Source organism: Anoxybacillus sp. UARK-01, from assembly GCF_002075365.1.
GTDB classification, from domain to species: Bacteria; Bacillota; Bacilli; order Bacillales; family Anoxybacillaceae; genus Anoxybacteroides; species Anoxybacteroides rupiense.
Genome location: NZ_NASY01000044.1, coordinates 1 through 42,602, shown reverse-complemented (window position 1 = coordinate 42,602; position 42,602 = coordinate 1). Strand labels below are relative to the sequence as shown.

General features: G+C 42.9%; 36 protein-coding genes and 1 pseudogene. 23 read left to right on the top strand and 14 right to left on the bottom strand.

Annotation, left to right across the window (positions count from 1 at the left end; translation table 11 throughout):
• The 4 genes from B6A27_RS11330 to B6A27_RS11315 all read left to right on the top strand — a co-directional run.
• Positions 1 to 1,290, top strand: a 1,290-nt coding sequence (locus B6A27_RS11330) for a Gp15 family bacteriophage protein (RefSeq protein ID WP_139788120.1), incomplete at its 5' end; no start/stop codon positions are given.
• Between the two features lie 420 nt (positions 1,291 to 1,710).
• Complete coding sequence (gene desB / locus B6A27_RS11325) at positions 1,711 to 2,802, top strand: Delta(10) desaturase DesB (protein ID WP_066147497.1); 1,092 nt, start codon at positions 1,711 to 1,713, stop codon at positions 2,800 to 2,802.
• 351 nt (positions 2,803 to 3,153) lie between these two features.
• Positions 3,154 to 3,321 (top strand): transcriptional regulator, encoded by a 168-nt coding sequence (locus B6A27_RS18485; RefSeq protein ID WP_139788119.1) that lies wholly within the window; start codon positions 3,154 to 3,156, stop codon positions 3,319 to 3,321.
• 331 nt (positions 3,322 to 3,652) lie between these two features.
• On the top strand, positions 3,653 to 4,774 hold the full coding sequence (locus B6A27_RS11315; RefSeq protein WP_080862180.1) for a PP2C family protein-serine/threonine phosphatase: 1,122 nt from the start codon (positions 3,653 to 3,655) through the stop codon (positions 4,772 to 4,774).
• 710 nt (positions 4,775 to 5,484) lie between these two features.
• Here B6A27_RS11315 and B6A27_RS11310 read toward each other — a convergent pair.
• From B6A27_RS11310 to B6A27_RS19305, 4 genes are read right to left on the bottom strand one after another with little or no spacing between them, the layout of a single operon-like run.
• A complete protein-coding gene (locus B6A27_RS11310) occupies positions 5,485 to 5,781 on the bottom strand; it encodes an STAS domain-containing protein (RefSeq protein WP_080862179.1) in 297 nt (98 codons plus the stop codon).
• Positions 5,778 to 6,185: an ATP-binding protein gene (locus B6A27_RS11305; RefSeq protein WP_080862178.1), complete on the bottom strand. Its 408-nt coding sequence runs from the start codon at positions 6,183 to 6,185 to the stop codon at positions 5,778 to 5,780. Before B6A27_RS11305 ends, B6A27_RS11310 begins: the two co-directional genes overlap by 4 nt.
• Entirely contained in the window at positions 6,151 to 6,492 is a 342-nt protein-coding gene (locus tag B6A27_RS11300; RefSeq protein ID WP_044745467.1) for a hypothetical protein, read from the bottom strand. Before B6A27_RS11300 ends, B6A27_RS11305 begins: the two co-directional genes overlap by 35 nt.
• A gap of 28 nt (positions 6,493 to 6,520) precedes the next feature.
• A complete protein-coding gene (locus B6A27_RS19305) occupies positions 6,521 to 7,900 on the bottom strand; it encodes a globin-coupled sensor protein (protein WP_080862177.1) in 1,380 nt (459 codons plus the stop codon).
• A 131-nt stretch (positions 7,901 to 8,031) separates the two neighbouring features.
• On the opposite strand from B6A27_RS19305, the gene B6A27_RS11290 reads away from it, so the two are divergent.
• A complete protein-coding gene (locus tag B6A27_RS11290) occupies positions 8,032 to 8,880 on the top strand; it encodes an MBL fold metallo-hydrolase (RefSeq protein WP_080862176.1) in 849 nt (282 codons plus the stop codon).
• Between the two features lie 382 nt (positions 8,881 to 9,262).
• On the opposite strand, the gene B6A27_RS11280 is transcribed toward B6A27_RS11290, so the two are convergent.
• Both B6A27_RS11280 and B6A27_RS11275 read right to left on the bottom strand, forming a co-directional pair.
• Complete coding sequence (locus tag B6A27_RS11280) at positions 9,263 to 9,556, bottom strand: spore coat protein (RefSeq protein WP_044745491.1); 294 nt, start codon at positions 9,554 to 9,556, stop codon at positions 9,263 to 9,265.
• A 23-nt stretch (positions 9,557 to 9,579) separates the two neighbouring features.
• The gene (locus B6A27_RS11275) at positions 9,580 to 9,765 is read right to left on the bottom strand and encodes a spore coat protein (protein ID WP_044745463.1); all 186 of its coding nucleotides are present in this window, start codon (positions 9,763 to 9,765) and stop codon (positions 9,580 to 9,582) included.
• Positions 9,766 to 9,929: 164 nt separating this feature from the next.
• Here B6A27_RS11275 and B6A27_RS18830 point away from each other — a divergent pair, with 164 nt between their 5' ends.
• The gene (locus B6A27_RS18830) at positions 9,930 to 10,070 is read left to right on the top strand and encodes a hypothetical protein (protein ID WP_172798639.1); all 141 of its coding nucleotides are present in this window, start codon (positions 9,930 to 9,932) and stop codon (positions 10,068 to 10,070) included.
• 16 nt (positions 10,071 to 10,086) lie between these two features.
• Here the strand turns inward: B6A27_RS18830 and B6A27_RS11270 are convergent, their stop codons facing one another.
• Positions 10,087 to 10,446 carry a hypothetical protein gene (locus B6A27_RS11270; protein ID WP_044745462.1) on the bottom strand — a complete coding sequence of 120 codons (360 nt, stop codon included), beginning with the start codon at positions 10,444 to 10,446 and terminating at the stop codon, positions 10,087 to 10,089.
• Positions 10,447 to 10,936: 490 nt separating this feature from the next.
• Here B6A27_RS11270 and B6A27_RS11265 point away from each other — a divergent pair, with 490 nt between their 5' ends.
• The 3 genes from B6A27_RS11265 (at position 10,937) to B6A27_RS11255 (ending at position 12,491) form a co-directional block, all read left to right on the top strand.
• Positions 10,937 to 11,260, top strand: a complete 324-nt coding sequence (locus B6A27_RS11265) for an ArsR/SmtB family transcription factor (RefSeq protein WP_044745461.1) — start codon at positions 10,937 to 10,939, stop codon at positions 11,258 to 11,260.
• 3 nt (positions 11,261 to 11,263) lie between these two features.
• A complete protein-coding gene (locus tag B6A27_RS11260; RefSeq protein WP_044745460.1) occupies positions 11,264 to 11,653 on the top strand; it encodes an SRPBCC family protein in 390 nt (129 codons plus the stop codon).
• A 205-nt stretch (positions 11,654 to 11,858) separates the two neighbouring features.
• Positions 11,859 to 12,491 carry a YdeI/OmpD-associated family protein gene (locus B6A27_RS11255; RefSeq protein WP_044745459.1) on the top strand — a complete coding sequence of 211 codons (633 nt, stop codon included), beginning with the start codon at positions 11,859 to 11,861 and terminating at the stop codon, positions 12,489 to 12,491.
• A 617-nt stretch (positions 12,492 to 13,108) separates the two neighbouring features.
• Here the strand turns inward: B6A27_RS11255 and B6A27_RS11250 are convergent.
• The gene (locus B6A27_RS11250) at positions 13,109 to 14,086 is read right to left on the bottom strand and encodes a LacI family DNA-binding transcriptional regulator (protein WP_044745458.1); all 978 of its coding nucleotides are present in this window, start codon (positions 14,084 to 14,086) and stop codon (positions 13,109 to 13,111) included.
• Positions 14,087 to 14,173: 87 nt separating this feature from the next.
• On the opposite strand from B6A27_RS11250, the gene B6A27_RS19245 reads away from it, so the two are divergent.
• Positions 14,174 to 14,296, top strand: coding sequence for a hypothetical protein (locus tag B6A27_RS19245; RefSeq protein ID WP_255357496.1), 123 nt, complete (start codon positions 14,174 to 14,176; stop codon positions 14,294 to 14,296).
• A gap of 164 nt (positions 14,297 to 14,460) precedes the next feature.
• On the opposite strand, the gene B6A27_RS11245 is transcribed toward B6A27_RS19245, so the two are convergent.
• Entirely contained in the window at positions 14,461 to 15,387 is a 927-nt protein-coding gene (locus B6A27_RS11245) for a bifunctional helix-turn-helix transcriptional regulator/GNAT family N-acetyltransferase (RefSeq protein WP_044745457.1), read from the bottom strand.
• Between the two features lie 494 nt (positions 15,388 to 15,881).
• Here B6A27_RS11245 and B6A27_RS11240 point away from each other — a divergent pair, with 494 nt between their 5' ends.
• The 3 genes from B6A27_RS11240 (at position 15,882) to B6A27_RS11230 (ending at position 20,177) form a co-directional block, all read left to right on the top strand.
• Complete coding sequence (locus B6A27_RS11240; protein WP_080862174.1) at positions 15,882 to 16,904, top strand: LacI family DNA-binding transcriptional regulator; 1,023 nt, start codon at positions 15,882 to 15,884, stop codon at positions 16,902 to 16,904.
• Positions 16,905 to 17,172: 268 nt separating this feature from the next.
• Positions 17,173 to 18,723 carry a gluconokinase gene (locus tag B6A27_RS11235; RefSeq protein WP_080862173.1) on the top strand — a complete coding sequence of 517 codons (1,551 nt, stop codon included), beginning with the start codon at positions 17,173 to 17,175 and terminating at the stop codon, positions 18,721 to 18,723.
• A 104-nt stretch (positions 18,724 to 18,827) separates the two neighbouring features.
• Positions 18,828 to 20,177 (top strand): GntP family permease, encoded by a 1,350-nt coding sequence (locus B6A27_RS11230; protein ID WP_080862172.1) that lies wholly within the window; start codon positions 18,828 to 18,830, stop codon positions 20,175 to 20,177.
• A gap of 91 nt (positions 20,178 to 20,268) precedes the next feature.
• On the opposite strand, the gene B6A27_RS11225 is transcribed toward B6A27_RS11230, so the two are convergent.
• The 3 genes from B6A27_RS11225 to gltC all read right to left on the bottom strand — a co-directional run bounded on the left by B6A27_RS11225 (position 20,269) and on the right by gltC (position 23,562).
• Entirely contained in the window at positions 20,269 to 21,648 is a 1,380-nt protein-coding gene (locus B6A27_RS11225; RefSeq protein WP_080862171.1) for an amino acid permease, read from the bottom strand.
• Between the two features lie 805 nt (positions 21,649 to 22,453).
• On the bottom strand, positions 22,454 to 22,609 hold the full coding sequence (locus B6A27_RS18665; protein WP_161491043.1) for a hypothetical protein: 156 nt from the start codon (positions 22,607 to 22,609) through the stop codon (positions 22,454 to 22,456).
• A 50-nt stretch (positions 22,610 to 22,659) separates the two neighbouring features.
• The gene (gene gltC, locus B6A27_RS11220) at positions 22,660 to 23,562 is read right to left on the bottom strand and encodes a glutamate biosynthesis transcriptional regulator GltC (protein ID WP_066147528.1); all 903 of its coding nucleotides are present in this window, start codon (positions 23,560 to 23,562) and stop codon (positions 22,660 to 22,662) included.
• Between the two features lie 132 nt (positions 23,563 to 23,694).
• Here gltC and gltB point away from each other — a divergent pair, with 132 nt between their 5' ends.
• Both gltB and B6A27_RS11210 read left to right on the top strand, forming a co-directional pair.
• The gene (gltB, locus tag B6A27_RS11215; protein ID WP_080862170.1) at positions 23,695 to 28,257 is read left to right on the top strand and encodes a glutamate synthase large subunit; all 4,563 of its coding nucleotides are present in this window, start codon (positions 23,695 to 23,697) and stop codon (positions 28,255 to 28,257) included.
• 40 nt (positions 28,258 to 28,297) lie between these two features.
• Positions 28,298 to 29,779, top strand: coding sequence for a glutamate synthase subunit beta (locus B6A27_RS11210; RefSeq protein ID WP_080862169.1), 1,482 nt, complete (start codon positions 28,298 to 28,300; stop codon positions 29,777 to 29,779).
• A 251-nt stretch (positions 29,780 to 30,030) separates the two neighbouring features.
• On the opposite strand, the gene B6A27_RS11205 is transcribed toward B6A27_RS11210, so the two are convergent.
• Entirely contained in the window at positions 30,031 to 30,960 is a 930-nt protein-coding gene (locus B6A27_RS11205) for an NAD-dependent epimerase/dehydratase family protein (RefSeq protein ID WP_080862168.1), read from the bottom strand.
• Positions 30,961 to 31,341: 381 nt separating this feature from the next.
• Between B6A27_RS11205 and B6A27_RS11200 the strand changes: the two genes are divergently transcribed.
• From B6A27_RS11200 to B6A27_RS11170, 8 genes and pseudogenes are all read left to right on the top strand, one after another.
• Positions 31,342 to 33,456 (top strand): GDYXXLXY domain-containing protein, encoded by a 2,115-nt coding sequence (locus tag B6A27_RS11200; RefSeq protein WP_080862167.1) that lies wholly within the window; start codon positions 31,342 to 31,344, stop codon positions 33,454 to 33,456.
• Between the two features lie 266 nt (positions 33,457 to 33,722).
• Complete coding sequence (locus B6A27_RS11195; RefSeq protein ID WP_080862166.1) at positions 33,723 to 34,169, top strand: DMT family transporter; 447 nt, start codon at positions 33,723 to 33,725, stop codon at positions 34,167 to 34,169.
• Positions 34,170 to 34,726: 557 nt separating this feature from the next.
• Positions 34,727 to 36,082 carry an NAD(P)-dependent oxidoreductase gene (locus B6A27_RS11190; RefSeq protein ID WP_080862165.1) on the top strand — a complete coding sequence of 452 codons (1,356 nt, stop codon included), beginning with the start codon at positions 34,727 to 34,729 and terminating at the stop codon, positions 36,080 to 36,082.
• A 19-nt stretch (positions 36,083 to 36,101) separates the two neighbouring features.
• Entirely contained in the window at positions 36,102 to 37,385 is a 1,284-nt protein-coding gene (gene preA / locus B6A27_RS11185; RefSeq protein ID WP_066147542.1) for an NAD-dependent dihydropyrimidine dehydrogenase subunit PreA, read from the top strand.
• A 22-nt stretch (positions 37,386 to 37,407) separates the two neighbouring features.
• Positions 37,408 to 38,826 (top strand): dihydropyrimidinase, encoded by a 1,419-nt coding sequence (hydA, locus tag B6A27_RS11180; RefSeq protein ID WP_080862164.1) that lies wholly within the window; start codon positions 37,408 to 37,410, stop codon positions 38,824 to 38,826.
• A 75-nt stretch (positions 38,827 to 38,901) separates the two neighbouring features.
• Positions 38,902 to 39,135 carry a hypothetical protein gene (locus B6A27_RS11175; RefSeq protein ID WP_066147546.1) on the top strand — a complete coding sequence of 78 codons (234 nt, stop codon included), beginning with the start codon at positions 38,902 to 38,904 and terminating at the stop codon, positions 39,133 to 39,135.
• 229 nt (positions 39,136 to 39,364) lie between these two features.
• Positions 39,365 to 39,570 (top strand): annotated as a pseudogene (locus tag B6A27_RS19300) (zinc ribbon domain-containing protein); the annotation flags it as partial.
• A gap of 194 nt (positions 39,571 to 39,764) precedes the next feature.
• Positions 39,765 to 41,348: a PucR family transcriptional regulator gene (locus tag B6A27_RS11170; protein ID WP_080862163.1), complete on the top strand. Its 1,584-nt coding sequence runs from the start codon at positions 39,765 to 39,767 to the stop codon at positions 41,346 to 41,348.
• Here the strand turns inward: B6A27_RS11170 and B6A27_RS11165 are convergent.
• Positions 41,259 to 42,602, bottom strand: a 1,344-nt coding sequence (locus tag B6A27_RS11165; protein WP_080862162.1) for an IS1182 family transposase, incomplete at its 5' end; no start/stop codon positions are given. The genes B6A27_RS11170 and B6A27_RS11165 overlap by 90 nt on opposite strands.

The following is a 42,602-nucleotide window of genomic DNA, read 5'->3' as shown; positions in this document are numbered from 1 at the left end:
ATCTATGCGTCTTTTTTGCATGCTTATGGGATTGATCTCTTTGAACAACACGGCAAACTGCATTGGAAAAAGTTTTTGCAATTGTTGCAACATCTTGATGACAAATCAAAATTCAAGGAAGTTGTGAACATACGGAAAATGCCGATGCCGAAACCTGACAAGTACAATACTGAATACCGGAAACAAATTGCTGTGATGAAGCGGATTTATGCCCTTGATCAACCGGATAAACAAGAGATTTTGGGAGATTTTGAGAATGGCCAACTTGCTGCAAAAGTGCATTTGCTGCCATTTACGGTTTTTATTCACGAACAAGAATGGGAAATGGGAGGGGTAGCCGGCGTAGCGACATGGCCTGAGCATCGCCGGAAGCGAAAGGTGGCCAAGCTGTTAACAAAATCGTTGGAACGAATGAGGGAGAGCGGGAAAAGTATATCATTCCTCCATCCGTTTCAAGTGAATTTTTACAGAAGATTTGGCTGGGAGCTTTTTGCTTCTTATAAGAAATTAATCATTGAGAATAAGCAGCTCGTCCCATTACCAGAAGCAGCAGGACGAATGGAGAGGGCCTCCCTTCAGAATGTGGATCTGTTAAACAGCGTGTATGAAGGCTATATTCGTTCATATAACGGCGGATTAAAGCGCGATCATTTTTGGTGGGAGCATTTTGTGTTCGCCAAAGCGAAGCATGCGGTATTGTACATAGATAAGGATCATCAAACAGCAGGGTATTTGTTGTATGACATGCAAAACCGGCAAATGCATGTGAAAGAAATGGTGGCTCTTCATGAAGAAGCAAAAAGAGGACTATGGAACTTTATTTGCCAGCATGATTCCATGGCAGACCAGGTGACGATTGTGACCGCTGTTGACGATCCGCTTCCTTATTTGTTGAAAGAGCCAAGAATCGTCCAAGAAATTCATCCGTACTTTATGGCGCGAATCGTTGATCTAGAACGCTTTTTGCAAGCGTATCCTTTTGTGAAACAAGAGAATCCGCTGTTTTGGCATGTGCATGATGAAGTGGCGCCGTGGAATTCAGCTATTTACCAACTGGATGAGAAGGGAGTAAAGGTATTTCGCAAGACAACAAAAGAAGAATCCACTTGTCTGCATCCGCCCAAGCGGGGGCTTTTGCTCGATATCAATACGGCGGCTGCCTTGCTGCTGGGGTATGTGCGGCCTTGGTCATTATATCAGATGGGCAAGCTGAAGGGAACAGAAGCCGAAGTCAAACAGCTGGAGGCGATGATTTCGCCAAAACCGACGTTTTTTGCTGATTTCTTTTAAGGGAGGATTGCTGCATCGCCATCATGTCAACTCTTCCCCATGTCCGCCTGTTCTTCATTAAAGCGGGAGCCTCCTCGCCTGAAAATAATGAAGGTGAGCAGAAAAGCATTGATAAAGAGAACAGAGAATTTCGTTGATTGGGAGCGCCATCTTTAAGGATGGCTTTTTTATTTGGAAAATTATCCCCAATTCCATCGATTGGTATATTCAGCTTTAGGGATCGTGCTGATAGAAAGATTAGCAACTGTTAATAATACTAGGTCATAAATCCATTGACAGGACAAATAGGGGAATGTTAAGATAAATCAAACGTATCAACAGTTATGTGATTTTTTTTATAAAATTGTAATTTTTGTTAGGTTGGCCCCTTTTGCTACATTCGATTACAGGCAAAAGGTTAAAGTTGAAAGGAGTTATGATATGAAAAAGTTTCATTCATTCGGTTGGTATGCGGCGCAAATCTCCCCGTATTTGCCGAAAAAAGCATTTCAACCTACCCCATCCCGTCTTTTCCTTGGATTGGTGTATCTATTGACAGTACTTAGTGGTATCCTCGTTATTTCTTTGTTCGATCTTCATGTGATATGGAATACCTTGATTTCTGTTGTATTAGGTTTTAGTTTTGCGGCGCTTGGGTTTTTAGGACATGAAATTTTGCATGGTACGGTTGTGCGGACACCATGGCTACGGGATTTTCTTGGAGCTGTTGCCTTTTGGCCGTTATGCACCGGTCCGAAGCTATGGAGAAAATGGCATAATGCCACACACCATGTCCATACACAAAATGAAGAAAAAGATCCTGATGCATGGCCGAGCATGAGCAAATTGGCACAAAGCCGTCTGTTGCGCTGGATCTATAAAATTCCATTTACGATACGGGCGTTTTTCGCCTTTAGTTCGTTAACGATTATGTTTACGTTTCATTCGATCAGGATGCTTGGTTATTTTCGCAAACAGTTTCAGCCCAAAAATCGCGCTATCGTCTTTTTGCAGTTTATGTTGCCTTGGATATCATGGATTGGTTTGCTGTTTATTGTTGGATTCGCGAATTGGTTTTTTAGCTTTTTATTACCGCTGTTGATCGCTAATTTTATTGTGATGAGCTATATTTCAACCAATCATCGTCTCAATCCTTTAGTTCCTGTCAACGACCCGCTTGCTAACAGTCTTTCCGTTACCGTTCCAAAATGGGTGGATTTCCTCCATTTTAATTTTTCCTATCATACAGAGCATCATCTGTTTCCAAGCATGAGTTCCAAGTACTATCCATTAGTAAAAGAACATATTAAAAGGATGTGGCCAGATCGATACCATGAAATGCCAATGCTCAAAGCATTATGGGCACTCTGGAAGACACCAAGACTTTACTATCAGCAAAACGAATTGGTCGAACCGCGCCAAGGGAATGTTTACGGATCTTTAGGAAATGGGCTGAATCCATCCAGTATTGAATATCGTAAAATAGAACCCGGAACTCAAGAAGGAAGAATAAGCAGTGAAACAGACAGATGAGCAATCCAGAAGAAAGCAGTAACATTCTTGTTCGAGAGAAAAGACGCTTGATGTTTCGGGAATAGGAGGAATGATACCGATTTCTCTGCTTTCCATACGGTGAAGAGGTTTTGCGGACAGGGATTGCCAATTGCTGAAGAAGCGGCCTCTCATAATCCTTCATTCAATAAAAAGCCCTTTGATGGAGGGGACCATCTGAGCCAAAGGGAGTTAAAAGCGTCGTATCATTTTCTAATGGCAAAGACCATTCATCCTAAGTCTCGCTATTTTTTGTCGACAACAAATGATCAAATCATGTAGGAATTTGTCTTTTTTTATCGAATGATTATAAAGGGAGAGGAGAGGATAGGAATGGTCAATCTGCAATGTCCTAATTGTGGTACAAGTGGGATCGAAAATATTGTGTCAGGTAACAGTGTCAGAAAAAGCAAAGATGGGGATACAAGGTTTCATATCGTATACTGCGTGCTATGCGGGTATATTTATGGAGTGTTTGGAAAAATCGAGACGACAATGTGATAGTCATTTGATTAAAGGCATCCTTCGGGGTGCCTTTTGACTGAAATATGATGATAACAAATTCGATTCATATGTAGCCACGCAGATTCAAAAATACGGAATCGATTGCAAGCCATCATCTTATGGGCTACCGTTGATGATGAAGCTATTTATTCAATAAGGCAAACACGATTACTGACACCGTGCGGCCGCCTCTTTGGTTCATTAGGAGAAAGTCATATTGACGATCCGCCATGCATTTGTTAGATTGTACTCAATTGATATGGAAGGCTTATCGAAAATAATGATGCCCGGATAAAAGAGACAGGGGATGAAAAAAGGGTGTTAAACGATGAACATCGTCGTAATTGAAGAGAATCAAGCAGCCGTCATGAAAATGGAAGAAATGTTAAAGAAGATCAGGGGAATATCGATACAGGTGTTTGATCAAATGGATAAGGCCCACGCGTATATGTTGCAAGAAAAGCAGGTTGATGCTGTGTTAGCCAACGTTCAGGCGATATTAGCGGAGCAAACAGAGCAAAAGCCGTCTATTTTTTTTCAAAAAGATATTCTAGTTGTGGCGATGATTGAATGTGATGACGAGATTGAATACGTTTTGGAGGCCGGAGCGTTTGATTATATTCGTAAACCATTTACAACGACGGAGCTAATCTCTCGCATTCGCTTGGCGTATCGTCAAAAACAAAGGACGGATGAGGCAAAAAGAATGAGGATCGTCCATATCGAGAAAGACCGGCAGTTATTGGAGCTGAAAAGAAAAATGGAAAAGGATTTGCAGCTTGCCCGTTGTATCCAAGAAGGAATGCTCCCATCTTCGATCTATAATGAAGAAATTTGTGTATACGGAAAATATATTCCTTCTTCTCAGCTGTCAGGAGATTTATATTATTGGAATCAAGTGAGTCCTCATGAATATGCGTTTATTGTTATTGATGTGATGGGGCATGGCGTTGCCGCTGCGCTTGTGGCGATGTCGATTCGTTCATTACTGCCAGGGCTTATGATGCGTGTAACTGATCCGCTGCGCGTGGTTTACGAATTAAACAGGCATACCTTGCGTCTTTTTGAGAATCGGTCCTATTTGACCGCCTTTTATGGTGTTGTCAATACGAAACGGAAAACGCTCGAGTATGTGAATGCCGGACATCCGCCTGCGCTGCTTTTAGAAAGAAGAGAGATGAAGAGATTGAAAGAAGGGGGAATACCGATCGGGATCGTGCCCCAATTTTCTTATAAAAAAGAGAAGCTTCAGTTCAGCGGGCCGGTTTATTTGGCGATTTATACAGATGGAATGATCGAAGCGACCGGAGGGGAATGGGAGAGCTATGTGGAGCGCATTTTGCCAAAATGTCGATCGTTTCAAGAATTTGTGCAGCAACTTGAAGGTAAAATGAATCATCAGCGCTTTGGCGATGATGATATGACATTTGTGGGCATGCATATTTTTTAGGCTACTCCCGCATTCGCTTCGAAATGGAAGATTCCTGCAAGCATAGAAGCCTCTTTCGGTTTTTTAGCAGGCTCTCCCCGCCGTTCCAACGGTGAAATGACAACGAATCTTGTAAGTTTGTTCTGGGCTTGTTTTTCGCTGCTTCGAGCGTGCAGAGACAAGGACACGTTGAAGATTGTACATGACAAACGACCTGTCTTTTCGTTTTTCTAAGAACCACTTACAAGTATAGAAAAGCCCATATGTCCTAGTAATTCCATTCTACTTTGGCTAGTGCCAATCGACATTCCTCTCCCCATTGTTTATCGGGCAACGCCCTTCATATTCCTGAAGGTGGGAGTCGTTCTGGCGGGATAGGATAAAAACAGCCGCTCTTAATCGAGGAAACGTTTATTTGGCCAGCGGTTTTTGTGAAAAGTATATAACCGGTTTACAGAACAAGCCAGTGTTTCGGATCACAGCATGTTGATCCGCCAGCTGGCTTTTCGTTTTTCTGGCGCCATCGGCTAGCTTTTGGCTGCCGATGGCCAAGGCAGTGATTCATAAATAAGAATGGAGCATAAAGCGATGTTGACGCGATGTAGCATCATTGTCTAATATGTTGTGATCTCTTACTATACAAAAGCCGCTTATCGTCCGCTTTTTCTCGAGTGTCAAGGAAAGGCAGCTTAAGCTGATGATTCGTCATAAAAACTTTTAGGAGCTATTTTTTATTTGACATCGACAAACTGATCAATTTGACAAATGGACAATATGTTTTTAATCGGAGCAGACGCTCCCATAATTTCAATGTGTATACGGTCTTTTAGAGGATATAGCCAGCTAATAAATAGGCGCACTCCAGAGCTATCAATGAATCGGACGGCAGAAAGGTCGATTTGCAACCGCGAAATGTTGCTGTATGTATGATGACGCAGTATTTCTTCCATGATGCGCGTTGTTTCAAAGTTAATATCTTGCTGAAATACGGCAATCGTCACATCGTTGTTGGTTGTTATTTGAATCATCGAAATTCCTCCTCAATTTTTGCGCGCTGAATGATGACACGCGCTTTTTTGCCAGCATCGTCAAAGGTTACGTGTGTTGCAAGCTGTTGAATGAGAAATAATCCGCATCCTTCATGTGGCGCAAGCAGGGAAGGAGGAGCTTTTGTGATTTGACTGCGCCAGTCAAAACCATTTCCGTGATCGATGAGCTCAATCGTGATGTCCTCTGTCGATAAATGAATAAGAACATCCGCTTTTTTTACTGTAGAATGGCGAATGACGTTGGAAATGAGCTCCCACAAGACAAGCTGCAGCGCGTATTGTTCCATCTCTGTCAGTACAATGTATTGATTTAATCGTTCGAGCATTGCCGCCATATTTTTGCTATAGTTATTTTCGGTAATTTTTCCTGTGATCTTGATCATCGCTCATGATGTGAGTAAGAAGTTGTTGGATATACGGATGACGATAGTCGGCTTGATGCTCGAGACGATACAATTGGCTCCATAAGGAATTATAGGTGGAGCGAAACTCGATCGGAACGCTTTCGCCAAACGAGCGCTGCAAATGCATCAGACGAAATTTAACATAATTTCGTGCGTCTACGTCGTTTGGCAATTGTCCAATGTCAATGCGGATCAGTTGTTCGTTAGCTTCGTGCAGAAGCGTTTCTGACATTTCAAATAAATGTTTAAATGTGCGCTGTTCATATTTAAATTGAGGTTGGTTCATCGTATTTCCTCCCTAAAGTTGTAAGGAGCTACTTTTTGAATTTATCTGTGAGTTCATGATTCAGATAGTTCAGCTGTTCTGCCATTTCGGCAATTTGATAAGCAGCCTTCGAGATTTCATTAAATGTGTGCTGGAAGTCTTTCATAAACTCTGTGAATGCACTAATTTTATCACTGTTCGACCTAACATCGGAAATGGATTGATCAAAAATATGAATCACGCTCTCGTTTACTGCGCGAAAAGCTCCTGTTTCATCGACAATGCGTTGAAACGAGGATTCAAATTGCTGAATCGTTTGTTGCACGATATCAATATGATTTTGAATGTAATCGAGTGATTGAGCCGTTTGATAAGCGAGCTTTCGCACTTCATTTGCTACAACGGCAAATCCTTTTCCATGTTCACCAGCACGGGCGGCCTCGATATTGGCGTTGAGAGAGAGAATGTTCGTCTGATTAGAAATGTTGCGAATCGTGTTCACAATTTCGCCAATTTGAGAAGAACTGTTAGTCAGCTCCGCTGTTAATGCTTTCGTTCCATGAATTAACTCGGCGATCGTATCAAGCTTTGTTAATGTGTCCATGACATCGTGCTTTCCGTTTTCGACCCGCTCCGCGATTTCGGCTGATTGCTGCTGAATCGTATAGATTTCGTTTAGAATATCCTGTACGTTTTTTTCGTTTTCTGTGATGGAGGCGCTCGTTTCCTCAGCGCTAGAAGCAAGAATCGCAGCTGATTCCGTGAGACGGTGCTGCAGCTCTTCGATTTCGTTTAGCTTCATCATGGATGACGTATAGGATTCAATATACGTCGCAATGGCAATTTGCATGTCGAACGAACAAAGCTTGGAAAAAGAAGAATAGGCCAGAACGGCTTCATTCGGCGGAAGCTCTTCCATCAATATTTTCAGCACCTCATTTTGGATAAGAGAATAAGCGCCTAAATACCACTCTGGAAACAAGCCGATACGATGATGAACATTGCCGATTACTTTTCTTCTAATAATATACTGTTCACCTATTTCACCAGATACCATGTCCATTAAATACGATTGCAGTGTTTTCTTGAGGCGCTCAATCGTCGAGTGGCTTTCAATAATATGGACCAAATCTGCTATTTGGCCAAGGCGCTCATAAAAAGCATCAACAATGGCGTGAACATGTTTGGCAAAAATCGGGCGCAGGGAGGCGAGACGCTGAAAATCCTCCGCTGTCAATCCAATAAGAACGACTTGTTGATGATAATTGGATGCGGAAAGCTGTCGATAATAGGCAACGGCCGAATCGGGCAAGTCAAGCGAAGATGTTTGCATGGGAGCCGTGTTCGCGTCCTTTTTCTCTTTTTTGCGAAACAGCTGGATTGCTCCGTCTTCGTTTTGGAGTAGCTTATGGAATGAGACTTTCATCATATACATCCCTCCTAATATGAATATCCCCCTTCTGCACATTATAAAGGATAATCGGTGTTTTAGGAATATTTTCTTATATCAGAATAGGCGGCAAAAAAAGTGGGATAGTATCATTGAAGGAGGGAATGGATATGAAGATAGAAGAAAATCACTACGGAAGCGACTATACCTTTATTCCGGCTATATCGGTTGCTCATGGAACAGGAACGGAAATATTGCCAGATTTATATTGCTATACCGTTCAGATTGTGAATATTTGCTTGATCGGTCTTCCCAATGCCGCTGATTTTATACTTGTAGATGCGGGAATGCCTCGTTCAGCTGATGAGATTATCGCTGCAGCCGAAAAGCGTTTTGGTTCGAATAGCCGCCCTAAGGCGATCATTTTGACTCATGGACATTTTGATCACGTCGGAGCTGTGATTGAACTGATCCGATATTGGCGCATCCCGGTTTATGCTCATCCAGCTGAACTGCCTTATTTAACAGGGAAAAAAAGCTATCCTGCGCCTGATCCGTCAGTAGAGGGAGGGATGATCGCAAAGGTATCCGCCCTTTTTCCGAATGAACCTATCGATTTAGGAAGCAGTGTTCAACCACTTCCAAGTGGAGGAATGGTTCCTCATCTGCCTGAATTTCGCTGGATTCATACCCCTGGTCATACCCCTGGACATATATCATTGTTTCGTGAAAAAGACCGCGCGCTCATTGCTGGAGATGCATTTGTTACTGTTCGTCAGGATCAACTGTTTAAAGTGCTGACGCAGAAGCTAGAGTTTAGTGGACCGCCGCGTTATTTTACAAATGATTGGGAGAAGGCAAAAGAGTCTGTTCGTAAATTGGCAACTCTGCATCCAGAAGTAGCTGTTACGGGACACGGAAAACCAGTAACTGGAGAGCAGCTCCGTGCAGGATTGATCCAGTTAGTCAGAGATTTCGATCATATAGCGGTCCCTGATTATGGTAAATATATTCAGTAAAGAAGCAGCGGATAGTCTGTGACAGATGATAAGGGAGAAGAGGATCGTATTATTTTTTCGATTCTTTCCGGGGCAAGGAGATTTGAGAAGTTCGTTTGAGTGGTTGGGATGATGGTTTTTAGCAGGCATGAAAATAGATCCATAAAAAACAGGCATCCATCAATGAAGATGAATGAATGGAATTTTAACATCATCTATCAAGAAGTCTCTCACCTTTTAATCGAGTTTAGGTGGGGGAGGTTCATTAAAGCAGTATTTTTCCATTCTTCCGTTGGCGCCGAATGGATTTATCTGGGGATTTTATGAACAGAAGGGCATGGGGATGACAAGATAGAACAACTAAACTCATCAGGATTCAGCGTTTAACTGAATCCTGATGAGTTTATTGCAGTTGATTCGCTTGTGTGATTTGCTGGGTCACTTGCATGTCAACACGCAACTGTTCTTGAACATTTATTGGATGGTAATAGCCTTTATTAATCGTATATTGACTCACTTTTTCGTGAAATTGAATGGCATCATTTAAATGTTGTTTAAGGATGTTGCGCACCTCGGGAGTATCGGATTCTGTAATGGCTACTGCGTAGCTTTTAATTCCATTCTTTATGCTAATAAGAAGATCGATGGCGATTAATTGATCATTTAAAGGCTGAGAGCCACCAGTTGGTTGTTGCATCATCTACATCACCTCTTTTGGCGTTAGGATAGAAGAGATTGTAAATCAACGATTTGTTGTTGGGTTGTTTCAATATCTTGGCGAATTAATGATTGAAGCTCAGGATCTGTGGCCATCGTCTGCATCACCTTACTTTTTGCAAGACAGACGTTTTTCAACATAAGAAGCTCATGAAGCTCCAAAATTTCATGAACACCTGTTGCTCTCATCTCTTTCACCACCTTCCGAAACCTATTGTGTGCATGGTGAACATGTATATTAGCGTAATTTTTTCAAAAATAAAAGGCGCTTTCACCAAGAGAATGGGGAGCAGTTTACACGCAAAAAAATTCCCGTGTGCTCACGCTAATAATGGGCAAAGGGGGATTTGGAGATGGACGAAACGTGTTTTTATTGCCAAAGCGAATGCGCTGACCAAGTTCATTATGTATCCTTCTATACAGCGGATGAAGAACAAGAAAAAGCGTTGTGTGCCGAATGTTATCAAGAATGGCTGCAAGGCATTAAAGGTTGAAACAAGCCGCATCACGTTATGGCCGGGATGCGGCTTGTTGCGTGAGCGGCGGAACGTGGATGACTCGGTACAGGTCGCCTTGTTCGTCATAAGAACGATACACGATCGGCGCCTTTAAGGGGCGGCACACGGAAAGAAATAAAATGTGTTCTTCGTTTGTCCCCTTTTTTCTCGCTTCCATCGAGAACGAGACGTGCTTGAGATGAAGCGAATAAAAGCGGTACGTCAGACCGAGCCATGTTTGTTCCGTGACAGACGTGTCAGGATGACAGCGTATAAAATGCGCAATATCCGCAAACGACCGCTCTTCTTGTTCGAACCAATCTTCAATAGCGTTGGCCGCTTGCTTAATCCAATGTTTCCAATTCTCTAGCATCCCATTCACCTTATTCATTTATATTGTTATCGGTTAGTATGCTCGGAACTGCCGCATCTATACGGGGGAATTGTTGAGTTTTCTATGTCGAGTATTCATAATTGTTAAGGTTTGAATCCGGGGAGCTTTTAGCTGTATACAAATTGTATTGCAGGTGAATCATCATAATTATATTTAGAAGAAAAGCCTGTGCTGTAAAAAGAAGGGGCGCTCTTTTTTTCACTTGATGATCCAATCGTAAGGGTGACATCTAAGTATTTCAGGGTCAGAGGTTATTCCGTAATTTCGACGATCACCTCTTTTTGGTTCTGAAATAACGTGCTAATTCATAATGAAATTTTCAAGCCGAATTGTTAAGCAGCCATTATGCGTTTGGCAACACGTTCCTCACTCGAATTTTTACAGAATATATAAAACTCATTGACTTGACACCAATTAGTGTCGTATAATAATGACACTAATTGGTGTCTAATTGATAAGGAGGAGGCCATTGGTAAAGAAAACTCTGAAACGCGACGTTTTTGTAGCTATCGCTGATCCGACAAGGCGCAAATTGTTGCGCCTATTGGCAGATAAGGAAGAGTTGCCGCTTTATGAATTAACCGCTCATTTTCAAATGGGGCGTACAGCTGTTTCTAAACACCTGTCTATTCTAAAAGAAGCTGATTTAGTGATCGATCGAAAAGTTGGCAGAGAAACAAGGTATCGAATCAATGCAACTCCATTAAAGGAAATTAAAGATTGGGTATCTTATTATGAGAAATTTTGGAATGATAAAATGGCTATTTTAAGACAGTTATTAGAGGAGGAATAAATAATGGCACATCTATCATTAGAGTTTCAATTCGAAAGTTCAATCGAAAAGGTGTGGCACGCCTTAACAAATTCGGACATGCTTGCAAAATGGGTTATGGAAAATGATTTTAAACCTATCGTAGGACATAAATGTCAGTTTCGAAATGAACAAATAAACTTAGTGGTGAATTGCGAAGTGTTAGTAGTGGAGGAGCCTTATAAGTTGTCTTACACATGGGTAGGCGGCCCGATCAATACGGTTGTCACATGGACATTAAAACAAGAAGGCGATATCACCTATTTACATCTTGAACAAACAGGATTCGAACAAGAAGATTATGCATTTAAAGGTGCAAAATATGGTTGGACAGACAAGGTCAACGAACTGAAGAAAGCGTTAGAGGAAGTGTAAGGAAAAACGTAAATTTGTTTTATTAAGTGTCTCAAGAGAACACCGGGAGAAAAACGATTCGAATATACTTAGTCTTAGCCGTTCTTTTATTCAAAAAAACAGGATAAGCCGGAACAATGGAAAACTGCTATACTGCAGGGCCGAGATCGATGGTGCATTCTATTTTGACTCAATGTCTCAAAAGTAAATTTATGAGGGGAATCTAATGAAAAAAAATCCAATGAATCCTAAAGTTGATCAATATTTAACTGAGGGCTGTGGACGCTGTCCGCTAGTGAGTACTCCAGATTGTAAAGTAAACAAATGGCCGAAAGAATTAGAAGAATTACGAACAATTGTTCTTGGGTGCGGATTGACAGAAGAAGTGAAATGGGGGATTCCCTGTTACACATTCCAAAAGAGCAATGTTGTGACAATCAGTGCTTTTAATGAATACTGTGCACTTAGTTTTTTCAAAGGTGCCTTGTTAAAAGATGACCATCATATTCTAGAAAAACCTGGGGAGAATACGCAGGCTGCACGACGGATTCGTTTTACAAATATTCAAGAAATAGCTGAGCTTGAACCTGTATTGAAGGCATATATTAACGAAGCGATTGAAATTGAAAAAGCAGGCTTGAAAGTGGATTTTAAAAAGAATCCAGAACCGATTCCTGAAGAGCTTCAAAAAAAATTCGATGAAATTCCAGCCTTAAAAACAGCTTTTGGATCATTGACCCCGGGGCGACAAAGAGCTTACATCCTTTATTTTTCTGGGGCCAAACAATCCAAAACTCGAGAATCAAGAATTGAAAAGTATATACAGCACATCCTTAATGGAAAAGGATTAAATGATTAGTATATTCACGCTTCCATTCAATAAACTCATTATTAAAAAGCTGTTCCAAGGCGACAGAAAAATTCATAACGCTTTTCGCAATATTTGAATAACAAAAAGCATTCTATATGGAATGCTTTTTGTCTTGATTATAGAATCATGTCCCATTAACCGAATTTTCTGAAAAATAAGCTGAAACGCGGCTTCATCTTCTGTAACTTGCGAGAAAAAGTATAGAAGTTGACTGGGAATTTGTCAAAAAGGGAAACAAAAGAATTGATTAATTTTTCTCTATCAAGGAGTTGTATAGGAAAATGACTGTACAAATCAAAAAATGCAACCTTGAAGATTTGCGATTGCTCCAAGAGATCAGCATTGAAACATTTTACGATACATTTAACACCATCCCCCCAAGAAGTCTCCCTCCTCTAAACAGAGTGGAGGTGGGGGAGGTTCATAGCTGAAAGTGTAAGTTGAAGCAAAGAGCTCATTGTGATACTCCCTTTCATATCATCCATAATCCGCTATGCTCGTTGAACCATAACGTAAAAGAATCAAGAGAGAATAAGCAAGCCCAAGACCACCCAAAGCGGATTCCAGATGGTTACGTTTATAAGGAGGCGCTGCTGAACGCTATTCTACACCGAGAACCGTTCGATAAGGCGGACAGGCAATTGCTCATTTTGGTTGGTCGTTGTTTTGCCGATGAAACAGTCATGTATGAGTTGGAACGCTTTTTGCCCCATCGATAACAACGGCAAGTCCACTGTGGTGATGCCGAGCGCTTCAGCGATCGGATGATTGTCAAAACTGACAATCGCCAAGTTTTCTGGTACCTGCAAACCATTTTTTTGCCCCCATAACACGATTCCAGCTGCCACTTGATCGCTTGCGACAAGCAGCGCAGTCGGCTTGTCTTCCATCGAAAGAAGTGCCTTGACAACGCGCGCCCCGTCCGCGATTTCGAGACAACGATCAAAAATCCATTCTTCTCTTGGAACTGTATCGATATTTTGTAAGGCATCCCGATAAGCAGCGTCTCGCCGTTCACTATTTGTGCCTGACGTCCGGCCGATACAATAGCCAATTTTTCGATGTCCCTTTGCAATCAAATAGTTCATCCCCAACATAAATGCCTCATAATGATCGATGGACACGGACGACATTTCGCAGCCCGTGGTATCTTCGCATAAGATGATCGGACCGTCTTCTTGATACAGCTTAAGCATCTCCCAACTAATTGTGCGGGAACAAATAATCAGTCCATCGACTTGTTTCACTCGCAGCATCTCAAGTGCTTCCAGTTCCTTTTGCACGTCATAATTCGTCTGAAATAGAAGAAGATGATAACCGTGGCGGAGCGCCTCTTGTGAAATACCGTCCACAATTGAACTGAAGTATGGGTGGTTGACATACGGCAGAATCACGCCGATAATCGATGTTTTTCCTTTGGCTAAATGAACAGCATTGATATTTTTTGTATAGTTTAACTTCTCGACCGCTTTCCAGACCGCTTGCCGTTTTTCTTCCTTTACATAAGGATAATGATTTAATACACGCGATACCGTAGCGACAGAAACTCCTGCTAGTTTAGCGATTTCTCGAATGTTTGCCATTGTCTTCCCTTCCCTCAAAAAAACTATTGCATTGAAACGCATTTCATAAATTATTGTCATTTTAACCATAGCATAAAGGAGGAAATCATGTTGCTAGGATTTTTGTTTTATATCGTTTTATGTGCTGTAGAGCTAGCCGGCGCGCACTTAGCCTTACGAGAAGCACCCAAACAAGAAGAGGAAGATCCTTTTCATGCGTTTTTCCGCTAAACAAAGCGTTCCCTATCTTCTTTCAGGGAACGCTTTGTTTCTGATTTAGATGATAAAAAAGAAAACGGAAGCAGGAGGAGAAACAACATAGAACGTCTGCTTGATGAAAAATCCCTCTTTCATCGCTATGTTGCTGAGACGTAGGAGATCTCTTCGTCCATGTGTTAAAGCTCTAATTCCCAAGTCTCCCCGATCAGCTCATGGCCAAAGCTGTGATGCTTTTCTTCGGCTACAAGCGTAAATCCAAGTTTTTGATAAATATGTCTTGCAGCTATAAGAACGCTGTTGGTCCAAAGGACAAGCTTTTGGTACTCTTTTCGTTTAGCAAAGCGAATGCATTCTTGAACAAGATGTGTACCAAGCCCCAATCCGCGCGCCTGCGGATCAACTAAGAGCAAACGCAATTTGGCAATGGCGTCACTTTCGTGTACCACCATTACAGAACCGACAATGTCGCCGTTCATCTCGGCGATCCAGCACCGTTCTTTATCAGGATTATAATGGTTAATAAAATCGGCAACAATTTGAGCAACCAGCGCTTCAAACTGCTCATTCCATCCATACTCCTTCGCGTAGAGTGCCCCGTGCTTATGAACGATCCACCCCATATCGCCTGGCTCGTGTTGTCGTAAAAAGTACGGTCCAGAGAATTTAAACCTGCGATTTTTAGTAAGTATTCCTTCAATCGTTTGCATAGCGTGAATGAGCTGTTGCTGTTCAATATCTGATAATTCACTTAGGAATTCAGATACTTCATCATATGAACGTTGGTTGAGCAAGGAAAAAACCGCTTTTCCTTCTGAAGTAAGCTTTAAAATTCGTTGCCTTCCATCGGTTTCTGATCGCTCTTTATAAATAACTCCCTGTTCTTCTAATCGTGTTAAAATCCGGCTTAAATAGCCTGGATCTAATCCTAACTGCCTAGTCAAATCTGAGGCGGTGATTTGGCTATGATTAGCAATTTCAAATAATATTCTAGATTCTGTAAGGGAATAGGGGCTATGTAATAATCCTTCTTGTAATGCACCAATTTGTCTTGTGATAAACCGATTAAAATGACGGACAGCATTGATTCGTTCCTCAAAAATCATACGAGTGCCTCCTAATTTATTTGATTTTGTCAAATATTTTATTTGATTATATTGCTTTAGTCAATTATATATCTAAAAAACGGCCAGTCTATGTTCTGTTTGAGGCAAAAGCCTGATCTATCCAATCATTTAGTGAGATAGGTTCATCAAATAAAATAGATTAGACTTAAATGGTTTTTTATCGTATTCGACTTAGGAGACGTGTGATTGTTTCGGTTCATCGCCGGATGGTGTTCTATAAAAAATCGTTTTTTCGGTAATAGGGGGATCATTCGATTGATTGAAAAAAAGCAAAATCACGTATTCGCCTGACAAAGGTTTGTCTAATGCGCTCTGTCTGTATGAGTTTCTATACTCTGTATCTTCAGTTGGCGAAAAAGTAGTTGTAAAAGCGCTTTCAAATGATATATAATTTAACTAAACCGGTTTATAAAATAATTTGTTTGTTTGCTTGTTTACTAAATCGATTTAGTATCAGGAAAGTAGGGATATCCTTGCAAAAAATTACAATGGCCGACGTGGCGAAAGCAGCGAATGTTTCCAAAAGTACAGTTTCCCAGTATTTAAATAAGCGTTATGAATATATGAGTGAAGAGACGAAAAAACGTATTGCGCAAGCGATTGAAGAACTTGGCTATCAACCGAACTTTGTCGCACGGAGCCTAAAGCAAAAATCTACTTCTACGATCGGTGTCATTGTTTTTAATATTTTACATATGCTAACAACACAGGTGCTTCGGGCGATTGAAGACGTATGTCAAGAACGGGATTTTCATGTCATTGTATGCAACACCGATGATGATCCGGAGAAAGAAAAAAAGTATATTGAAATGCTAAGAGCCAAGCAGGTTGATGGATTAATTATTTTTCCGACAGGAAGAAACTATGAATGGTATGAAAAGATGGTCAATGAATCGTTTCCGCTTGTATTTGTCGATCGCACGGTTCCAGATCTGCCTGTGGATGCGGTTCTCTTGAATAACTATAAAGCAGCTAAACTTGCGGTGGATCATTTGGCTGATGTAGGATACGAACGGATTGGAATCGTAACCCCTCCGCTTGTATCGTATAACATTCCAAGAACGGAGAGGGTGGAAGGCTTTAAGCTAGCTGTAAAGGCGAGAGGACTACAGGTAATGGATGAGTACATCGTGAATCTGGAGATCCCTTGCATCAAGGAAGGGCTGACGAAGCTTTTTCGGTCTGGCTGTCCGCCACAAGCGTTGTTTGCGATTAATGATTTAACATTGATGGAGGTACTTCATTTTGTTCAAGAAAATCAGCTCCGCATTCCGTATGACATCGCTCTTATTAGCATTGACGATGTACCGTTTGCTTCCATTTATACCCCAACTTTAACGACAATTGCCCAACCAGCGTTTGAAATGGGAAGGAAAGCAGCGGAACGGTTGTTTCAAAAGATAGAGCGCAGCCATGAAGAAAAAGAGCCGCAAATTTTACGATTGGAGCCCGTGCTAAAAAAACGCCAGTCTGTGTCATGGCATTCAAACCTATGACAACCTGAGGACAAATGGAAGCAATCGAGTATGTGTGGGGCTGATCAGGCATTTTGATCTTAATATGGTTATTAACTTGTGATCCCACGAAGCAGTGGAAAAAATCTGTCATTCTATCATTGCTATGTGGATGTAACTTCACAGGCGAACATTTGCGTGATGGAGCTTCAACCGTTTTTGACGGTTGTTTTCCTTATACGGATGCATACAGATATTTTTAAACCAATCCATCTTATAGAGAACAGACAAGAAAAAGGAGCGGGTGACCGTGAACAACAGCAGAAATGTCGTCATCGGAGTCGATATTGGCACAACAAGTACAAAAGCGGTGGTGTTTGGCAAATTTAGCCAAGTCGTTTCATCCGCTTCATTTGATTATCCTATTATACAGCCGCATCCTGGCTGGGCAGAGCAGGATCCTGACCTCATTTTTTCTACCGTTGTCCGAAGTGTAAACGCTGCCATAAAAAAAGCGGGTATTCGGCCTGCTCAAGTTAAAGCTTTAGGATTTAGCGCGGCGATGCATTCGCTGATTGCCCTAGATGAACAAGGGATTCCTTTGACGCGCTGTTTAATCTGGGCAGATAATCGAAGCGCTGCGCAGTCGGAGAGGCTGTTGGATGAAATGAAAGGATTAGAGATTTATCAACGGACAGGAACGCCTGTCCATCCGATGTCTCCTTTGCCTAAATTGCTTTGGATGAAAGAAGAGCAGCCGCCATTATTTCGGCAGGCCCATAAATTTGTATCGATTAAGGAATATGTTATTTATCGGCTATATGAACAATACGTTGTAGATTATTCGACCGCCTCCGCAACCGGGCTTTTCCATCTTGACACATTGGACTGGGACGACGGTGTTCTACATTTGCTCGGAGTGACGAAACAGCATTTATCCCGCCCTGTTCCAGTAACTTATATTTTGCAAGGAATGAAAAAAGAATGGGCAGAACAAATGGGAGTAGACCAAGGAATCCCTGCCGTGATCGGGGCGAGTGACGGGGTACTTGCCAACGTTGGAGTAGGGGCCGTTTCTCCTGGAGAAGCGGCGATTACGATCGGGACAAGCGGTGCTGTACGTACGATTTCCTCTGTGCCAAAAACAGATTTAAGAGGGCGGACATTTTGTTATGCGCTGACCGATCATCATTGGATCGTCGGCGGGCCAACTAATAATGGAGGAATTTTGTTAAGATGGCTGCGCGATGAGTTTGGCGGTCAGGAACGAGAGGTGGCTAAAAAGCTGGGAATGGATCCATATGATCTTTTGACACAGTATGCCGAAACCGTCCCGGCAGGCTCAGAAGGGTTAGTATTTCTTCCGTTTCTCTCGGGAGAACGGGCGCCATATTGGAATGCGAAGGCGCGAGGAACCTTCTTTGGAATTAGTCTTCATCATAAGCGCGAGCATTTTATTCGTGCGGTGATGGAGGGCGTGTGTCTGAGCATCCTTTCTGTCGTTCTAGCCATCCGCGATGTGACCGGTTCGCTGTCGGAGATACGCGTATCAGGCGGGTTTGCAAAATCGGCATTTTGGCGGCAAATGCTCTCCGATATGCTGGGGAAAGAGCTGCTTGTTCCGGAAACGCACGAAGCGTCAGCGCTGGGAGCGGCGGTTATGGCGCTTTATGCGCTTGGCGACCTTTCGTCATTGGAAGAGGTTAAGCAGTGGGTTCATATTCAAGCGACCCATGTTCCGAACGAGAAAAATACAGCAGTTTATTTAGAGTTATTTGATTTATATGAGCGGTTGTACCAGCGATTGAAAGATGAATTTGACGCGCTTAGCGCATTTCAAGCAAAATATTCACGAAAATAGGATAGATGTTGACAACGATCGGATGATCAAACTCAAGCCGAATAGGTGCATTCTTTATGATTCATGAAAACTAAACCGATTTAGTTGAACAGGAGGATAAGGGGATGGGAATGGTTATTGTGATTGCGGCGATTGTCATTTTGCTTCTTTTAATTACTGTTGCAAAGCTTCATCCGTTTGTTGCGTTAATATTGACCGCAGTTGGTGTTGGTCTAGCGATGGGGATGCCCCTCATTGCTCCTTCCGATGAAGTGCCTGGTATTATCGATTCGATTAAAGCAGGGCTTGGCAACACTCTTGGATTTTTGGCAATTGTGTTAGCGCTTGGAACGATGCTCGGAAAAATGATGGCAGAGTCAGGAGGGGCAGAACGAATTGCCAAGACGCTCATTCAGCGCTTTGGACAAAAAAGAGTGCATTGGGCCATGATGGTTGTCGCTTTTTTAGTGGGGATTCCGGTATTTTTCCAAGTGGGATTTGTGCTATTAGTTCCGCTTGTATTTACGATTGCCATGGAAACGGGCATCTCGCTTATTACCGTTGGTGTTCCGCTTGTTGCGGGGTTATCGGTTGTACATGGGCTCGTTCCGCCGCACCCGGCTGCGATGGCTGCGGTTGGCATCTTTCAAGCAGATGTTGGCTTAACCATTTTGTACTCATTCATTGTTGGATTACCAACAGCCATTATTGCAGGGCCGTTGTTTGGAAAATGGATCGGTGCGCGTCTGCATAAGAAAGTGCCGGATGAAATGGCTGAGCAGTTGGTGCTGCATCATGAAGCGAAGGAACTTCCAAGCTTCGCAAACACCCTGTTTACGATTTTGCTGCCAGTTCTTTTAATGTTGATGGCCTCGATCGCCAATGTTGCCTTCGACCAGGAGACAGAAGCCGCGAGGGTGATCCGCTTTCTTGGCGACCCGATCGTTGCTTTATTGATTGCAACCGTTTACTCTTTCTTTAGCCTTGGATATGCACGCGGATGGAAGCGTGATAAAGTGTTAAAGCTAGCGAACGACTGCCTTGGTCCCGTGGCCAATATTTTGCTTGTCATTGGCGCTGGCGGAGCATTTAACAAGGTGCTGCTCGATTCGGGAATCGGCACACAAATTGCGGAAGCGGCTCAGCATTCGCATATTTCGCCGCTATTGCTAGGCTGGGGGATTGCGGCGCTTATTCGCATTGCCACAGGATCGGCTACAGTTTCCATGATGACTGCTGCCGGCATTGTGGCGCCGATTGCTTCCAGTATTCCAGGAACGAATATGGAGCTTCTTGTGCTGGCGACAGGCGCTGGCTCCCTCATTTTGTCACATGTCAATGACTCGGGATTCTGGATGATTAAGGAGTATTTTGGCATGACCGTCAAAGAGACGCTGATGACGTGGACAGCTCTTGAGACCATCATTTCGGTGGTAGCATTAGGATTGCTCGCATTATTAAATCTGATTGTTTAACCTACCTATAAACAAGCCGGACTCTAAAGGGAATGGCATAATGAAGAGGCCAGTCATTGACTGGCCTCTTGCTGTTCAAGTGGTTCATTTTTTAAAGATTGGCGGCCGAGCGGTCGTTTAGTTTGTTGGGCTGTTTCGTCTTTGCTTTGACTATAAAAGAGAATAAAATAAGCAGACAAAGCGTTACAAGGCAAACTACTGAACCGATCCAATTGTTTTGATTAAAAAGAAAAGAAATGAAAATGGAAGATAAAGACAATGCGGCAAAACTAGTTAAGTACGGGAATCCCTTGACATGAAATGCCGGGATTTGTTGATAACGAAACCGCAGCTTTAACTGGGCCAAGCAAATACCGATCCACAATAAAAGAACAGTAAATCCAGGAATGCTCATTAAATAACTGATAATTTGTCCGGGAGCGATATAAGCTAAAAATAAACCGATGATAATACAGATGGCTGCAATCGTGAGCCCAATAATGGGTACCCCTTGCTTATTTACTTTTAATAAAGCTTTTGGCGCTTCGCCGTTTTGTGCCATTGAATATAACATTCTCGAAGTTGCATATACTCCCGAGTTCGCCGCTGATAGAACAGCTGTCACTAAAACAAAGTTCATAATATGGGCCGCTCCTGGCAACCCGGTCATATCTAATACTTGGACAAATGGGCTGTTTTCGCCTGTCACTTTATCCCACGGCATTAAACCGCAAATAATAAGCATAGGGAGCATATAAAACAAAATCACTCGCCACATCGTTCCTTTCACTACTTTTGGCAGCACTTGTTCCGCATTTTTTGTTTCTGTCACGGCGACGCCGATTAACTCCGCACCGCCATATGAGAACATCACCACTAAGAGGGCACTTAGCACCCCTGTTATTCCGTGAGGGAAAAAGCCGCCGTGATCCGTGTAATGAGAGAGCGCATCGATTGTTTGTCCTGGGATGATGTTTGTTAACAGCAAACAGCCCAAAACAATAAAGGCGGTTAACGCCAAAATTTTAATGGCGGCAAACCAAAACTCAATTTCTCCATAATATTTCACTTGAACAAAGTTAATAGCGAAAATGAAGCTGGCGCAAAGCAAGCTTAAAAGCCATAGCGGAATGGCTGGAAACCAATATTGCAGAAAGCTGCCTGCTGCTAAAATTTCAACGATGATAACAATCGTCCAGTTGATCCAGTAGAGCCAGCCCGCAATAAAAGAGACATGAAAGCCAAACGCCTTATCTATCAGGTGCTGAACATTTGAGTTTGGATGGGCGATGGCCATTTCCGCTAATGCCGACATGACGATAAATAAAAGCAAGCCCCCTAATAAATAAGCAAAAACAACCCCAGGTCCCGCGATTGATAGCGTGTCTGAACTGCCTTTAAAGATGCCGGTGCCAATCATTCCAGCTAAAGCAATAAATTGGACATGCCTAGGCAGCAGTCCCCGCTTTAAGTCTTGCTGACGATTTTCCATGCTGTTCCTTCCTTTCTTCTCTTTTGCTGAAAAAATAAGCGATAGGTTCAAGAATTTTTTCTGGATCTTTAATACTTAAACGCTTTTATGCTTTTATGCGTTTAAGTAAAAAATATGTTACTAGAATATAATAGTTTGATTTGCTTTGTCAATAGAAGGATAGAGATACCAATGGTGCTAGTTGAACGTCACATGCAACCATATAAATCGGCATTAAAAAATGGACAGAAATGAAAAGCGACAATGAACCAAAAGCATCAGAGAAAATCGTGTGTGGATCCTGAGAATGAACGGACATCTATATAAAAATAAAATACGATAAAAGCAAGCATTTAAAAAACGGGAAGGTGGTTGGTTTTATATTATATATAGTAGCGGTGGCATGGATATGGAGTGCGACGGTTGTTTTCATCATGCGCAGGTGCAACGAAAAGGCAAGTGGCTGACTGGCCTTGCAATCGCGTTTTTTACAGATGGGATTCGTTCAAACTTTATATATTATATTTGCGCTTAGATCTTACATGTTGAAAAAATGTCATAACCACGGGCGGAATGGAAAGAATCTTTTATCTTTGTGGAGAAATAGAACTTTTCAGGTCAGGAGCTTGGAGGTTGTATCGATTTTTTTAGAGTCCGTTCGCTCCCTTTCCAAGTGTATGGAGGGCACCGTCATGAAAATAATGAGAAACGTAACCTTTGATATGAAGTTTGCCCCTTTTCAACGGTCAGAGGCTTTCTTCCGACCGTTGAAAAAATGGGGGTTCTGCTTTGGAATGGGTCTTCTTATAGGTGTGGTTAGGTTCGTTTACAGGCCTGATGGATGGGATGGATAGATCGAATCATCCATTGGTTTGCTTTGATTGTGTTCATCACGTTTTTTTAGGCTAGGAGAGCTTCCTAAAAATTTCATGATGACAACCGCTCCAGACAATAAAAGAACTGCTCCGATAAAAAGTTCCATTCTCAACACCTCCTTATGTTTATTATAGCATTTTTTGTAATTTTCTATCATTATTTATATCGCTCTAAAACGGAGAAAAATTGCTTCACAAACTCATAAAATACTTTCACAGATGGCGCCGGCTCGTGATAATCAGAAAGAATAATGCCCACATTTCGTTTGACGTCAGGCATGGAAATCGGAATTTTCACGGTAAAGCGCGGCATTGTATCATAAAATGTATTCTCAGGAAGCAGGGTGACGCCAATGCCGGCAGACACCAGCCCTTTAATGGCATCTAAATCTTCTCCCTCAGATGAGATGATTGGCGAAAATCCGGCCTGCTTACAAGCATCAAGCACAATTTTATGCAAAATGTAACCGGCTGGAAAAGTAACAAACGGCTCGTGGCGCAGCTCATTCAGCAGCAGGCTTTCTTTTTTAGCAAACCGGTGATTTTGCGGCAGCAGCACGGCAAAAGATTCAATAAATAAAATCTCTTTTTTGATTCCTTTTTCCTCGGTTGGGACAGGTCCGAGGAAGGCAAGATCGATCTCTCTTTTTTTTACGGCCTCAATTAAAAATCGATAAGATCCTTGACGCAAATGAAATTTTACGTTTGGATGCCGCTCTTTGAAGGCGGAGATCACCATTGGCATGGTGTGACTTGCCAGACTAGAAGGGAAGCCAATTTTAATCGTTCCTTGCTCTGGATCTAAATATTCATCGATTTGCTGCTTGGCATGGTCGACTGCTCGCAGAACCGTTTCAGCATGCGGAAGAAAGTAACGGCCAACCGGAGTAAGCCTCACATTTCTCCCGTCCCGTTCAAACAGTTGGACGCCGAGCTCAGCCTCTAAATTAGCGATTTGGCGGCTGATGGCGGATTGGGCGACATGAAGCACTTCAGCGGTTTCTGATACGTGTTCGCGCTTGGCGACTTCAACAAAGTATTTTAGCTGCCTTAGCTCCATTTTTGTTCTCTCCTTCTCATTTATCTCAAAATGAGATTGATTTAATCTGAATTATATATTGTTTATATCATTTTTGGAAACTAAAATTACAATAACAGACTTTATCGGTAAAAGGAATGGGGGAGAAGACAAATGAAACATTACGGATTACCGCAAGCACAAGGTCTCTACCGTCCTGAATTTGAACATGACGCGTGTGGCATCGGCTTATATGCCCATCTTAAAGGAAAGCCGTCCCATGATATTATAAAAAAAGGACTTCATATGCTGCGCCAGCTTGAGCATCGCGGCGGGCAAGGAAGCGATCCAGAAACAGGAGACGGCGCCGGCATTATGGTACAAATTCCGCACGATTATTTTCGACAGGTTTGTGGGAAAATGCGTCTTCCCGAAAAAGGGAGATACGGTGTTGGGATGGTATTTTTGCCGGAAAACGAGCAGGAGCGGATCGATTATGAACATAAAATTAATGAGATCATTCAAAATGAAGGACAAACATTATTAGGATGGCGGACGGTACCCGTGGATATCAGAAAACTCGGAAAACAGGCTGGGCAGACAAAGCCGTACATCCGCCAAGTATTTATTGAAGCGAGCCGTGATCTTGTCGATCAGCTTGCTTTTGAAAGAAAGCTGTATATCATACGCAAGCAAGCGGAAAAGCTGATTTCTGACAGCGAATTTTATTTTGCTAGCTTATCGAGCCGCACCATTGTTTATAAAGGCTTGTTAACTCCGGATCAGCTTGATGAGTTCTATGTTGACCTTCAAGACGAACGGTTTCAATCGGCCTTTGCCCTTGTGCATTCTCGCTTCAGCACCAATACGTTCCCAAGCTGGGAAAGAGCCCATCCAAACCGTTATTTGATTCATAATGGTGAGATTAACACGTTGCGCGGGAATATCAATTGGATGGCAGCGCGAGAAAAGCAATTTGTCTCCGAGCTTTTTGGCGATGATTTAGCGAAAATCACTCCGATTTTAGATATGAATGGCAGCGATTCGTCCATTTTAGATAACGCATTTGAATTTTTTGTTCTAGCGGGCAAAAAGCCGGCACACGCGGCGATGATGCTGATTCCAGAGCCGTGGTTTTGGGATCATGAGATGGATGACGAGAAAAAAGCATTTTATGAATATCATAGCTGTTTAATGGAGCCGTGGGATGGACCTACCGCCATTGTGTTTACAGACGGGAAACAGATTGGGGCGATTTTGGATCGCAATGGGTTGAGACCAGCCCGTTATTATGTCACAAAAGATGATTACATCGTGCTTTCGTCAGAAGTAGGAGTGATTGAATTAGAGCCGGAAAACATTTTGTATAAAGATCGTCTGAGCCCAGGAAAAATGCTGTTAATCGATTTGGAAGAGGGAAGAATTATTTCCAATGAGGAGGTCAAAGCAGAAATTGCCAAAGAACAGCCGTATCGGCAATGGCTTCAAGAACAGTTGATATCGTTGGAAGATTTGCCAATTCCAGAGCAAATGGAGCAGATGGAGGAGCTGGTTGTCAAGCAGAAGGCGTTTGGCTACACACACGAAGATGTGGAAAAGACGATTTTCACAATGGTCAAAGATGGGAAGGACCCTGTCGGAGCCATGGGGAATGACACGCCGCTTGCGGTGTTATCAGATCAGCCGCAAAGCTTGTTTAACTACTTTAAGCAGTTGTTTGCGCAAGTGACAAATCCGCCGATCGATTCGCTTCGTGAATACATCGTCACCTCCACGATGACACTCCTCGGAAAAGAAGGAAATATTCTTCATCCGGATGCATCAGCGGCCCGCCGCATCCGCTTAGACTCTCCGATTCTTTTGAATGAAGAGCTTGCTGCGCTTAAAGCAAATCCGTACCCAGAGTTTCGCTGTGCTGTGCTGCCGTCATTATTCACAGATCATTTGAAACATGCACTCGATCAGCTTTGTGAAGCAGCAGATGCTGCTATAAGGGAAGGGAAAACGCTTCTTATTCTCTCTGATCGCGGCATGGATGAGCAGCATATCGCTATTCCGCCGCTTTTGGCGGTGAGTGCGCTTCATCAGCATTTAATTCGCAAAGGAACGCGCACGAATGCAAGCATTATCGTCGAATGCGGGGAGGCGCGAGAGGTTCATCATTTTGCGGCCTTGATCGGATATGGGGCTGATGCAGTGAATCCTTATTTGGCATTCGAAACGATTCGCGACGCGATCCAAAAAGAAGTGCTGTCTTATTCTTACGAGGATGCGGTGAGTAAATATAAAAAAGCAGCGACAGATGGCGTAGTCAAAGTTATGTCAAAAATGGGGATTTCGACGGTGCAAAGTTATCGAGGAGCACAAATTTTTGAAGCGGTCGGCATCGGCGAAGAGGTGATAAACCAGTATTTTACTGGAACCGCCTCACAAATCGGTGGAATTGGGCTTAATGAGATTGCATTAGAAGCGAAATTGCGCCATGAGAGAGCATTCCAGTCAACGGAACGGGAAGCGACACTGGATTCGGGCAGCGAGTTCCAGTGGCGAAGAAACGGCGAGCATCATGCGTTTAATCCAAAGACGATTCATACGCTTCAATGGGCTTGCCGAAAAAATGACTATCAGCTCTTTAAGGAATATAGCAAAATGGCAAATGAAGAACGCATGACATTTTTGCGAAATTTGTTCGAATTTGATAAAACAAGAAAACCGGTTCCAATCGAAGAAGTAGAGCCGGTAGAGTCGATTGTGCGCCGCTTTAAAACAGGAGCGATGTCCTATGGCTCATTGAGCCAGGAAGCTCATGAAGCGCTGGCGATCGCGATGAACCGCATTGGCGGGAAAAGCAATAGCGGTGAAGGCGGAGAGGACCCAAGCCGATACGTTTCTGATGAAAACGGCGATCTTCGCAAAAGCGCCATTAAGCAAATCGCTTCAGGCCGTTTTGGGGTGAAAAGCCATTACTTAGTTCATGCGGATGAACTGCAAATCAAAATGGCACAAGGAGCAAAGCCCGGTGAAGGAGGACAACTGCCAGGAAACAAAGTGTATCCTTGGATCGGCAAGGTTCGCGGTTCTACGCCAGGAGTTGAGCTAATCTCTCCACCTCCGCATCATGATATTTATTCAATCGAAGACTTAGCTCAGCTTATTTACGACTTGAAAAACACGAATCGAGAAGCGCGTATTAGCGTCAAACTTGTTTCGAAGGCTGGAGTGGGAACGATTGCGGCAGGTGTAGCTAAAGGGGCGGCCGATGTCATTGTTATTAGCGGCTATGATGGCGGTACAGGAGCGTCGCCGAAAACAAGTATTAAGCATGCGGGTCTTCCTTGGGAGCTGGGGCTTGCTGAAACGCATCAAACGCTCATGTTAAATGGTCTGCGCGACCGCGTTGTTTTGGAAACAGACGGCAAGCTGATGACAGGTCGCGATGTGGTGATGGCTGCTCTTTTCGGTGCTGAAGAATTTGGATTTGCTACAGCGCCGTTGGTGGTTCTCGGCTGTGTCATGATGAGAGTCTGTCATTTAGATACATGTCCGGTTGGGGTAGCTACGCAAAATCCGGAACTGCGCGAAAAATTCATGGGAAAACCAGAACATGTTGTGAATTTTATGTATTTCATCGCTCAAGAAGTAAGAGAAATGATGGCAGAGCTCGGTTTTCGGACCATCGATGAAATGGTTGGACGCGTCGATGTATTAAAAGTGAGCGAACGTATGAAGCAGCATTGGAAATCCAAGCATCTTGATCTATCTCGATTGCTCTATCAAGTGGACGGACCGCGTACTTTTGCGCGACCGCAATATCATAAAATCGAAGAGTCGCTTGATTGGCATGAGCTGTTGCCGGTTGCCGTTCCATCGATAGAGAATGGGGAGCCAGTAGAGAAGCATCTTTCCATCCGAAATATCCATCGCACAGTTGGAGCGATTGTCGGTAGCGAAATATCGAAGCGCTATGGCGAAGAAGGGCTTCCTGAAGATACTATACGTTTCCATTTTTATGGATCTGCTGGCCAAAGCTTTGCGGCATTTGTGCCAACAGGAATGACAATGACCTTGACCGGTGACGCCAATGACTATATTGGAAAAGGGCTTTCTGGAGGAAAAGTGATTGTCCTTCCGCCAGAGGAAGCCGCTTTCTCTTCGGGTGATAACGTTATAGTCGGGAATGTCGCGTTTTATGGGGCCACTAGCGGCGAAGCCTATATTCGCGGACGGGCAGGAGAGCGATTCTGCGTAAGAAATAGCGGCGTGAATGCGGTTGTCGAAGGAATCGGCGATCATGGCTGTGAATATATGACAGGAGGGCGTGTTGTTATCCTAGGGGCCGTCGGTAAAAATTTTGCGGCGGGAATGTCTGGCGGTATCGCCTATGTATTGGCCGATCACGCAGAACAATTTATGCGTACAGCGAACAACGAAATGGTATTGTTTGAGAAGCTGGAAAACGAAGAAGAAATCAAGCGGGTACGAGAAATGATGACGAAGCATTATCAATATACCGGCAGTCCAAGAGCCGCTCATGTATTGGCTCATTGGGAAGAATTTGTCGCGAAATTTATCAAAGTCATCCCGAAAAACTACAAATTAATGATAGAAACAATCGAAGAAATGGAACGTTCAGGTCTCTCGAAGGAAAAAGCACTTTTAACGGCATTCGAAGTGGTGGCAAAGCAAAAAAAGTCGATTGACATTCAGCATGCAAATTTAGAGGCGATCGCAAAATAGGCGATAGCCTCTGCACAGCGGAAAAGGAGGGGGAATGACAATGGGCAAAGCAACAGGCTTTATGGAGTATGCGCGTGAAGAAGAAATGAAGCGTCAGCCACTTTCCCGCTTAGATGATTGGAAGGAATATACATTTCCGTTTTCTGATGAAACGTTGGCAAGACAAGGTGCCCGCTGTATGGATTGCGGGACTCCTTTCTGCCATATGGGCATGGAATGGAACGGATTAACCTCTGGATGTCCGATTCATAACTTGATTCCGGAATGGAACGATCTTGTTTACCGCGGCCGATGGAAGGAGGCATTAGACCGCCTTTTAAAAACAAATAATTTCCCAGAGTTTACAGGAAGGGTATGTCCTGCGCCGTGTGAAGGGTCCTGTACGGTGGCGATTTCAGATCCAGCTGTGGCAATTAAAGGCATTGAACGCGCTATTATTGATAAAGGGTTTGCCGAAGGATGGATTCAGCCAAGGATTCCGAAAAAACGGACAGGGAAAAAGGTGGCGATTGTCGGATCGGGGCCGGCGGGTCTAGCCTGCGCCGATCAGTTAAACCAAGCCGGACATTCCGTTACGGTTTATGAGCGGGCAGACCGCATCGGTGGTTTATTGATGTATGGCATTCCAAACATGAAGCTTGAAAAAGAAGTCGTGGAACGAAGAGCCCGCCTTTTAGAAGAAGAGGGAATTTCATTTGTCACGAATACGGAGATAGGAAGAGACATCACAGCTGATGAACTGCGTTCACAATACGATGCGGTCGTTTTATGTACAGGCGCTCAAAAGCAACGCGATCTGGCCATTGAAGGCCGAGAGCTTGAAGGCATCCATTTTGCTATGGACTATCTAACATTGACGACCAAAAGCCTGCTTGATTCCAACTTTACCGATGACGGTTTGATTGATGCGCGCGATAAGCATGTGATTGTCATTGGCGGCGGAGATACGGGGGCGGACTGTGTGGCTACGGCGCTAAGACAGAAATGTAAAAGCGTCGTTCAGTTTGGCAAGCATCCGGCCTTACCGCAACAGCGCGCTGAAAATAATCCTTGGCCGCAGTTTCCTCTTGTGTTTACATTAGACTACGCCTATGAAGAAGCAAAAGTGAAATTTGGTGCAGATCCTCGGCAGTACTGTATTCAAACGAAAAAAATTGTTGGGGATGAACAGGGCAAAGTCAAAGAGCTGCATACGATTCAAATGGAAAAAATCACAGATGAAAGCGGAAGAGCGGTATTTAAAGAAATTCCTGGGACCGAACAAGTGTGGCCGTGTGATTTAGTGTTTATTGCTATTGGCTTTGAAGGCACTGAACAGCCTCTTTTACAGCAATTTGGAGTCGAAACCGTCAATCAAAAAGTGAAGGCTCCTTATGGTCAATATACAACCAATGTAGAGGGAGTGTTTGCTGCAGGTGATGCGAGACGCGGTCAAAGCTTAGTCGTATGGGCCATTCATGAAGGTCGGGAAGCAGCAAGAGAAGTGGACCGTTTCTTAATGGGAGTGACCTATTTACCGTAATTGTATAGATGATGTTAAAAAAGCGGAAGAGATCTTCAAGGTCCCTTCCGTTTTTTATAGTCGAGTGCCTAAATCACAAGTCTATAAATCCAATCTAAAAACGATAATGTTCGAACGAACAAGCAGATGGCGGTGTTCGTTTCTAGTTCATCCGCCCCATCTTCCCTTGAACTTATCTATCGAGAAATCTCCCGTTTTGAAACGAAGGGGAGGCGGGAGAGGTTCATAAAGAGTTTGGTTATAGAAGAAAACTACGATTGCATATGCTTTAACGTTTCTTTAATACCGACTGCATAAGGAGTTTGCGGAATCGGACCGACGGTTTTTTCATATTTGCCGCCATCTAATATGACTGGCTTTTCGTTTAAATACATCATTTCTGCATATTCTCTCATAAAAGGATTAAACATCCCGACAAGTTGAATCATCCATTTGTAGATGGGTTTGATGCGGATGTTAGCGTTTAAATAGCCTCCGGCAATTTCAGCGATTTCTTTTCCGGAAATCGTTCCGGCTCCTGGTATATTCCATGATTGATAAAAACAATCATGACGCAGCGATAATTCTACTAATGCTTCTGCTCCATCTTTAATGTAAATAAATTCTCTTTGAATGGAAGGATCGCCAACATAAAAAGCCATTTTCCTTTTTAGCATTTGCTGAAATGTAAAATGAAGAAGGGTGTTTCCTGCGTTGGGGCCGTAAAAATCAGGAAAATGGGCGATTAGGTATGGAATGCTAGATTGTTCAATTTGCTCCAACAGCTTTAACCGTAGTTTTCCTTTTTTTGTATGCGGTTTTTTAGGAGACGCTTCGGTTGTTTTTTGAGATTGCAAACCATATGAATAAATATTATCTACGTAAACAAACGGTTTATTGTAGATTCGGCACGCTTCTAAAATGTTTGAAAGAATAATCGTTAGATTAGGGTCCCAATGTTGATAGGGAAGGTTGATAGCATGAAAGACCATGTCTCCTTTTGCTACGGCGGCTTCGACATCCTCGAGATTCATAGCATCGCCGGGCAGGATGCTTGTGAGGTTTCCCCAGTTTTGCTGTTTATCTAATAATGTTGGTTTTGAACGGGCTACCGCTATCACATATATTTTACGTTTGATAAGGGCTTCGACTAATGCGCTTCCCATTCCCCCAGTAGCGCCAAACACAACGGCCGTTTTCATTGTTTCACTCCCTTGACTGATTAGAGAAGAATCATTGTTCTAATAATTGTTTATGATAGGAAAAAAATTAAAATGCTGTTAATTTATTATAACGTATTGAGGATTGCTTGTAAATGATTGGAACGAATGTATGGTTATGCGGAAAAGAAGGTCGCACCCCAATAAATGGACAAGGTTTATATGTGTCATTATGGTATAATAAAATCAAGAACACAAGTGTTGATGCTCCATTATTTTACTGAAAATATGAAATGATCTAGCTAGATACAAGATTTCTGCCTCTTCCCTCAAACAATGTCAATTGGTTTTTATTGGATCATCAACACACCTGAGTCAAGAAATGTATGTAGCCATGATAAATGAAGAAAGAGAGGCGAGACAATGAACCTTCGTCTTGTAAAGGCCGGGTATTTTATGGGAATCGGGCTGGTGATGGCTGCTGTGATTTATTTTTTTGCTGCTAATTGGCAAGGATTTGATCGATTGGAAAAGATAGTAGTAAGTATAGGGGTTATGTGTTTATTGTATGGCATCAGTATTTTGTTGGCTTATGTCATGAATCGCCACGATTTTTTGAGCCAATGGCTGTTTGTGGCAGGAGCCATTGGATTTGGGGTTTCTGTTGCGCTGATAGGACAAATTTATAATTCACATGCGGATAGCTTTTGGCTTTTCTTCATTTGGTTTATACCAAGTGCTGTATTTGCGCTCATCACTCGTTATGAGCCCTTTCGCGTCTTAAGTGCTGTGCTGCTGCAACTAACCTTTTGGTTTTATTATTTTCCGTCCTCTTATCAGACTGAAAGAGATCAGTGGGTATCCTTTTTATTTCTGCTTGTGTTTGCAGCTGTGAATGGAGCTGTTTTTTTTCTCCACCGTTCTTCTTTTGTTTCCTATCTTTTGTATGTGGCCATGCAAGGATGGTTGTTCTTGATTGTCGGATCCGGTTTGACTGAAGGCAGCTTTACGTGGTGGCCTTATGTGTATTCATTGCTTTTGCTCGTGTTTCTTTATTATTTTTTCGCGATTGTTAAGCATCGCTCCTATGTCCTTATCACAAGTTTATTTGCAGGAGGATTTTTGATTGTCCAATATTTCCGATTTGTGGCCCGGCATTTTCAAGAAGGTGTTTTGCTTGCAGGTCTGCTGTTGGCGGCGGGGATTGTTTATGGAAGTCTGTTTTTGCTGAAGAGGTTAAGAAATTGGGCAATGGAAGAAAACGCTGGAACCACTTTTTTAGCTGTGTTTCAGGCTATTGTCACAGCCGTTGCTTCCATTATTGCCATTTCAAGTATTATGGGCCTTTTTTCGCTTTGGACCCATCATTTCTCGTCAAATCTATTATTTGCTTTATCCGTCGGAGCGTTTGTTTTGCCAGGGATGCTTACGCAAAGCTGGAATGATGTAGTTCGCTGCACGCTGCTTGCGATCGGTTATGGAGTTGGTGTGATTGCATCCATGGATATTTCCATTTGGATTGTCACAACCTATTTTCTGGTCCTGCTTGTTGGATACTTTAAATCAGAAAAAACGGGGATTAAGCTCCTTACTCATGTAGCATTATCTGCTTTCGGAATGCTCATTGTCGAAGAATGGAGCGACAAGCTGCGCCTTGCTCTTTTATTCGTTGTCCTGTTGAATGCGTTTTTATATATGGCATCCCACCAGCGGAAGCATACTCAGCGTTTGTCTCTCTTTATAGGCATGGGGTCTCTTTTATTATTAACAAGTATGGATTTTTTTGCTCTTGATCTTTGGGTGGTATTGGCGAATCTTTTATTGATATTCATCACAGCAGGATGGATCGCTTTTCAATCGAAGCAACAGGAGCCCATTGGATTAGGGATTGCTTGGTTTTATTTGTGGCTATTTCTTGTTTTAAAATATTACGAATTTGCATGGAGCCTTCTCGACAAAGCCATAAGTCTGTTGATTTTTGGAATTCTCGTGCTGGCAGGTACAATATTTTTAGAAAAAAAGAAACATCTTCTGCCAAACGAACAAGTAAGTTGGGTTCGCAGCAAATGGATTCCTTTGCTTATGATTATCGCGCTGCAAATCGTTTTTATCGGCTATACCGTATTTGATAAAGAAAGGCTTTTGCGAAATGGAGAAGTGGTAAAGTTGGAGCTCATGCCGATGGATCCGCGTTCTTTACTTCAGGGTGATTATGTTCGCCTGCGCTATGAAATTTCGCAGATTCCAGGAATGAGCGGGAACGGAAAGGTTCAACTCATTTTGCAAAAAGATGAGGCAGGAGTTTACCGCTTTGCACGCGTATATGTTATGAACGGGAAAAAGGATTTGTCGTATATCCGGAAAAAGGGCGAAGTCATCATCAATGGGAAGTGGCAAGGAGATATGATCATTTATGGAATTGAATCCTTTTTTGTTCCAGAAAAAACAGGAATAGAACTGCAGCAGCGAGCTCGTTACGCCTATGTCCGAGTAAGTCAAGCGGGCGATGCTTTGCTAGAGAGTGTTAGTGACCGTTAAAAGCGTTCGGGAAACCCCGAATGTTTTTTTCTTACCACTTATTTGACGATGTAATGAAGAGAAAGGAGGAAAGAGTTTATTGTCCCCTCTATGCGTATTTAACGACATCTGAAGTTAACACATTCACCGAGAAGTCTCCCACCTCTAAGCGAAGTGTAGGTGGGAGAGGTTGATGTCAGTTTGCTGTGAAATAATGCTTAAAATCGTTATAACCATACAACATTTGATATCGTTTGTACAAACATGAATGAAAGGGAGAAAGAAGTATGAAATGGTTGTACATTTTATTATCTTTAGTAGGCGGAATGCTAGCAGGGCTGCAAGCGCCGATTAACGGAAGCCTTGGAAAGAAAATAGGGAGTCTTGAAGGAGCCTTTACTTCCTTTTTTGTCGGTACCTTATTTTTAACGTTTGTCGCTTTATTTTTTGGCAAAGGACAGTTGGTGCAGTTGCTTCAAGTTCCTAAATGGAATTTGTTGGGAGGTTTGTTAGGGGCCGCTTTTGTGACGATTACGATTATTTCAGTTCCAAAAGTAGGAGCGGCTGCTGCTATTTTGGCTGCTATCGTCGGACAACTTGTTATTAGTATGGTCATTGATCATTTTGGTTTATTTGGCGTACCTAAAATTCCGATGAATATGAATCGGCTTTTTGGGCTATTGTTTATGCTGGCCGCTCTCTTTTTTATTTATCGCGGCAATGCAGCATCGTAAAAGGAATAAAATGGACATGTTGAATAATCAACAAACCTCTTTATTTAACAAAATGTATAATGAAAAGCTTAGCGCTACCAAGTAAAATATGTTTAAATATTTTAATTTTTCTGTTAATAAAAAGTGATTCTAAGTTTAACTCAATCATAAGGAATGAAATATAGGTATGTCTCATAGATTATAAGGCAGAGCTCATCCACCGCTTTTCTCATGCTAAAAAGTACAGATGGACATGTACGATTGATGCCATGGTTAGAAAAGCGTTTCTTTTTTCGCTAGACTAATCTGGAAACTTGAACATGAAGACAGCCATAGCCTCGTTTGCCGTAGCAAAAGCGTGAGCGTTTACTGAAAGAAGGGCGAAGCTGCTCAACAGATTTTTATATTTAGGAATCTTGTATCGTAGCCTTAGCAAAGGCAAATAAACAAGCTGGTGGTCCTAAACAGATGGAGATCTAGCAGCGTTCTTAAAGATGCAGACATCGTTTCTTGAAGGGATTAGGGTTTTAGCTCTATTCCCTTTTTTAAAATAAAAAATGAGAAGGAGGCTGTGTGCCATGAATCAATCCTCATTCGATTTATCGAAAAACTTTCAAGAAGCCGCATCTGGATTGACCAATCGAGAGGCGATTGAGGAAGCGAATCGCTGCTTATATTGCTATGATGCCCCCTGTATTAAGGCTTGTCCGACAGGAATCGATATTCCCACCTTCATCAAAAAGATTGCATCAGGGAATCTGAAAGGGGCAGCAAAAACTATTATGCTGTCAAATCCTGTAGGGGCAAGCTGCGCGAGAGTATGTCCGACAGAGGAGCTATGCGAAGGAGCCTGTGTTCTGAACCATTCGACAAAACCGATTATGATCGGAAACTTGCAGCGGTATGCGACAGATTGGGCCATAAAAAATGATGAATCACTATTTCAAGCAGGAAGAACAAACGGTAGGGCGGTAGCGGTCATTGGCGGCGGACCGGCAGGATTGTCAGCAGCTAGGGAACTGGCGCTTATGGGGTACAGCGTGACAATCTTTGAAGCAGAAAAGGAAGCCGGTGGGTTAAATGCGTATGGGATTGTTTCATTCCGTCTTCCGCGGAGCGTGCCATTGTGGGAAGTTCACCAAGTCAAGCGTTTAGGTGTGGAGATTCGGACGAACACAAAGGTAGGAAGAGATATAACTGCAAACGAGATTTTAGAAAGCTATGATGCGGTTGTTTTGGCTGCGGGGATGGGGAAAGTTCCGATGCTGGGAATTGAAGGAGAGGATTTAGAAGGGGTATATGACGCGATTGAACTCATTAAAGAAACGAAAACCAAGCCGTTAACGGATCGGTTGGTAGGGAAAAAGGTTGTTGTCATTGGTGCTGGAAATACAGCGATTGACGGGGCAACATGTTCGATACGGCTAGGAGCGGAAAACGTAAAAATTTTATATCGCCGGACAAAGGAAGAGATGACAGCGTATGATTTTGAATACGAATTTGCCAAACAGGAAGGAGTCGAGTTTCGTTGGTTGACGGCTCCTAAACGAATCATCGGCGATGAGAAAGGAAGAGTCACTCATATCGAATGCGTCCGCATGCAATTAGGGGAGCCGGATCAAGATGGGCGACGGCGTCCGGTTCCGATTGAAGGATCGGAATTTGTCATGCAGGTAGATGCCGTGATTAAGGCGATTGGCCAGATGCGGCACTTGGATTTAATCACGGAGTTTGGATTAGAGCACGATGCTGGAGTTGTTCGGGTTCGTCAGGGAAGCTATCAAACCTCTCATCCAAAAATATTTGCTTGCGGCGATATCGTTTTCGGCAAAGGACAAGGTGAAGCGATGGTAGTCACAGCTGCGCAGCAAGGAAAAGAGGCTGCTTATGCGATTCATCAATATTTAGAAAAACACATAAGCGAGACGGCTTAAATGAAGGGGGAATACAACAATGGCCGACTTAAGCGTGAATTTAGCGGGAATCAAGTCTCCTAATCCGTTCTGGTTGGCGTCTGCGCCGCCGACGAACTCGGGATACCAGGTGCAACGAGCATTTGAAGCTGGATGGGGCGGAGCCGTTTGGAAAACACTTGGCGAACCGATTTTAAATGTATCGTCGCGGTTTGCGGCCATCAGCTTCAACGGTCAACGGATCGCGGGATTTAATAACATTGAATTGATTACGGATCGTCCGCTTGAGGTGAACTTAAAGGAAATTTATGAAACAAAAAAACGATTTCCTAATCATGCCATTATCGCTTCTCTTATGGTCGAGCCAAAAAGGGAAAAATGGCATGAAATTGTAAAAAGAGTACAGGATGTGGGAGTGGATGGATTTGAATTAAACTTCGGCTGTCCGCACGGAATGGCGGAACGCGGAATGGGATCGGCATCGGGGCAGGTACCAGAGTTAGTAGAAAAGCAGACATATTGGGTCAAAGAAGTCGCGGAAAAACCGGTTATTGTCAAATTAACCCCTAATATTACGGATATTACAGCAACAGCGGAGGCCGCTGTTCAAGGAGGAGCTGATGCCATCAGCATGATCAATACAATCAACAGCTTAATGGGGGTCGATTTGGATACGTGGCATACCATTCCGCATGTCGCAGGAAAAGGCGCGCATGGCGGTTATTGCGGTCCAGCGGTGAAGCCGATCGCCCTAAATATGGTAGCTGAGTGCGCTCGACACCCGCGAATTAATGTGCCAATTTCCGGCATGGGCGGGGTATCAAGCTGGAAGGAAGCCGTAGAATTTATGCTGATGGGAGCAACGGGAGTGCAAGTGTGCACGGCGGTGATGCATCATGGCTTCCGCATTATCGAGGACATGGTGGAAGGGCTCCAGCATTATCTTGACAGCAAAGGGATTGCTTCGGTGATGGATCTTGTCGGCAAAGCTGTCCATCGATATTCGGATTGGGGCAATCTTGATTTGAACTATAAAGTAGCTGCCCGTATTAACACAGATGTGTGCATTAATTGTAATAAATGCTATATCGCTTGTGAAGATGCATCCCACCAATGCATCGATCGCCTTGCTGACGCAACTGGCCGTGAGTATTTAAAAGTGCGGGAGGAAGATTGTGTAGGATGCAATTTATGTTCGCTTGTCTGTCCTGTGGACGGTGCGATTGATATGGTTGAACTTCCGAGCGAGTGCCCGCCGATGACATGGAACGAACGCCAAGCGGCGATTGGTGCACTGACAGTTTCTAATGCGGAAGCTAAGTAAAGAACAAGGAGGAGCTATTTTTATGAAAAGACTGATAAAAAATGGAACGATTGTAACGGCAGCGGATGTTTATCATGCAGATGTGCTAATTGAAGATGGAAAAATTGCGGCGATTGGCGAACATGTCAGTCCGCATGATGCTGAAATCATTGATGCAAAAGGATGCTATGTTTTTCCAGGAGGAATTGATCCGCATACCCATTTAGACATGCCGTTTGGCGGTACCGTGACAAAGGATGATTTTCAATCGGGAACGATCGCCGCGGCATTTGGCGGAACAACGACGGTGATTGACTTTTGTTTAACGAATAAAGGGGAGCCGCTGGCAAAGGCCATTGAAACCTGGCACAACAAAGCGAAAGGCAAAGCCGTTATTGATTATGGCTTCCATTTGATGATTAGCGAAATCAATGATGATGTATTAAGCGAATTGCCAAAGGTGATCGAAGAAGAAGGGATTACATCCTTTAAAGTATTTATGGCCTACAAAAATGTGTTCCAAGCAGACGACGGCACTTTGTACAGAACGCTTTCTGCCGCCAAACAGCTTGGCGCCCTCGTCATGGTTCATGCCGAAAATGGAGATGTGATTGATTATTTAACAAAGCAAGCGCTCGCTGAAGGTCACACAGAGCCTATTTATCATGCGCTTACTCGGCCCCCGGAATTGGAAGGAGAAGCGACAGGCCGCGCTTGTCAGCTGACGCAGCTGGCCGACTCCCAGCTTTATGTCGTCCATGTGTCTTGTGCACAAGCGGTCGAAAAAATCGCCGAAGCGCGCAATAAAGGATTAAATGTGTGGGGGGAAACATGTCCGCAATATTTGGTGCTAGATCAGTCATACTTAGAAAAACCGAACTTTGAGGGGGCTAAATATGTATGGTCACCGCCGCTTCGTGAAAAATGGCACCAAGAAGTGTTATGGAATGCCTTAAAAAATGGACAACTGCAAACATTGGGATCCGATCAATGCTCATTTGATTTTAAAGGACAGAAAGAGCTGGGAAGAGACGACTTTACGAAAATACCAAACGGGGGCCCCATCATTGAAGATCGACTCAGCATTTTATTTAGTGAAGGTGTAAAGAAAGGACGAATCACCCTCAACCAGTTTGTCGACATTACATCGACGAGAATCGCGAAGCTGTTTGGATTATTTCCGAAAAAAGGAACGATCGCTGTTGGCTCTGACGCCGACTTGGTCATTTTTGATCCGAATGTGGAACGGGTGATTTCCGCTGAAACCCATCATATGGCCGTTGACTATAACCCGTTTGAAGGAATGAAAGTGGCGGGAGAACCAATATCGGTGCTTTCGAGAGGTGAGTTTGTCGTACGTGACAAAGTCTTTGTCGGGAAGCCGGGCTATGGCCAATATTTAAAACGGGAGAAATATGGAAAATATGCCGTTCTAAACGAAAATGAGAAATTAACTATTTAATAGAATGGGCTACAAAGAGAGAGGACTTACGGTCTTGCTGTTTGGCTAGATGGTAGATATAAAGGAGGAGATACGGTGTCTTATCAAGAGTTTCTGGTGGAACGCGAGCGAATGGATGCATTGCTTCGTCGAGGGTATGTAATCAAGCGTGTTCATGAAAATTTAAGCGGCGCGTTTATAGAATTTGCGCTGCCAACTCCAGTTGCTTCTGAGCTAAAACAGCCTTTGCAAACATTGCACATTCAAACAGCTGATGCCAGAAAATATGTTGCTTCTTTGCTGATTCAGCAAATGAAGCGATCGTCCTAATGACTTTTGACAGCCAAGGAGAGAAGCAGTCTTTCCAAATCTTTATGACAATCAGCGAAAAGGAGAAAGGTAGACAAAAGTCATCTTGGCTTTGTCTACCTTTATTTTTGCATCTAGTTATTTAGTTTTTCTTACGAAGGGATACCATGTTTTCTTGCGCTGTTTCTCCTTATTCGAATCGTTCGATGGAAAGGCGAATGATAAAATAAAAAGGATTTTAAAGGAGAGGACAAAGGTGTCGAGATCCACTATTCTATGTTCGTGCTGTGGATACTAAAACAAAGATGTTAAGAATCTCAACCTTCGTGAATGGATAGGCCCATCTTACGGAACACATCAAGAGATTTAAACGCAAGTAAAAACATTCTAAAAGAAGGATTTCGATTGTTGTCTTGTTTGGACAATGAAACCATAGGAACTATGGGGATCGCCTAGTGATTCTCCTTTCGTAAGAAGTGAAAGCGCAGGAATCTCTCACTTCAAAGCAAAAGTAGGAGTGGTTCAAAGGCAGCCATTACACGATGTACATATCTGAGATTTGCATGAATAAAAAGGAGGAATCGATTGGTTTGCGGTGAATAATTATTTAGTGTGATGGGACAATCTCCGTTGATAGAGGAGGGGAAGGAGTGCACGAGCATTTTCAATTTACTGTTTTGGACGTATTAAACAGAAAGCACTTTGAGCATACTCAAGTCATTGCAGGACATCAAGGATTGCACCGGACGGTCAAATGGGTACATGTGGTGGAAGTGACGAAGATTCATAAACTATTAAATGGAAAAGAACTTATTTTATCTACGGGTGTAGGATGGAAAGAAAATGGAGAGTTATTCCTTTCCTTTGTGGAGCAATTGATTGAAAGCGATGCCTCCGGGTTATGCATCGAAATCGGAACCTACACGTCATCCATCCCGCCAGAAGTGATTCAGCTAGCGAACGAGCACCACTTTCCAATCATCCTTTTTTTAAAAGAAGTTCCATTCGTTGAAATTACTCAAGATATCCACGCTTATTTAATTAATCAACACTATCAAATGATCTCCAATTTAGAAGCTTATTCCCAGCAGTTAAATCAAAAGCTCTTGTCGATTGAGCATTACAACGAAATTTTAAAATATTTGCATCGGTATTTAGGTCATCAAATTCTCTTTCGCATGCATGGCAAGGAAGTTGAATTTGTTCCGGAGTGCTGTGAAGAAAAACAACAGCTATGGCTCAAACAAGTGGCTCAGCCAACGAAAAAAGCGGCTTCCCAGTCGATCCAGCTTTTTAGCCATGAATATGCGGAGCTGTCGATGATTTCTACAGACCGGGATATTAGCGAGTTTGACTTGCTGATTTTAGATCGAACGGCGACGGCTCTCGCCCAGTATTTGTTGCGCGATTTATATGTTGAAGAGAAGAAAAGAGCAAGGGAGCAAGAATGGCTAAAAGGGTGGCTGGAGGGCGAACATAGCGTACAAACGATTTTGGACTATTTAGCTGACCATGATGTTGAGCTAAAGCCAAAAGGCGGCTGTGTCTGTATTTGCAAATTTAAATCATTAAAGCAGCCTTCCGCTTTTGATATGACTTATTTCAAGCTGCTCTTTCGCACGATGCTGGAACAGCAGGGGTTCCAATCTTTCTCGATTGAGATGCCCGGCAGCCTCGTGTTTATTTTAGTGGATAGACGAAGCGTGAAAACATGGAAGCAGCGGATGCAAACGGGAATTCAGCGCTTGATGGCCTCCGAATTTGCCAATATGAAAAACATGCCGTGCCTTTTTTTTAGTGTCGGAAAATTTGCGGAAAGTCTTGCACTTATTCATAAAAGCTATCAAACCGCTCTTGAAACAAGCAAAATCCAGCAGCAGCTTTCTCAAAAAACAAAAAGCTGTTTTTATGAAGATTTACATTTAGCTAGAATTATTTCTCTTATCCACAAGGACGGTGATTTGCATGAAATGATGATGGAATATCTGGAGCCGGTGATTCAATATGACAAAAAGTATAATGGTAAGCTGATGGAAACATTAAAAGTTTATTTGGCCTGCAATGGTTCGAAAAAAGAAACGGCCAAACGTTTATATGTCGTCAGACAAACGCTTTATCATCGCATTCAAAAGCTAGAATCGCTACTAGGAGCTGATTTTATGAATCCTGAGAAGCGGCTTGCTATCGAGTTTATGATTCAGGCCTATGAATATTTGGCAGCCGGCAATGAATGAAAAGGGGCTGTCTGATAAGTCCCTAAAATGAAACAAGTGGAGAAAAACGAGCCGTTTTTCTCCACTTGCTTTTGTATTTTTTCGATTTTTCTTCGAAAGTAGCTGGCGGATGCCTGCTACTTTCAGTATGTTGTGGGCTAACGCCACAATCCCAAACTCGACATGTACCTTGTCGAGGCCCCGCAAAGAAAATCTGCGGAACGACCGATTGCCCTTGATGTGACCGAACACACTTTCTACTTCGACTTTGCGCCGAGCGTAGATGGCGGCTTTCTCTTCACATTCAAGGGCTGTTTTTGCCTTCGCTTTCATTTCTTCGAAGACGGTATTCCAGTGAACTTGACGATTGCCCTTCGCCTTCGTGCATTTCGCTTTTAATGGGCAATCTGTACAATCTTCACATTCGTATATTTTGAAGCTTTGTTCATAACCAGATGGATTCTTTTGGTTTTGATATTTTTTAAATGTTACTTTCCTTCCATTCGGGCAAATAAAACAATCATCTTGCTCACAATAGGTCCAGTTTTTCGCGTTTTTGATATCCTTTTTGTATTTGCGTGTCTGTTCTCGTACATAGGATCCATAAGGAATGAGAAAATCCAATCGAGGCTCTTTCTCATCACCAATCGCATATACATAGTTTTCTTCACTGCCATATCCTGCATCCGCGATGACTGTTTTGGGCATCGGTAAAGAAGTAGCCGCCAGTTTCTCCAAATGTGGGATAAAACAACGCGTGTCTGTAGGTCGTTGGTGAATCGTATAAAACAAGATAAACTGATTCTCTGTCCCTATTTGCACGTTATACCCTGGCTTGAGCTGACCGTTTTTCATATGATCTTCTTTCATGCGCATGAAGGTTGCGTCTTTGTCTGTTTTGGAATAACTGTTACGGTCGCCAAAGATTTCGTTCTGTTCCTTGTATGTAGCTAGTCGTGGTAAGAAATTTTCCCGAATCAGCTTTAAAGGTTTTTTCCATTTCCTGCATTCTTTGCGCTTTTCCTTACGAATCTTTGTCTCTGGTTCCTTTTCTATTTCCTCTGTTAGCGTTTCAACTTTTTCTTCTATCTCCTTAGCGACTGTCTCTAAATGATGTTCGGTGATCTCTTCACGTTGTTCGGTTTCCTTTTCTCCCGTTCCAGCTTCTAATGGTGTCAATTCATGAATGTACTCAAGTGTTTCTTGAATTTTTTCTTTTAATGTTGCTTCCCATTTCTCTGTTGATTTTTTCCACACGAAAGAATACTTATTGGC

Bases quoted from the DNA above. Each gene is read 5' to 3' on its own strand.
- B6A27_RS11260 (WP_044745460.1), top strand. From the start codon at position 11,264: ATGGCACATCTATCATTAGAGTTTCAATTCGAAAGTTCAATCGAAAAG.
- preA (WP_066147542.1), top strand. From the start codon at position 36,102: ATGGCCGACTTAAGCGTGAATTTAGCGGGAATCAAGTCTCCTAATCCG.
- B6A27_RS11245 (WP_044745457.1), bottom strand. From the start codon at position 15,387: ATGATTTTTGAGGAACGAATCAATGCTGTCCGTCATTTTAATCGGTTT.
- B6A27_RS11210 (WP_080862169.1), top strand. From the start codon at position 28,298: ATGGGCAAAGCAACAGGCTTTATGGAGTATGCGCGTGAAGAAGAAATG.
- B6A27_RS11310 (WP_080862179.1), bottom strand. From the start codon at position 5,781: ATGATTCAAATAACAACCAACAACGATGTGACGATTGCCGTATTTCAG.
- B6A27_RS11300 (WP_044745467.1), bottom strand. From the start codon at position 6,492: ATGAACCAACCTCAATTTAAATATGAACAGCGCACATTTAAACATTTA.
- desB (WP_066147497.1), top strand. From the start codon at position 1,711: ATGAAAAAGTTTCATTCATTCGGTTGGTATGCGGCGCAAATCTCCCCG.
- hydA (WP_080862164.1), top strand. From the start codon at position 37,408: ATGAAAAGACTGATAAAAAATGGAACGATTGTAACGGCAGCGGATGTT.
- B6A27_RS18665 (WP_161491043.1), bottom strand. From the start codon at position 22,609: ATGGAACTTTTTATCGGAGCAGTTCTTTTATTGTCTGGAGCGGTTGTC.
- B6A27_RS11230 (WP_080862172.1), top strand. From the start codon at position 18,828: ATGGGAATGGTTATTGTGATTGCGGCGATTGTCATTTTGCTTCTTTTA.
- B6A27_RS11190 (WP_080862165.1), top strand. From the start codon at position 34,727: ATGAATCAATCCTCATTCGATTTATCGAAAAACTTTCAAGAAGCCGCA.
- B6A27_RS11195 (WP_080862166.1), top strand. From the start codon at position 33,723: ATGAAATGGTTGTACATTTTATTATCTTTAGTAGGCGGAATGCTAGCA.
- B6A27_RS11280 (WP_044745491.1), bottom strand. From the start codon at position 9,556: ATGCAACAACCAACTGGTGGCTCTCAGCCTTTAAATGATCAATTAATC.
- B6A27_RS18830 (WP_172798639.1), top strand. From the start codon at position 9,930: ATGGACGAAACGTGTTTTTATTGCCAAAGCGAATGCGCTGACCAAGTT.
- B6A27_RS11205 (WP_080862168.1), bottom strand. From the start codon at position 30,960: ATGAAAACGGCCGTTGTGTTTGGCGCTACTGGGGGAATGGGAAGCGCA.
- gltB (WP_080862170.1), top strand. From the start codon at position 23,695: ATGAAACATTACGGATTACCGCAAGCACAAGGTCTCTACCGTCCTGAA.
- B6A27_RS11225 (WP_080862171.1), bottom strand. From the start codon at position 21,648: ATGGAAAATCGTCAGCAAGACTTAAAGCGGGGACTGCTGCCTAGGCAT.
- B6A27_RS18485 (WP_139788119.1), top strand. From the start codon at position 3,154: ATGGTCAATCTGCAATGTCCTAATTGTGGTACAAGTGGGATCGAAAAT.
- B6A27_RS19305 (WP_080862177.1), bottom strand. From the start codon at position 7,900: ATGATGAAAGTCTCATTCCATAAGCTACTCCAAAACGAAGACGGAGCA.
- B6A27_RS11315 (WP_080862180.1), top strand. From the start codon at position 3,653: ATGAACATCGTCGTAATTGAAGAGAATCAAGCAGCCGTCATGAAAATG.
- B6A27_RS11250 (WP_044745458.1), bottom strand. From the start codon at position 14,086: ATGGCAAACATTCGAGAAATCGCTAAACTAGCAGGAGTTTCTGTCGCT.
- B6A27_RS11200 (WP_080862167.1), top strand. From the start codon at position 31,342: ATGAACCTTCGTCTTGTAAAGGCCGGGTATTTTATGGGAATCGGGCTG.
- B6A27_RS11275 (WP_044745463.1), bottom strand. From the start codon at position 9,765: ATGAGAGCAACAGGTGTTCATGAAATTTTGGAGCTTCATGAGCTTCTT.
- B6A27_RS11255 (WP_044745459.1), top strand. From the start codon at position 11,859: ATGAAAAAAAATCCAATGAATCCTAAAGTTGATCAATATTTAACTGAG.
- gltC (WP_066147528.1), bottom strand. From the start codon at position 23,562: ATGGAGCTAAGGCAGCTAAAATACTTTGTTGAAGTCGCCAAGCGCGAA.
- B6A27_RS11270 (WP_044745462.1), bottom strand. From the start codon at position 10,446: ATGCTAGAGAATTGGAAACATTGGATTAAGCAAGCGGCCAACGCTATT.
- B6A27_RS11305 (WP_080862178.1), bottom strand. From the start codon at position 6,185: ATGATCAAGATCACAGGAAAAATTACCGAAAATAACTATAGCAAAAAT.
- B6A27_RS19245 (WP_255357496.1), top strand. From the start codon at position 14,174: ATGTTGCTAGGATTTTTGTTTTATATCGTTTTATGTGCTGTAGAGCTA.
- B6A27_RS11290 (WP_080862176.1), top strand. From the start codon at position 8,032: ATGAAGATAGAAGAAAATCACTACGGAAGCGACTATACCTTTATTCCG.